This is a genomic window from Pseudomonas sp. FDAARGOS_380, assembly GCF_002591235.1.
Classification (GTDB): Bacteria; Pseudomonadota; Gammaproteobacteria; order Pseudomonadales; family Pseudomonadaceae; genus Aquipseudomonas; species Aquipseudomonas salmasensis.
The window spans coordinates 3299523-3357193 of record NZ_CP023969.1 but is presented as its reverse complement, the minus strand read 5'-3'; the positions used below and the strand labels follow the sequence as shown (position 1 = coordinate 3357193).

40 protein-coding genes and 3 pseudogenes (2 of these 43 cut by a window edge) are annotated in these 57671 nt (G+C 60.0%); 23 read left to right on the top strand and 20 right to left on the bottom strand.

The features are described from left to right. The 6 genes from rluB to CRN80_RS15710 all read right to left on the bottom strand — a co-directional run. On the bottom strand, nucleotides 1–253 hold the beginning of the coding sequence (rluB, locus tag CRN80_RS15735) for a 23S rRNA pseudouridine(2605) synthase RluB (RefSeq protein ID WP_032895557.1). It extends 956 nt beyond the left edge of the window; only the first 253 of its 1209 coding nucleotides appear in the window; it begins with the start codon at nucleotides 251–253; its stop codon lies off the left edge, out of view. 144 nt (nucleotides 254–397) lie between these two features. Continuing rightward, a complete protein-coding gene (locus CRN80_RS15730; RefSeq protein WP_034128540.1) occupies nucleotides 398–589 on the bottom strand; it encodes a DUF1289 domain-containing protein in 192 nt (63 codons plus the stop codon). 126 nt (nucleotides 590–715) lie between these two features. Then, nucleotides 716–1636, bottom strand: a complete 921-nt coding sequence (gene scpB, locus CRN80_RS15725) for an SMC-Scp complex subunit ScpB (RefSeq protein WP_032895555.1) — start codon at nucleotides 1634–1636, stop codon at nucleotides 716–718. A 12-nt stretch (nucleotides 1637–1648) separates the two neighbouring features. Continuing rightward, nucleotides 1649–2347 carry a ScpA family protein gene (locus CRN80_RS15720; protein WP_164365898.1) on the bottom strand — a complete coding sequence of 233 codons (699 nt, stop codon included), beginning with the start codon at nucleotides 2345–2347 and terminating at the stop codon, nucleotides 1649–1651. A gap of 120 nt (nucleotides 2348–2467) precedes the next feature. Beyond that, the gene (locus CRN80_RS15715; protein WP_003193796.1) at nucleotides 2468–3097 is read right to left on the bottom strand and encodes an L-threonylcarbamoyladenylate synthase; all 630 of its coding nucleotides are present in this window, start codon (nucleotides 3095–3097) and stop codon (nucleotides 2468–2470) included. A 13-nt stretch (nucleotides 3098–3110) separates the two neighbouring features. After that, the gene (locus CRN80_RS15710) at nucleotides 3111–3974 is read right to left on the bottom strand and encodes a PHP domain-containing protein (RefSeq protein WP_034134362.1); all 864 of its coding nucleotides are present in this window, start codon (nucleotides 3972–3974) and stop codon (nucleotides 3111–3113) included. An 87-nt stretch (nucleotides 3975–4061) separates the two neighbouring features. On the opposite strand from CRN80_RS15710, the gene CRN80_RS15705 reads away from it, so the two are divergent. From CRN80_RS15705 to CRN80_RS15680, 6 genes are all read left to right on the top strand, one after another. After that, nucleotides 4062–4658 (top strand): septation protein A, encoded by a 597-nt coding sequence (locus CRN80_RS15705; protein WP_044267795.1) that lies wholly within the window; start codon nucleotides 4062–4064, stop codon nucleotides 4656–4658. A gap of 1 nt (nucleotide 4659) precedes the next feature. After that, nucleotides 4660–4959 carry a YciI family protein gene (locus tag CRN80_RS15700; RefSeq protein ID WP_098950522.1) on the top strand — a complete coding sequence of 100 codons (300 nt, stop codon included), beginning with the start codon at nucleotides 4660–4662 and terminating at the stop codon, nucleotides 4957–4959. Between the two features lie 100 nt (nucleotides 4960–5059). Next, on the top strand, nucleotides 5060–5737 hold the full coding sequence (locus CRN80_RS15695) for a response regulator transcription factor (RefSeq protein WP_003193803.1): 678 nt from the start codon (nucleotides 5060–5062) through the stop codon (nucleotides 5735–5737). Between the two features lie 788 nt (nucleotides 5738–6525). Continuing rightward, the gene (locus CRN80_RS15690) at nucleotides 6526–6984 is read left to right on the top strand and encodes an LTXXQ domain protein (RefSeq protein WP_032895550.1); all 459 of its coding nucleotides are present in this window, start codon (nucleotides 6526–6528) and stop codon (nucleotides 6982–6984) included. A gap of 65 nt (nucleotides 6985–7049) precedes the next feature. Further along, the gene (locus CRN80_RS15685) at nucleotides 7050–8396 is read left to right on the top strand and encodes a HAMP domain-containing sensor histidine kinase (RefSeq protein ID WP_098950521.1); all 1347 of its coding nucleotides are present in this window, start codon (nucleotides 7050–7052) and stop codon (nucleotides 8394–8396) included. Nucleotides 8397–8433: 37 nt separating this feature from the next. Further along, nucleotides 8434–9783: a CoA transferase gene (locus CRN80_RS15680; RefSeq protein WP_098950520.1), complete on the top strand. Its 1350-nt coding sequence runs from the start codon at nucleotides 8434–8436 to the stop codon at nucleotides 9781–9783. Nucleotides 9784–9887: 104 nt separating this feature from the next. On the opposite strand, the gene CRN80_RS15670 is transcribed toward CRN80_RS15680, so the two are convergent. Both CRN80_RS15670 and arcD (CRN80_RS15665) read right to left on the bottom strand, forming a co-directional pair. After that, complete coding sequence (locus CRN80_RS15670) at nucleotides 9888–10739, bottom strand: DNA-3-methyladenine glycosylase (RefSeq protein WP_032895546.1); 852 nt, start codon at nucleotides 10737–10739, stop codon at nucleotides 9888–9890. After that, nucleotides 10736–12163: an arginine-ornithine antiporter gene (arcD, locus tag CRN80_RS15665; protein WP_032895544.1), complete on the bottom strand. Its 1428-nt coding sequence runs from the start codon at nucleotides 12161–12163 to the stop codon at nucleotides 10736–10738. The genes CRN80_RS15670 and arcD (CRN80_RS15665) overlap by 4 nt, the downstream gene beginning before the upstream one ends. A 397-nt stretch (nucleotides 12164–12560) precedes the next feature. Between arcD (CRN80_RS15665) and arcD (CRN80_RS15660) the strand changes: the two genes are divergently transcribed. From arcD (CRN80_RS15660) to CRN80_RS15605, 12 genes are all read left to right on the top strand, one after another. Next, entirely contained in the window at nucleotides 12561–13988 is a 1428-nt protein-coding gene (gene arcD / locus CRN80_RS15660) for an arginine-ornithine antiporter (RefSeq protein WP_032895542.1), read from the top strand. A gap of 24 nt (nucleotides 13989–14012) precedes the next feature. Then, complete coding sequence (arcA, locus tag CRN80_RS15655) at nucleotides 14013–15269, top strand: arginine deiminase (RefSeq protein WP_014719694.1); 1257 nt, start codon at nucleotides 14013–14015, stop codon at nucleotides 15267–15269. A 12-nt stretch (nucleotides 15270–15281) separates the two neighbouring features. Next, the gene (locus tag CRN80_RS15650) at nucleotides 15282–16292 is read left to right on the top strand and encodes an ornithine carbamoyltransferase (protein ID WP_003193818.1); all 1011 of its coding nucleotides are present in this window, start codon (nucleotides 15282–15284) and stop codon (nucleotides 16290–16292) included. Nucleotides 16293–16468: 176 nt separating this feature from the next. Then, nucleotides 16469–17398, top strand: a complete 930-nt coding sequence (arcC, locus tag CRN80_RS15645; RefSeq protein ID WP_032895541.1) for a carbamate kinase — start codon at nucleotides 16469–16471, stop codon at nucleotides 17396–17398. Between the two features lie 18 nt (nucleotides 17399–17416). Then, on the top strand, nucleotides 17417–17779 hold the full coding sequence (locus CRN80_RS15640; protein ID WP_032895539.1) for a DUF5064 family protein: 363 nt from the start codon (nucleotides 17417–17419) through the stop codon (nucleotides 17777–17779). A 171-nt stretch (nucleotides 17780–17950) separates the two neighbouring features. Then, nucleotides 17951–19459, top strand: a complete 1509-nt coding sequence (locus tag CRN80_RS15635) for a sigma-54-dependent transcriptional regulator (RefSeq protein WP_032895537.1) — start codon at nucleotides 17951–17953, stop codon at nucleotides 19457–19459. A gap of 394 nt (nucleotides 19460–19853) precedes the next feature. Further along, complete coding sequence (gene gcvH, locus CRN80_RS15630; protein ID WP_098950519.1) at nucleotides 19854–20237, top strand: glycine cleavage system protein GcvH; 384 nt, start codon at nucleotides 19854–19856, stop codon at nucleotides 20235–20237. Between the two features lie 10 nt (nucleotides 20238–20247). After that, on the top strand, nucleotides 20248–23085 hold the full coding sequence (gene gcvP / locus CRN80_RS15625; protein ID WP_098950518.1) for an aminomethyl-transferring glycine dehydrogenase: 2838 nt from the start codon (nucleotides 20248–20250) through the stop codon (nucleotides 23083–23085). Nucleotides 23086–23243: 158 nt separating this feature from the next. Beyond that, complete coding sequence (locus CRN80_RS15620; protein WP_032895533.1) at nucleotides 23244–24620, top strand: L-serine ammonia-lyase; 1377 nt, start codon at nucleotides 23244–23246, stop codon at nucleotides 24618–24620. Nucleotides 24621–24659: 39 nt separating this feature from the next. Next, entirely contained in the window at nucleotides 24660–25784 is a 1125-nt protein-coding gene (gene gcvT / locus CRN80_RS15615) for a glycine cleavage system aminomethyltransferase GcvT (RefSeq protein ID WP_098950517.1), read from the top strand. A 394-nt stretch (nucleotides 25785–26178) separates the two neighbouring features. Further along, nucleotides 26179–26397: a cold-shock protein gene (locus tag CRN80_RS15610; protein ID WP_003193835.1), complete on the top strand. Its 219-nt coding sequence runs from the start codon at nucleotides 26179–26181 to the stop codon at nucleotides 26395–26397. A gap of 94 nt (nucleotides 26398–26491) precedes the next feature. Further along, nucleotides 26492–26980 carry an RDD family protein gene (locus CRN80_RS15605; RefSeq protein ID WP_032902749.1) on the top strand — a complete coding sequence of 163 codons (489 nt, stop codon included), beginning with the start codon at nucleotides 26492–26494 and terminating at the stop codon, nucleotides 26978–26980. A 485-nt stretch (nucleotides 26981–27465) separates the two neighbouring features. Here the strand turns inward: CRN80_RS15605 and nadA are convergent, their stop codons facing one another. After that, the gene (gene nadA / locus CRN80_RS15600; protein ID WP_098950516.1) at nucleotides 27466–28524 is read right to left on the bottom strand and encodes a quinolinate synthase NadA; all 1059 of its coding nucleotides are present in this window, start codon (nucleotides 28522–28524) and stop codon (nucleotides 27466–27468) included. A gap of 471 nt (nucleotides 28525–28995) precedes the next feature. On the opposite strand from nadA, the gene CRN80_RS15595 reads away from it, so the two are divergent. Both CRN80_RS15595 and CRN80_RS15590 read left to right on the top strand, forming a co-directional pair. After that, a complete protein-coding gene (locus tag CRN80_RS15595) occupies nucleotides 28996–30711 on the top strand; it encodes a ShlB/FhaC/HecB family hemolysin secretion/activation protein (RefSeq protein ID WP_098950515.1) in 1716 nt (571 codons plus the stop codon). A gap of 106 nt (nucleotides 30712–30817) precedes the next feature. Beyond that, nucleotides 30818–35773 carry a hemagglutinin repeat-containing protein gene (locus CRN80_RS15590; protein WP_098950514.1) on the top strand — a complete coding sequence of 1652 codons (4956 nt, stop codon included), beginning with the start codon at nucleotides 30818–30820 and terminating at the stop codon, nucleotides 35771–35773. A gap of 144 nt (nucleotides 35774–35917) precedes the next feature. Here the strand turns inward: CRN80_RS15590 and CRN80_RS15585 are convergent, their stop codons facing one another. The 5 genes from CRN80_RS15585 to CRN80_RS15565 all read right to left on the bottom strand — a co-directional run bounded on the left by CRN80_RS15585 (nucleotide 35918) and on the right by CRN80_RS15565 (nucleotide 41629). Beyond that, nucleotides 35918–36379, bottom strand: coding sequence for an SRPBCC family protein (locus CRN80_RS15585; RefSeq protein ID WP_032895524.1), 462 nt, complete (start codon nucleotides 36377–36379; stop codon nucleotides 35918–35920). An 86-nt stretch (nucleotides 36380–36465) separates the two neighbouring features. Next, on the bottom strand, nucleotides 36466–38013 hold the full coding sequence (locus CRN80_RS15580) for an MDR family MFS transporter (RefSeq protein ID WP_098950513.1): 1548 nt from the start codon (nucleotides 38011–38013) through the stop codon (nucleotides 36466–36468). After that, nucleotides 38006–39157, bottom strand: a complete 1152-nt coding sequence (locus CRN80_RS15575; RefSeq protein ID WP_098950512.1) for an HlyD family secretion protein — start codon at nucleotides 39155–39157, stop codon at nucleotides 38006–38008. Before CRN80_RS15575 ends, CRN80_RS15580 begins: the two co-directional genes overlap by 8 nt. Continuing rightward, nucleotides 39154–40635 carry an efflux transporter outer membrane subunit gene (locus CRN80_RS15570; RefSeq protein ID WP_098950511.1) on the bottom strand — a complete coding sequence of 494 codons (1482 nt, stop codon included), beginning with the start codon at nucleotides 40633–40635 and terminating at the stop codon, nucleotides 39154–39156. Before CRN80_RS15570 ends, CRN80_RS15575 begins: the two co-directional genes overlap by 4 nt. Nucleotides 40636–40888: 253 nt before the next feature. Then, nucleotides 40889–41629: a helix-turn-helix transcriptional regulator gene (locus CRN80_RS15565; RefSeq protein WP_098950510.1), complete on the bottom strand. Its 741-nt coding sequence runs from the start codon at nucleotides 41627–41629 to the stop codon at nucleotides 40889–40891. A gap of 325 nt (nucleotides 41630–41954) precedes the next feature. Here CRN80_RS15565 and CRN80_RS31695 point away from each other — a divergent pair. Continuing rightward, nucleotides 41955–42118 (top strand): annotated as a pseudogene (locus tag CRN80_RS31695) (IS4 family transposase); the annotation flags it as partial. 567 nt (nucleotides 42119–42685) lie between these two features. Here the strand turns inward: CRN80_RS31695 and CRN80_RS15550 are convergent. Beyond that, the gene (locus CRN80_RS15550; RefSeq protein ID WP_098950509.1) at nucleotides 42686–42928 is read right to left on the bottom strand and encodes a hypothetical protein; all 243 of its coding nucleotides are present in this window, start codon (nucleotides 42926–42928) and stop codon (nucleotides 42686–42688) included. A gap of 593 nt (nucleotides 42929–43521) precedes the next feature. Further along, nucleotides 43522–45882: pseudogene (locus CRN80_RS15545) on the bottom strand (DUF637 domain-containing protein); the annotation flags it as partial. Between the two features lie 447 nt (nucleotides 45883–46329). On the opposite strand from CRN80_RS15545, the gene CRN80_RS15540 reads away from it, so the two are divergent. Beyond that, nucleotides 46330–46578: a DUF6124 family protein gene (locus tag CRN80_RS15540; protein WP_056791367.1), complete on the top strand. Its 249-nt coding sequence runs from the start codon at nucleotides 46330–46332 to the stop codon at nucleotides 46576–46578. Between the two features lie 256 nt (nucleotides 46579–46834). On the opposite strand, the gene CRN80_RS15535 is transcribed toward CRN80_RS15540, so the two are convergent. Next, a complete protein-coding gene (locus CRN80_RS15535; RefSeq protein ID WP_056791364.1) occupies nucleotides 46835–47368 on the bottom strand; it encodes a DUF2247 family protein in 534 nt (177 codons plus the stop codon). Further along, nucleotides 47365–51036: pseudogene (locus tag CRN80_RS15530) on the bottom strand (DUF637 domain-containing protein); the annotation flags it as partial. The gene CRN80_RS15535 and the pseudogene CRN80_RS15530, both read right to left, overlap by 4 nt. Nucleotides 51037–51414: 378 nt before the next feature. Here CRN80_RS15530 and CRN80_RS15520 point away from each other — a divergent pair. Next, a complete protein-coding gene (locus CRN80_RS15520) occupies nucleotides 51415–51672 on the top strand; it encodes a hypothetical protein (RefSeq protein ID WP_081883362.1) in 258 nt (85 codons plus the stop codon). An 89-nt stretch (nucleotides 51673–51761) separates the two neighbouring features. Here CRN80_RS15520 and CRN80_RS15515 read toward each other — a convergent pair whose 3' ends face one another. Continuing rightward, nucleotides 51762–52241, bottom strand: coding sequence for a hypothetical protein (locus CRN80_RS15515; protein WP_098950507.1), 480 nt, complete (start codon nucleotides 52239–52241; stop codon nucleotides 51762–51764). Nucleotides 52242–52244: 3 nt separating this feature from the next. Next, nucleotides 52245–57671, bottom strand: partial view of a filamentous hemagglutinin N-terminal domain-containing protein gene (locus CRN80_RS15510; protein ID WP_256588474.1) — the 3' portion only. It continues 4923 nt past the right edge of the window; only the last 5427 of its 10350 coding nucleotides appear in the window; the start codon falls outside the window, past its right edge — the gene reads right to left on this strand; its stop codon occupies nucleotides 52245–52247.

Below are 57671 nucleotides of genomic sequence, written 5' to 3'. Positions count from 1 at the left end.
TGTTGTACATGATCACGCGGCGCACCGATTCGGCGGCCTCTTCACGCTTGATGACCTTGCCATCAATGGTGATTGCATCGTGCAGGTCGACGCGCTGGCCGAGGGTGGCCTCGACGCCGTTGACCTTGATGCGCTTCTGGGTGATCCAGGCTTCGACGTCGCGGCGCGAACCCACGCCGATACGCGCCAGCACCTTTTGCAGTTTCTCGCCTGCTGGGCCGATTTCCTGGTCTTTCTGGTCTTGGTCATTCATCGTAAGCACCTCCCGGTGGGTCGATTCAGGCATGGCCTGAAGGGTATTGAAAGCGGGGCCTTGGCCGAATAGGTCGGCAAGGGGTCGCGAATCATACGCGCATGGCGCGTGTTGCGCATCACAGACTAGCCGATAACGCCCCGCTCATTTGCTTTTCCGCCGACCGGTGGCCCCCAGGGCCAGCAATCGCAGCTCGGCTTCGGCCAGAACCGTGCGCTTGTCGGCTTTGTCGAGTTTCTTCCAGGCACGGATTTCACGCTTGCTGCGGCCACAGCCGACGCAGATGTCGTCGTTGAATTTGCAGATGCTGATGCACGGGTCTTTCATAGCACTCATGGTCGATCCTCTGTGGGAGCTGGCTTGCCTGCGATGGCATCACCTCCTTGCATCTGAAACACCGAGGTGTCTGCATCGCAGGCAAGCCAGCTCCCACATGGGTTGCGCGGTGAACGTCAGAGCCGGTCAGTCTTCGAATTGGCGGCGTTCGTTTTCGATGGCTTCAGCCAGCGCCCGGGCTTCGTCTTCTTCGTCGCTCAAAGGCGGCGGTTCAAGAGCAGCGACGGCGGCCAGGAGTTTTTCCCGGGCCTCGGCCACGCCGAGAATATCTTCCTCGGTTTGGACCTCCGGCTCGGATTCAACGTTCACCTGGGTTTGCGGCTGCTCCGCACCATCACGCAGCAAATCGTCGAAGTCGGTCTTGATGCCCTGCTCCATGTCGTCCAGTTCCAGCAACAGCGTATGGAAACTGGTCTCGTCCTTGGGCTCCTCCGGCTCGGCGCTGGCGTCGGCCAGTTCCTGCAGGCTTTGCGGCACCGGCGCGTCGTCGAAGTCGAGCACCGGCTCGGCTTCCATTTCGCGCAACTCGGCCAGGGGTGGCAGGTCGTCGAGGTTTTTCAGGTTGAAGTGATCGAGGAACACCTTGGTGGTGGCGAACATCGCCGGTTTGCCCGGCACGTCGCGGTAGCCGACGATGCGGATCCACTCGCGCTCCAGCAGGGTCTTGACGATATTGCTGTTCACCGCCACGCCACGCACGTCTTCGATCTCGCCCCGGGTGATGGGCTGGCGATAGGCGATCAGCGCCATGGTCTCCAGCATCGCCCGGGAATAGCGCTGCGGGCGCTCTTCCCACAACCGCCCGACCCACGGCGAAAACTTCTCACGGATCTGCAGGCGGTAACCCGACGCCACTTCGCGCAGTTCAAAGGCACGGCCCTCGCAGGACTTGCGCAGGATCTCCAAGGCCTTCTTGAAGACCGGTGGCTCCGGGCGTTCGGCTTCTTCGAAAAGCTCGAACAGGCGCTCCAAAGATTGCGGTTTACCCGAGGCCAGGAGAAAGGCCTCCAGCAAAGGGGCCAGTTCGCGGGGTTCAGTCAGATTCATCGATTCAGCTCGTTATTCGGCTCGCGCCCGCACGTGGATAGCCGCAAAAGGCTCATTCTGCACCAGCTCGACCAAGGACTCCTTGACCAGCTCAAGGATCGCCATAAAGGTCACCACCACGCCCAGGCGCCCTTCTTCGGCGGTGAACAACTCGACAAAGGGCACAAACCCACCGCCCTTGAGGCGCTCCAGCACATCGCTCATGCGCTCGCGGGTAGACAGCGCTTCACGGCTGACCTGGTGGCTCTCAAACATGTCGCCACGGCGTAGCACCTCGGCCATGGACATCAGCAATTCTTCCAGGCTCACGTCTGGGAGCAATTTGCGCGCGCGGGCCTCGGGGGCGTCGAGCTTGGGCACCACCACATCACGGCCCACACGGCTCAGGCCGTCGATGCCTTCGGCGGCGGCCTTGAAGCGTTCGTACTCCTGGAGGCGGCGGATCAGCTCGGCGCGGGGGTCATCCTCTTCGGCTTCCACCGTCTCCGAGCGCGGCAACAGCATGCGCGACTTGATCTCGGCGAGCATGGCCGCCATCACCAGGTACTCGGCGGCCAGTTCCAGGCGCACCGACTGCATCAGCTCCACATAGCCCATGTACTGGCGGGTGATTTCTGCCACCGGAATGTCGAGGATATTGATGTTCTGCTTGCGGATCAGGTACAGCAGCAAGTCCAGCGGGCCTTCGAAGGCTTCAAGGAACACTTCCAGTGCGTCCGGCGGGATGTACAGGTCCAGGGGCATTTCCATGACCGCCTGGCCGTACACCATGGCAAACGGCAGTTCCTGCTGGGCGCCGGCCTGGGGATCAGCGGTTTCCACGGCCGACATTCAGGCCTCGACCATGAACGGAGCCGGGTCGCCACAACCCACACGCACCACTTCTGGCTCACCGTCGGCCAGGTTGATCACCGTGGAGGCCTTATTGCCGCCGTAGCCGCCGTCGATGATCAGGTCGACGTGTTTTTCCAGCAAACGGCGCATTTCGTAAGGGTCGTACAACGGCTCGGTTTCGCCGGGCAGGATCAACGACACGCTCATCAGCGGTTCGCCCAACTCGGCCAGCAGCGCCAGGGCAATCGGGTGTTCCGGCACGCGCAGGCCGATGGTGCGTTTCTTGGGGTGCAGCAACAGGCGCGGCACTTCGCGGGTGGCGTTGAGAATGAACGTGTAGGGCCCCGGCGTGTGGGCCTTGAGCAGGCGGAAGGTGCCGGTGTCGACCTTCGCGAACAGCCCGAGCTGGGACAAGTCGCTGCAGATCAGCGCAAAGTTGTGCTTGTCGTCCAGCTGGCGCAAGCGTCTGACGCGCTCGACCGCGCCCTTGTCGCCGATCTGGCAGCCAATGGCATAGGAAGAATCCGTCGGGTAGATCACTACCCCACCGGCACGGATGATCTCCACGGCCTGCTTGATCAGGCGCGCCTGAGGGTTTTCCGGATGAATCTGGAAGAATTGGCTCACGTACTCTACCTGTTCAGACGGTGGCAATAATGGGGTCATGCTTGAATCGCCCCCACAACAGCGGCAGATCTTCCGGAACCTGGCGATACTCGCCAATCTCGGACCAGCCGCCTGGGCCATGAAAGTCACTGCCGGCACTGACCAGCAGACCAAATTCGCGGGCAAGGATCGCCAGGCTGCCGACCTGTTCGGCGGGTTGATGCCCGTTGACCACCTCGATGGCGTGGCCACCCGCTCCAATATAGTCGCTGATCAGCTTGCGGCGCTTGCTGCGGGTGAAATCGTAATGCCAGGGGTGCGCCAGGCTCACCCAGGCCCCGGAGGCCCGCAGGGTCTGGACGGTGTCTTCCAGGGTCGGCCAATGCAGCTTCACGTCGCCCAACTTGCCGGCGCCCAGCCATTTGCGAAAGGCTTCGGCGCGATCCTTCACATAGCCTTCACGCACCATCCAGTCGGCAAAGTGCGGACGGGCCGGTGCGTTGCCGCTGTCGCCCAGCTCTTGCTGGATAGCCCGGGCGCCATCTAGGGCACCCGGCATGCCTTTAAGGCTGAGCTTGCGGCTTATTTCTTCGGACCGCAGCCAGCGGCCATCGTGCAATTGGGCAATCGCCGCCACCAAGGGTGGGGCCTTTTGATCAAAACCGTAGCCCAGCACATGGATGGTGGCCCCGCCCCAGGTGCAGGACAATTCCACGCCATTGACCAGCTGCATGCCCAGGGACTGCGCGGCCTGGCGGGCTTCGTCGAGGCCTTCGAGGGTGTCGTGGTCGGTCAATGCCAAAACTCGCACGCCTTTTTCAAACGCACGCGCAACCAGTACCGCGGGCGCCAGGGCGCCGTCGGAGGCCGTGCTGTGGCAGTGCAAATCAACATTCACGGGAGTGTGTAACCTCAAGTCAGCTGGCGCTATCGCAACCAAGGATGTTTGTTATTATGCCGCCACATCCAGCTTCTGGCTCTTACTGTGAAACAATTCATCGACTTCATCCCGCTGTTGCTGTTTTTCATCGTTACCAAACTCGACCCCAGGGTCATCGAAATCGCCGGTCACGAGCTATCGTTCGGGGGCATCTACAGCGCCACCGCCGTACTGATCGTCAGCTCCATCGTGGTCTACGGCGCCATCTTCATCTCCCAGCGCAAGCTGGAAAAAAGCCAATGGCTCACGCTTATCGCCTGCCTGGTATTCGGCGGCCTGACCCTGGCCTTCCACAGCGAAACCTTCCTCAAATGGAAAGCCCCGGTGGTGAACTGGCTGTTCGCCCTGGTGTTCATCGGCAGCCACTTCATCGGTGACCGCCTGCTGATCAAGCGGATCATGGGCCATGCGCTGACCTTGCCGGAGCCGGTGTGGGTACGCCTGAACGTGGCCTGGATCGTGTTTTTCCTGTTCTGCGGTGCCGCCAACCTGTTCGTGGCCTTTACCTTCCAGGACTACTGGGTCGACTTCAAAGTGTTCGGCAGCCTGGGCATGACCGTATTGTTTTTGATCGGCCAGGGTATCTACCTGTCGCGTCACCTGCATGACACCGCAGCTACCACACCAAAAACCGAGGACTGACATGCTCTACGCCATCATTGCCACCGACGTTGCCCACTCGCTGGAAAAACGCCTGAGCGTACGCCCGGCCCACGTCGAGCGCCTCAAACAGCTGCAAGCCGAAGGCCGCATCGTACTGGCCGGCCCGCACCCGGCCGTCGACAGCAATGACCCGGGCGACGCCGGGTTCACCGGCAGCCTGATCGTGGCCGAGTTCGCCTCCCTGGCCGACGCCGAGGCCTGGGCCAAGGCAGACCCTTACGTTGCAGCAGGCGTCTACGCCGATGTGGTGATCAAGCCGTTCAAGCAAGTCTTGCCTTGAGCCCGGCTGCGTCGAACCTAATCGTTTCGGCGTACTCATAATGGCTCACGGCGTCACCGGTGGGGCCTTCGCCGCCGACAATGGCTAAATTGAGTGAGTCATGAGCGAGCTGTTACTGATAGATGATGACCAGGAGCTCTGTGAGCTGCTGACCAGTTGGCTGAGCCAGGAAGGTTTCCAGGTGCGCGCCTGCCACGATGGCTTGAGCGCCCGTAAAGCCTTGGCCGACAGTGCGCCTGCGGCCGTCGTGCTCGACGTGATGCTGCCCGACGGCAGCGGCCTGGAGCTGCTCAAGCAATTGCGCAACGACCACCCGGAGCTGCCGGTGCTGATGCTCTCGGCCCGAGGCGAACCCCTGGACCGCATCCTCGGCCTGGAACTGGGCGCCGACGACTACCTGGCCAAGCCCTGCGACCCGCGTGAGCTGACGGCGCGCCTACGCGCCGTATTACGCCGCAGCCACCCGGCCGCGGTGTCGACCCAACTGGAACTGGGCGACCTGTGCTTCAGCCCGGTGCGCGGCGTGGTCAGCATCGATGAACAGGAGTTCGCCCTCACCGTCTCCGAAAGCCGCCTGCTCGAAGCCCTGCTGCGCCAACCGGGCGAGCCCCTGGACAAACAGGAACTGGCGCAGATCGCCCTGGGCCGCAAGCTGACCCTGTATGACCGCAGCCTGGACATGCACGTCAGCAACCTGCGCAAAAAGATCGGCCCACACCCCGATGGCCGGCCACGGATCGTGGCGTTGCGCAGTCGTGGCTATTACTACAGCCTCTAAACACCACACTCAACCCTGTGGGAGCTGGCTTGCCTGCGATAGCGGTGGGCCAGTTAGCATAAACGTGACTGACACACCGCTATCGCAGCATAGGTATCTACACAACTGTGGTGCGACGCTGAACCTGTGGCGAGGGAGCTTGCTCCCGTGACGGCCTGACAGCCGGCGCCGATCTAACTAACGCGCCGCGATTCAAATGTGGGAGCTGGCTTGCCTGCGAAGGCGGCCTGACAGCCGACCGGGATCTGAGATCAGACTGAGTACATATCCGTTATTTAGGTAACGGCCACTTAGGGTTCCGCCCTGACGGCGGCTCACTTTTGAACAGCGCAAAAGTAAGCAAAACGCTCTTGCCCCACCACTCGGCACCTCGCTTAGGCTCGGTGTGCCCGTAATCCGCCAGTGATTTGGGGGGCCGCCGCCACGCGCCATCCATGGCGCGGGGCGGCTAAACCGGCATCCCTGCCGGTTTACCCCCCAAATCCCTGTCGAATTCCGGCCAGCGTGGTTTGACGGGGCGCCTAAGATCAAAAGCAGATCAAGATCAAGAGCGACTCGCTTCGCATCGTGGTGACCAGCGGCTGCGGCGAACTGCACAGTTGTGTAGATACCTATGGCTATCGCAGGCAAGCCAGCTCCCACCAGTGTTCTCATCAGCCTCAAGGGTTTTGTCAGTTCCTTTCAAACCCGTCTTTACCGAAGCTTTACCCTCCCCTGACCGCCGCTGACCTTGCTCTGCGTAACCTACTCACATCCGGACTCACCGGAATAGAGACAGGAGAATCACCATGCGCAAGACCCTTATCGCTTTGATGTTCGCCACTGCCCTGCCCACCGTTGCCATGGCAATGCCGGAAGGCCCAGGCCCGATGGGTGGGCCTGAAAGCCGCATGATGGGTGGCCCAGGCCACGGTGAACACGGCCCGCGTGGCAAAGGCGGCCCGTTCAGCCAGCTGGACTTGAGCAAGGAACAGCGTGAGCAGATCCGCAAGCTGATGGGTGACCAATGGCACGCCCGCAAAGACCTGACCCAAAAGTACCTGGACAAACTCCCGGCCGCCGACCAGAAGGCCATGCAGGACGAAATCGCCGCCGGCAAGCAGAAAACCCAGGCCGATATTCGTGCCGTGCTTAAGCCCGACCAACAGAAGAAGTACGACGATATCGTCAAGAAGCAAGCCGAGCGCCGCGCCGAATGGAAAGAGTTCCAGGCCTGGAAAGCCCAGCAAGCGCAAAAAGCGCAATAATGGCCTAGCTTCACCCCCAGCCCAGTGGTTCACGCCGCTGGGCTTTTCCTGTTTGAGGGTTTCCTGTGCGTTCATTGTTCTGGCGTATCCTGGCGAGTTTCTGGCTGGCCATCGCCCTGGTTGCCGGGTTATCGATCCTGCTTGGGCACATGCTCAACCAGGACGCCTGGATTCTCAGCCGCCACCCTGGGCTCAACAACCTGGCCCAGGAGTGGACGCAGCTCTACGAAACCCAGGGTGAAGACGCTGCCCAGGACTTGTTGCAGCAGCGCAAACGCCAGTACCACATCGACGTGCAAGTGCTTAACGAAAGCGGCGACCCGGTGGTGCGCGGCACCTTCCCGCGCCGCGCCGCCGCCTTCGAAGCCCGGCAAAACGACAGCCAGGACGGCCACCTGCCCTGGCGGCGCCTGACCGCCGAGTACACCAGCGCCAAAACCGGCGATACCTACCTGCTGATTTACCGTATTCCTCACCCCGAGCTGGACGCCTGGCACCGCAGCAGCCTGCTGTGGCCGCTCAGTGCATTGGCGATTACCCTGGTGGTACTGACCCTGTTCAGCCTGCTGGTGACCCTGTCCATTACCCGCCCGCTCAGCCGTTTGCGCGGCGCGGTGCATGACCTGGGGCAAACCACCTATCAACAAAACAGCCTGGCGCAACTGGCCAACCGGCGTGACGAGTTCGGCGTGCTGGCCAACGACTTCAACCGCATGGGCGCACGCTTGCAAAGCCTGATCGGCAGCCAGCGCCAGTTGCTGCGCGACGTCTCCCATGAACTGCGCTCACCCCTTGCACGCTTGCGTATCGCCCTGGCCCTGGCCGAGCGCGCCAGCCCCGAAGAACGGGAAAAACTCTGGCCGCGCCTGACTCGCGAATGCGATCGCCTGGAAGCCTTGATCAGCGAAATTTTGGTATTGGCACGGGTCGACGCCGACAACGCCAGCGCCGAAGACATCGACCTCAACCCGTTGCTTAAAACGCTGCAAAAGGACGCCCAACTCAGTGCCCCCGAGCAAGTGGTGCAACTGACGACTGCCAATGATTTGCAGCTTAAAGGCTGGCCGACCATGATCGAACGCGCCGTGGACAACCTGCTGCGCAATGCCCAGCGCTTCAACCCGGCTGGCCAACCGATTGAATTGCAGGCCCAGCATCAAGGCGGGCGCATTCTGATCAGCGTACGCGACCACGGCCCCGGCGTTGAAGCCGAGCACCTGAGCCAATTGGGCGAGCCGTTCTACCGTGCGCCCGGCCAAACCGCCCAAGGCCATGGCCTGGGCCTGGCCATCGCCCGTCGCGCCGCCGAGCGCCATGGCGGCAACCTGATCCTGGCCAACCATCCCGAGGGCGGTTTTATCGCCAGCATCGAACTGCCCTTGATCCCTGGGGTTGCCATACCAGTGGGATGATCTTCTATAGTGGCCCTTCTCTTACGGAGGGCCTTTGATGACTGACCTGCTGACTCCCATCCAAGCCGCACTCGCTCTACCGCACGCCCCACTGCCCCAGACACAGGCCGGTGCCTTGCCCTCGACCTTTGCCGTGACTGACTTGGCGGCCGCCAGCATCGGCGCCGCCGGCCAGGCCGTCGCCCAGTTGATTGAGCAACAAACCGGGCGCCTGCCCAGTGTCAGCGTGGATCGGCGCCTGGCCTCGTTGTGGTTCTCCTCGTCGATTCGCCCCGTGGGTTGGCAAGTGCCGCCGTTGTGGGACCCGGTAGCGGGTGACTACGCCAGCGCCGATGGCTGGATTCGCTTGCACACCAACGCGCCCCATCATCGTGCAGCGGCCGAGCGGGTATTGGGACCTGCCGCTGATCGCGCAGCCATGACGAGCAAAGTCGCAACCTGGAAAGCCGCCGAACTGGAACAGGCGGTGGTCGATGCGGACGGTTGTGCGGCGCAGATGCGTAGCTGGCAAGCCTGGCAGCAGCATCCTCAAGGCTTGGCAGTGAACGCCGAGGCGTTGATCCAGCGCCAGGTCTTCGAACCCGGCATCGACAAACCCTGGCTCGGTTCCGCAGCGCGCCCACTGGCCGGCATCAAGGTGCTGGATTTGACCCGGGTGCTAGCCGGCCCGGTGGCCAGTCGTTTCCTCGCGGGCTTGGGCGCCGACGTACTGCGCATCGACTCGCCCACCTGGAACGAACCTGGGGTGGTGCCGGAAATGACCCTGGGCAAACGCTGCGCCCGCCTTGACCTGAAAAGCAGCGAAGGCCGACAGTTATTCGAAGCGTTGCTCAAGGACGCCGACATCCTGTTCCACGGGTACCGCGCCGATGCCCTGGAACAACTGGGTTATACCCTTGGCGAACGGCAACACATCGCCCCCGGCCTGATCGACGTCAGCCTAAACGCCTACGGTTGGAACGGCCCATGGCGCAATCGTCGTGGCTTTGACAGCCTGGTGCAGATGAGCAGCGGGATTGCCGAGGCCGGCATGGCCTGGAAACAGGGGGATAAACCGCTGCCACTGCCGGTGCAGGCGCTGGATCACGCCACCGGCTATTTGATGGCCGCCAGTGCGATCCGGGCGTTGACCGAGCGCCTGGAATCCGGACGCGGCGGGTCGGCGCGTTTGTCGTTGGCGCGTACGGCGAAGTTGCTGGTGGAGGCCGGGCCAGTGCCACAGCAAGCGGCATTGCCCGAAGAAGACATCAATGACCAAGGCCTGGTCGTGGAGCAGACAGCCTGGGGCCAGGCCCATCGGCTACTGGCGCCGCTGAGTATCAGTGGCACGCCGCTGCAGTGGGATTTGCCGGCGGTGGAACTGGGCTCGCACCGGCCTCAGTGGTGACTAATACCCTGTAGGAGCGAGCTTGCTCGCGAAGGTCGCCAACGATAACGCGGGAAACCTGATACACAGCGGCGTTCTCAGGTTTTTCGCGAGCAAGCTCGCTCCTACAGGGTTGTCCACAAATGCTGCGCCGCATACGCCCTCAACGGCCGCCACGCCTCGGCCCGCGCCAATAACTGCCGGGCCGACACTGGCCCACCTTCCAAAGCCGCCAAAGCATTGATCAGCCCGATGTCCCCCGGCGCAAACGCATCCGCCTCGCGCAACTGGCGCATGGCGATGTACTGCGCGGTCCACTCTCCAATCCCCGGCAACGCCACCAGCCGTGCCACGCCATCCTTGAGGCTGGCCTTGGGTTCGAAAAGCTGAGGATCATCCAACAGCGCCTGGGCCACACCAGACAAGGTGCGGCCCCGCGCCTTGGGCATGCCCAGGGTGGCAAGGTCCGCCGCCGCCAGCACTTCAGGTGTCGGAAACAGGTGGGTAATACCGGCGTGCGGGGTTGGCAGCGCCTGGCCATACTGCGCCACGAGCTTGCCCGCCAGGCGAATCGCCGCCACCACGGTGATCTGCTGGCCCAGCACTGCACGAATCGCCAGTTCCAACCCATCCCAGGTGCCAGGCAACCGCAGGCCAGGGCGAGCCACAACCAGTTGCGCCATCAGAGGGTCCTGCGCCAATTGCGCGTTGATTACCTCAGGCACGGCATCCAGATCAAACATCCTGCGCAAGCGCCGCTCGATCTCAGGCATGGCGGCAGGCTCGGGAAAGTCGACCGTCACCTCCAGCCAATCCCCCGCCCCTGGTTCGACGCTGATCCAGCCATGGCGCCCTGCCACACTGATGCTGCGTCGATACACGCCGGCGACCACGGTTTCCAACCCGGTAATCGCCCGCGCCGACAGGAACCCCAGCATCGCCGCCCAGTCGTAGGGCGGCTGATACGCCAATCTCACAGTGACAATACCCCGCTATACAGCCCATACGCGGCGAACCCGGCGCCCGCGATCACGCCGCTGAAAATGCCTTTTTCCACGGTGGTAAACAAGGGTTGGCCCTGCTCGCGCTTGGCCAGGGCAAACAGGATCACACCCGGTGCGTACAACAGCGCCGACAGCAGCAAGTACTTCAAGCCCCCCGCATACAGCAGCCAGATCGCGTAGCCGAGGGCAACCAGCCCCACCAGCAGATCTTTCATGCGCCGGCGCTGCCAGCCTGCATAGGTTTCGCCGCGCGCGCTCAATAGCACCGCATAGGCCGCCGACCACAAATAAGGTACCAGGATCATCGACGATGCCAGGTAGATCAGGGTGGTGTAGGTGCTGGCTGAAAACAGCGTGATCACCAGGAATGCCTGGATCATCACGTTGGTCAGCCATAAGGCATTGACCGGCACCTGATTGGCGTTTTCCTTCTTCAGGAAGGCCGGCATGGTCTTGTCCTGGGCGGTGGCATAGAGGATTTCCGCGCACAGCAAGGCCCAGGAGAGCAACGCCCCGAGCAGCGAAACCGCCAGGCCGAGGCTGATCAATACCGCGCCCCAAGGCCCGACGATATGCTCCAACACCCCCGCCAGGGACGGGTTCTGCAATTGCGCCAGCTCCGGCTGGCTCATGATGCCCAGGGACAGCACGTTCACCAGCACCAGCAAGGCCAGCACGCCCACGAAACCAATCACCGTGGCGCGCCCCACGTCCGAGCGTTTCTGCGCCCGCGCTGAATACACACTGGCACCTTCGATGCCGATAAATACAAACACGGTGACCAGCATCATGTGGCGCACCTGCTCGACCACGCTGCCCATCTGCGGGTTGCCCAGGCCCCAGATATCGCGGGTGAAGATATCCGCCTTGAATGCAACCGCAGCGATCACGATAAACATCAACAGCGGCACGATCTTCGCCACCGTCGTCACCTGGTTGATAAACGCCGCCTCTTTGATCCCGCGCATCACCAGAAAATGCACCGCCCACAGCAACAGCGACGCGCAGCCGATGGCCAGCGGGGTATTGCCCTGGCCGAACGCCGGAAAAAAGTAGCCGAGGGTGCTGAACAGCAAGACGAAATAACCGACGTTACCCATCCACGCACTGATCCAGTAACCCCAGGCAGACGAAAATCCCATGTAGTCGCCGAAACCTGCCTTGGCGTACGCATACACCCCGGAATCCAGTTCGGGCTTACGGTTCGCCAACGTCTGGAACACAAAGGCCAAGGTCAGCATGCCGATGGCGGTGATTGCCCAGCCGATCAGTATGGCGCCCACCTCGGCACGGGCGGCCATGTTCTGCGGCAACGAAAAAATCCCACCGCCAATCATCGAGCCCACCACCAGGGCGATCAGGGCGCTGAGCCGAAGTTTCTGGGCGGGTTGGGACATGCAGGTTCCTCAAAATAAACGGTTGGGCGACAACTGCGCACACACGTAATTCAAATTAATGACGGTGTCATAACATAAGGATATGTAAAGGCGCGAAGTTTAGGCTTATTTAGAATTTAAATACGCCAATTATGAAGTACTCGACAAACAACGTACAAAAAATTTGCACATCCGCAAATAAGAACTAGCGTCAACACCCATGCCCTCGACCAACTGATTAACCACAAAGCAAGTAGCGCTCTAGCAAGCGCCTTTGCGGGACTCGTTCGCCCGTAAAAACCTCAACCTAAGTCGTTAATTCACAATGGAATGTGCCAATGAAGTGATCTGAGTCAGCTGTTTGATTAGCGCACGGAATTATTCTGTGGTCTCTCTTCTCCTGCATTGGAGTCATGCAATGTCTGAAACTCCCGGAAAACTTCGATTAGGCGCCCTGGTCGCACTTGTCGTCGGCTCGATGATTGGCGGCGGCATCTTTTCATTGCCGCAAAACATGGCCGCCAGCGCCGATGTCGGTGCGGTGTTGATTGGCTGGGTGATTACCGCCATCGGCATGTTGACCCTCGCCTTCGTGTTCCAGACCCTCGCCAACCGCAAACCCGACCTCGACGGCGGGGTGTACGCCTACGCCAAGGCCGGTTTCGGCGACTACATGGGTTTTTCATCCGCCTGGGGTTACTGGATCAGCGCCTGGCTGGGCAACGTCGGCTACTTCGTCTTGCTGTTCAGCACCCTGGGCTACTTCTTCCCGGTGTTTGGCGAGGGCAATACGCCTACGGCGGTGATCGCTGCGTCAGTGCTGTTATGGGCCGTGCATTTTCTGGTGCTGCGCGGGATCAAGGAAGCCGCATTCATCAACCTGGTCACCACCGTCGCCAAGGTGGTGCCGCTGCTGCTGTTCGTGCTCATCGCCCTGTTCGCGTTCAAGCTGGACATCTTCACCGCTGACATCTGGGGCGTGAAAAACCCCGACCTGGGCAGTGTGATGAACCAGGTGCGCAACATGATGCTGGTCACCGTGTGGGTGTTTATCGGCATCGAAGGCGCGAGCATCTTCTCGTCCCGTGCCGAAAAACGCAGCGACGTGGGCAAGGCCACCGTGATCGGCTTTATCACCGTGCTGCTGTTCCTGATGCTGGTGAACGTGCTGTCCCTGGGGATCATGACCCAACCGGAACTGGCCAAGCTGCAAAACCCGTCGATGGCCGCCGTGCTGGAGCATGTGGTGGGCCACTGGGGCGCGGTGCTGATCAGCGTGGGCTTGATCATCTCCTTGCTCGGCGCGCTGCTGTCCTGGGTGCTGCTGTGTGCGGAGATCATGTTCGCCGCCGCCAAAGACCACACCATGCCGGAGTTCCTGCGCAAGGAAAACGCCAACCATGTGCCGGTCAACGCACTGTGGCTGACCAATGCAATGGTGCAGATATTCCTGGTGATCACGCTGTTTTCCGCCAGCACCTATCTGTCACTGATCTACCTTGCGACCTCGATGATCCTGGTGCCTTACCTGTGGTCGGCGGCCTACGCCCTGCTGCTGGCGGTGCGCGGCGAGACCTACGAGAACGCCCTCAAAGAGCGCAAGAAAGACCTGTTCATCGGCGCCATCGCCCTGATCTATGCGATCTGGCTGCTGTATGCCGGCGGCACCAAATACCTGCTGCTCTCCGCCCTGCTCTACGCCCCCGGCGCGATCCTGTTCGCCAAGGCCAAGCGTGAACTGGGCAAACCGATTTTCACCCCCGTCGAGAAGCTGATTTTCGCCGCAGTGGTCATTGGCGCCCTGGTGGCGGCCTATGGGCTCTACGACGGCTTCCTGACCCTGTAATTGTTGTTCACTGGAGGATCTGTAATGACCACGGAAAAAGTGAAGTACGGCGTACATTCCGAAGCCGGCAAACTGCGCAAAGTCATGGTGTGCTCCCCAGGCTTGGCCCACCAGCGGCTGACCCCCAACAACTGCGACGAACTGCTGTTCGATGACGTGCTGTGGGTGGCCCAGGCCAAGCGCGACCACTTCGACTTCGTCACCAAGATGCGCGAGCGGGACATTGATGTGCTGGAAATGCACAACCTGCTCACCGATATCGTCGCCAACCCCGAAGCGCTGGACTGGATCCTGGAGCGCAAGATCACCGCCAACACCGTAGGCCTGGGCCTGGTCGACGAAGTCGGCTCGTGGCTGCGCAGCCTGGAGCCGCGCAAAATCAGCGAGTACCTGATTGGTGGCGTGTCGGCCGATGACCTGCCGAGCAGCTTCGGTGGCAAGACCATCGAGATGTTCCGCGATTTTCTCGGCCACGCCAGTTTCATCCTGCCGCCGCTGCCCAACACCCAGTTCACCCGCGACACCACCTGCTGGATCTACGGCGGCGTGACGCTCAACCCGATGTACTGGCCGGCGCGACGTCAGGAAACCCTGCTGACCAGCGCCATCTATAAATTCCACCCTGAGTTCACCAACGCGGACTTCCAGATCTGGTACGGCGACCCCGACCAGGAACATGGCGCCGCGACGCTGGAAGGCGGCGACGTGATGCCGATTGGCAACGGCGTGGTGCTGATCGGCATGGGCGAACGCTCGTCCCACCAGGCCATCGGCCAACTGGCGCGCAACCTGTTCCAGAACAAAGCCGTGGAACGCGTCATCGTTGCCGGCCTGCCCAAATCCCGCGCGGCGATGCACCTGGACACCGTGTTCAGCTTCTGCGACCGCGACCTGGTCACCGTCTTCCCCGAAGTGGTCAACCAGATCGTGCCGTTCACCCTGCGCCCGGACGAGAGCAAGCCCCACGGCATCGACATCCAGCGCGAGAAAACCAACTTCCTCGAAACCGTGGCCGCAGCCCTCAACCTCAAGGCCCTGCGCGTGGTCGAGACCGGCGGCAACAGCTTCGCCGCCGAACGAGAGCAATGGGATGACGGCAACAACGTGGTGGCCGTGGAGCCGGGCGTGGTGATTGGCTACGACCGCAACACCTACACCAACACCCTGCTGCGCAAGGCCGGTGTGGAAGTCATCACCATCAGCGCCGGTGAACTCGGCCGTGGCCGTGGCGGCGGCCACTGCATGACCTGCCCGATCATCCGCGACCCTATCGACTACTAAGGAGATTCCATCATGGCTTTCAATATGCGCAACCGCAGCCTGCTGTCGCTGATGCACCACACCACCCGCGAGCTGCATTACCTGCTGGACCTGTCCCGTGACCTCAAGCGCGCCAAATACACCGGCACCGAGCGTCCGCACCTGCAGGGCAAGAACATCGCGCTGATCTTCGAAAAAACCTCGACCCGCACTCGCTGTGCCTTCGAAGTCGCGGCCCACGACCAAGGCGCCCACGTCACCTATATCGACCCGGTGTCGTCGCAGATCGGCCACAAAGAAAGCATGAAAGACACCGCCCGCGTACTGGGCCGGATGTTCGATGCCATTGAATACCGTGGCTTTGAACAGGAAATCGTCGAAGAGCTGGCCAAGTTCGCGGGCGTGCCGGTGTTCAACGGCCTCACCGCCGAATTCCACCCGACCCAGATGATCGCCGACACCCTGACCATGCGCGAACACAGCGACAAGCCGCTGCATGACATCAGCTACGCGTACCTGGGGGACGCCCGCTACAACATGGGCAACTCGCTGCTGATGATCGGCGCCAAGCTCGGCATGGACGTGCGCATCGGCGCGCCGAAAGCGCTGTGGCCCCATGAAGATTTCATCAAGGAGTGCCAGGCGTTCGCCGAGGAAAGCGGCGCACGCATCACCATCACCGAAGACCCTGCAGAGGCCGTGAAGGGCGTGGACTTCATCCACACCGATATCTGGGTGTCCATGGGCGAACCGGTGGAAGCATGGGACGAGCGCATCGAGCAACTGCTGCCGTACCAGGTCAACGCCAAGATGATGAAAGCCTCGGGTAACCCCCGGGTGAAATTCATGCATTGCCTGCCGGCGTTCCACAACAGTGAAACCAAGGTCGGCAAGGACATCGCGGCGCGCTATCCGCACCTGGCCAATGGCGTGGAAGTGACCGAAGAGGTGTTCGAGTCGCCGGCCAATATCGCCTTCGAGCAGGCGGAAAACCGCATGCATACCATCAAGGCGATTCTGGTGTCGGCGTTGGCAGACATCTAAACCCTCAACACCGCTCTCACTGTCGAAAAATGATCGAAACTGTGGGAGCGGGCTTGCTCGCGAAAGCGGTGTGCCAGTCAACACGTGTAGTAACTGATCTACCGCTTTCGCGAGCAAGCCCGCTCCCACATTTGGTCCTGTGTTCGCTACATAGAGCTTCTAGAAGGACATTCTGTATGCGCATCGTCGTAGCCCTGGGCGGCAACGCCCTCCTGCGTCGTGGTGAACCCATGACCGCAGACAATCAACGGGCCAACATCCGTATCGCCACCGAACAGATCGCCAAGATCCACCCCGGCAACGAACTGGTGATTGCCCACGGCAATGGCCCGCAAGTGGGCCTGCTGTCGTTGCAGGCAGCGGCCTATACCAGCGTCTCGCCTTACCCGCTGGACGTGCTGGGCGCCGAGACCGAGGGCATGATCGGTTACATCATCGAACAGGAACTGGGCAACCTGCTGGACTTCGAAGTGCCGTTCGCCACCCTGCTCACCCAAGTGGAAGTGGACGCCAAGGACCCGGCCTTCCAGAACCCCACCAAGCCCATCGGCCCGGTGTACGCCAAAGCCGAAGCCGAGAAACTCGCCGCCGAAAAAGGCTGGGCCATCGCGCCCGACGGCGACAAATACCGCCGCGTGGTCGCCAGCCCGCGCCCCAAACGCATCTTTGAAATCCGCCCGATCAAATGGCTGCTGGAGAAAAAAGCCATCGTGATCTGCGCCGGTGGTGGCGGCATCCCGACGATGTATGGCGAAGATGGCAAGCTGCGCGGCATTGAAGCCGTGATCGACAAAGACCTGTGTTCCTCCTTGCTGGCCACGCAACTGGAAGCTGATTTGCTGGTGATCGCCACCGACGTCAACGCCGCCTTTATCGACTTCGGCAAGCCCACCCAGAAGGCCATCGGCCAGGCCCACCCGGACGACATGGAAAAACTCGGCTTCGCTGCCGGCTCCATGGGCCCCAAGGTCCAAGCCGCCTGCGAGTTCGCCCGCCAGACTGGCAAAACCGCGGTGATCGGTTCACTCTCGGACATCGAAGCCATCGTCCAGGGCAGCGCCGGCACCCGCATCAGCACGGCAACACCTGGCATCACCTACCTGTGAAGTTGAGGAGAAACGCCTATGGCTATCTTTGAACCCGGCCACCTGCATATCGAGCGACACGCGCTGAACAAGGACGATGTCAGCTACGACCTGTGCCTGGACTACGAAGTCTTCACGGATGAGCGCGAAGGCAAAGGCATGCAGTTCACGCTGCATGGGAGCATTCAGGGCAAGGCCATGAAAGAGACCTTTTTCCTGCCCAAGGACCAGGCCTACAACTTCGCCAGCAATGTGACCAAGATTGTCGAAAAATACGGCATTCCCAAGACCCATAGCAGCGTCGGCTCGCAGCACAAGCACTACGATCTGATGTTCGAGGATGTGCGCAAGCAGTTGGATATGAAATCCGGCGACCCGGTCAAACCCGAACACCTGGAATAAAAACATCGCAAATCCCCTGTAGGAGCGGGCTTGCTCGCGAATGCGGTGGATCAGTCAATAATCAGCTGACTGACCCACCGCATTCGCGAGCAAGCCCGCTCCCACATTTTGATCTCCACTCGCTCCAAGGCATACTTGCCGCCTCTGCTCTTCAGAATTACCAATCGCCCCATGCGTATCCACGTCAGCTTCATCGACCGCGTCGGCATCACCCAGGAAGTCCTGGCCTTGCTTGGTGGGCGCAATCTCAATCTGGATGCGGTGGAGATGGTGCCGCCCAACGTCTATATCGATGCGCCGACCCTCAGCGCCGACGTGCTCGAAGAGCTGCGCGACGCGTTGTTCAGCGTGCACGGCGTGCAGGCGGTGAAGGTGGTCGACATCCTTCCGGGCCAGCGTCGCCACTTGCAACTCGACGCCCTGCTGGCGGCCATGACCGACCCGGTGCTGGCCCTGGACAGCGCGGGCAAGATTTTGCTGGCGAACCCGGCATTGATCGCCTTGTACGGGCGTGAACCGGCCGGCGAAAGCATCGCCGAGCTGTTCGATGACGCGGCATTGCTGGAGACCCTGCTGGAGCAGGGCTTTCGCTTGCCGCTGCGCGAGATCAGCGTGAACGGCCAGACCTTGCTGCTGGGCGCCACGCCGATCACCGACGCCGGCGCCCTGCTCACCCTCTACCAACCCAACCGCATCGGCGAACAACTGTCGGCGCTGCACCATGACCACGCCGAAGGCTTTGATGCACTACTGGGCGAGTCCCCGGCGATCCGCACGCTCAAGGCGCGCGCGCAACGGGTGGCAGCACTGGATGCACCGCTGCTGATCCAGGGCGAGACCGGTACCGGCAAAGAGCTGGTGGCCCGCGCCTGCCACGCCATCAGCACGCGTCACAGTGCGCCGTTTCTGGCATTGAACTGCGCGGCGCTGCCGGAAAACCTCGCCGAAAGCGAATTGTTCGGCTATGCGCCCGGCGCCTTTACCGGCGCGCAACGCGGTGGCAAACCGGGGCTGATGGAGCTGGCCAACCAGGGCACGGTGTTCCTCGATGAGATCGGTGAAATGTCGCCGTACCTGCAAGCCAAACTGCTGCGCTTTCTCAATGACGGCAGCTTTCGTCGCGTGGGCGGCGACCGCGAAGTGAAGGTCAATGTGCGCATCCTCAGCGCCACCCACCGCGACCTGGAAAAGATGGTCAGCGAAGGCACCTTTCGCGAAGACCTGTTCTACCGCCTCAACGTGCTCAACGTCGCCGTACCGCCCTTGCGTGAACGCGGCCAGGACATCCTGCTGCTGGCGCGCTACTTCATGCAGCAAGCCTGCGCGCAGATCCAGCGCCCGGTCTGCCGCCTGGCGCCGGGTACCTATCCTGCCCTGCTCGGAAACCACTGGCCGGGCAACGTGCGGCAGTTGCAAAACGTGATCTTCCGCGCTGCCGCCATCTGCGAAAGCAGCCTGGTGGACATCGGCGACCTGGACATCGCCGGCACCTCCGTGGCGCGCCAGAGCGATGGTGAAGTCGACAGCCTGGAACAGGCCGTGGAAGATTTCGAGCGCAGCCTGCTGGAAAGCCTCTACAGCCGCTACCCCTCCACCCGCCAACTGGCCAGCCGCTTGCAAACCTCCCACACGGCGATCGCCCACCGCCTGCGCAAGTACGGCATACCCAACAAGCCCTGACGGAATAAACGCGGTTCAAAGGTGGGAGCTGGCTTGCCTGCGATAGCGGTGGGTCATCCAACTCCTTAGTGACGGGTAGACCGCCATCGCAGGCAAGCCAGCTCCCACAGAGATTTGGTCTGAGAACGACATCCAGTGTACTGAAAGCGCTACAGCGTAACGATATCGCTACAACCCTGTTTTTTGCGCGCCATGCAAGGCTTTGATCCGCATAGGCTTTTTTTCCTGCGCCCAACTGTAGCGAAATCGCTACAGCGCACTCAGCCAGCCTTCTCGCGGAGTTTATTAACCTATTGATCTATAACGATTTAATAACCTTGGCCGCAATATTGCTAAGCAACTCCCCATTATTCCAATCCCGTCCACCAGACGATTCTGGCCCTGAGGAGTTTCCATGAGCGAGTTGCGTTTCACTGAAGATCACGAATGGCTGCGCGCCGAAGCCGATGGCAGCGTCACCGTGGGTATCACCGCGTTTGCGCAGAACGCGCTGGGTGATGTGGTTTTCGTGCAACTGCCGGAGTTGCAGGCCTATGCCAAGGGCGCCGAAGCCTCCACCGTGGAGTCGGTCAAAGCCGCCAGCGGTGTGTACATGCCGTTGGACGGTGAAGTCCTCGAAGTCAACGACAAGCTCGATGGCAGCCCGGAACTGGTCAACGAAGACCCGATGGGCGAAGGCTGGTTCTTCCGCTTTAAACCCGCCGATGCCGATGCAGTGGCTAAGCTGTTGGATCAGGATGCGTACGACCGCCTGATCAAAGCCAACGCTGAAGCTTGAGGAGCGCGCCATGACCGTTAATCTGACCACCGCCAACGAATTCATCGCCCGCCACATCGGCCCGCGCCAGGCAGATGAGCAGCAAATGCTCGCCAGCCTGGGGTTTGATTCCCTCGAAGGCCTGAGCGCCAGCGTGATCCCGGAAAGCATCAAGGGCACCAGCGTACTCGGCCTGGAAGACGGCCTGAGCGAAGCCGAGGCCCTGGCCAAGATCAAGGCCATCGCCAGCCAGAACCAACTGTTCAAGACCTACATCGGCCAGGGCTACTACAACTGCCACACGCCGTCGCCGATCCTGCGCAACCTGTTGGAAAACCCAGCCTGGTACACCGCCTACACGCCCTACCAGCCAGAGATTTCCCAAGGCCGCCTGGAAGCCCTGCTCAACTTCCAGACCCTGATCAGCGACCTCACCGGCCTGCCGATCGCCAACGCCTCCCTGCTCGACGAAGCCACTGCCGCCGCCGAAGCCATGACCTTCTGCAAGCGCCTGAGCAAGAACAAAAGCAGCCACGCGTTCTTCGCATCGGTGCACAGCCATCCGCAAACCCTCGACGTGCTGCGCACCCGTGCCGAGCCACTGGGCATCGATGTGGTGGTGGGCGATGAGCGCGAACTGACCGACGTCAGCCCGTTCTTCGGCGCCCTGCTGCAATACCCGGCCAGCAACGGCGACGTGTTCGACTATCGCGAACTGACCGAACGCTTCCACGCCGCCAACGCACTGGTCGCCGTGGCCGCCGACCTGCTGGCCCTGACCCTGCTGACGCCGCCAGGCGAATTCGGCGCCGACGTCGCCATTGGCAGCGCACAGCGCTTTGGCGTGCCACTGGGCTTCGGTGGCCCGCACGCGGCGTACTTCTCCACCAAGGATGCGTTCAAGCGCGACATGCCAGGCCGTCTGGTCGGCGTTTCCGTCGACCGCTTCGGCAAGCCGGCCCTGCGCCTGGCCATGCAGACCCGCGAGCAGCATATCCGCCGCGAGAAAGCCACCAGCAACATCTGCACTGCCCAAGTGCTGCTGGCCAACATCGCCAGCATGTACGCCGTGTACCACGGCCCCAAAGGCCTGACCCAGATCGCCCAGCGCATTCACCAGTTGACCGCGATTCTGGCCAAGGGCTTGACGGCCCTGGGCCAGAACGTCGAGCAGGCACACTTCTTCGACACCCTGACAATCCACACCGGCGCTCACACTGCCGCCCTGCACGACAAGGCCCGCGCCCAGCGCATCAACCTGCGTGTGGTGGATGGCGAGCGCGTTGGCCTGTCGGTCGACGAAACCACCACCCAGGCCGATATCCAGGCCTTGTGGGCGATCTTCGCCGACGGCAAAACCCTGCCGGCCTTTACTGCCACCGACAGCACCCTGCCGAGCGCATTGCTGCGCCAGTCGCCGATCCTCAGCCACCCGGTGTTCAACCGCTATCACTCGGAAACCGAGCTGATGCGCTACCTGCGCAAACTGGCCGACAAGGACCTGGCACTGGACCGCACCATGATCCCGCTGGGCTCGTGCACCATGAAGCTCAACGCCGCCAGCGAAATGATCCCGGTGACCTGGGCCGAGTTCGGCGCCCTGCACCCATTCGCCCCCGCCGCGCAAAGCGCCGGCTACCAGCAACTGACCAGCGAACTGGAAGCCATGCTCTGCGCGGCCACCGGTTACGACGCGATCTCCTTGCAGCCCAACGCTGGTTCACAGGGTGAATACGCGGGCCTGTTGGCCATCCGTGCCTATCACCAGAGCCGTGGCGAAGAACGTCGCGACATCTGCCTGATCCCGTCGTCAGCCCACGGCACCAACCCGGCCACCGCCAACATGGCCGGCATGCGCGTGGTGGTCACCGCTTGCGACGCCCGCGGCAACGTCGACATCGACGACCTGCGCGCCAAGGCCATCGAGCACCGCGAGCACCTCGCTGCGCTGATGATCACCTACCCGTCCACCCACGGTGTTTTCGAGGAAGGTATCCGCGAAATCTGCGGGATCATTCACGACAACGGCGGCCAGGTGTACATCGACGGCGCCAACATGAACGCGATGGTTGGCCTGTGCGCACCGGGCAAGTTCGGCGGCGACGTGTCCCACCTGAACCTGCACAAAACCTTCTGCATCCCTCACGGCGGTGGCGGCCCGGGCGTTGGCCCGATTGGCGTCAAGTCGCACCTCACGCCATTCCTGCCCGGCCACGCGGCCATGGAGCGCAAGGAAGGCGCGGTGTGCGCCGCGCCGTTCGGCAGCGCGAGCATTCTGCCGATCACCTGGATGTACATCAGCATGATGGGCGGCGCCGGCCTCAAGCGCGCGTCGCAGTTGGCGATCCTGAATGCCAACTACATTTCCCGTCGCCTGGAAGAGCACTACCCCGTGCTGTACACCGGCAGCAACGGCCTGGTGGCCCACGAATGCATCCTGGACCTGCGCCCGTTGAAAGACAGCAGCGGCATCAGCGTGGACGACGTGGCCAAGCGCCTGATCGATTTTGGTTTCCACGCGCCGACCATGTCGTTCCCGGTGGCTGGCACCTTGATGATCGAGCCGACCGAAAGTGAATCCAAGGAAGAACTGGACCGCTTCTGCGACGCCATGATCGCCATCCGCGAAGAGATTCGCGCGGTGGAAAACGGCACCCTCGACAAAGACGACAACCCCCTCAAGAACGCGCCGCACACGGCAGCGGAACTGGTGGGCGAATGGAGCCACCCTTACAGCCGTGAACAAGCGGTGTACCCGGTAGCATCGTTGATCGAAGGCAAGTACTGGCCGCCGGTTGGCCGGGTCGACAACGTGTTTGGCGATCGCAACCTGGTGTGTGCGTGCCCGTCGATCGAGAGCTACGCCTGATAATGCCCCACCTGTAGGAGCGAGCTTGCTCGCGAAGAACCTGAGATCGCCGCTCAAACCTGATTGAACGTGGCGCCTGTGAGTTTTTCGCGAGCAAGCTCGCTCCTACAGGGAAAGGGTGGATTGGGTTTCCAATAATAAGAAACCGGAGAACAACCATGTCTTTAAGCGTGTTCGACCTGTTCAAGATTGGCATCGGCCCCTCCAGTTCCCACACCGTCGGCCCGATGCGCGCCGCCGCTCGATTTGTCGAGGGGCTCAAGCGTGACAACCTGCTGGAGGCCACCACCGGCATCAAGGTGGAACTCTACGGATCGCTGGGCGCCACCGGCAAAGGCCACGGCAGCGACAAGGCCGTGTTGCTGGGCCTGGAAGGCGAACACCCAGACACCGTGAATACCGAAACCGTGGCTGCACGCCTGGCGCAGATGCGCAGCGACGGGCGCCTCAACCTGCTCGGCGAACACAGCATTGCGTTCAACGAGAAAGAACACCTGGCGATGATTCGCAAGCCCCTTGCCTACCATCCCAACGGCATGATTTTTCGTGCCTTTGACGCCGCTGGCATCCAGATCCGCAGCCGCGAGTATTACTCGGTCGGTGGCGGTTTCGTGGTGGATGAAGACGCCGCGGGCGCCGACCGTATCGTCGAAGACGCCACGCCCCTGACCTTCCCGTTCAAACACGCCAAGGACTTGCTCGGCCATTGCACCACCTATGGCCTGTCCATCAGCCAGGTGATGCTAACCAATGAAAGCGCCTGGCGCCCGGAAGCGGAAACCCGCAGCGGGTTGTTGAAGATCTGGCAGGTGATGCAGGATTGCGTCGATGCCGGCTGTCGCAACGAAGGCATCTTGCCCGGAGGCTTGAAGGTCAAGCGCCGGGCAGCGGCCTTGCACCGGCAGCTGTGCAAGAACCCGGAGTCGGCCCTGCGCGACCCGCTGTCGGTGCTGGACTGGGTCAACCTGTATGCGCTGGCGGTCAACGAAGAAAACGCCAATGGCGGGCGCGTAGTCACCGCGCCCACCAACGGCGCGGCCGGGATCATTCCCGCCGTGCTGCATTACTACATGCGTTTTATCCCCGGCGCGAACGAAGACGGCGTGGTGCGCTTTTTGCTCACCGCCGCTGCCATCGGCATTTTGTACAAGGAAAACGCTTCGATCTCAGGGGCCGAAGTCGGGTGCCAGGGCGAAGTCGGCGTGGCCTGTTCCATGGCCGCAGGCGCACTCTGCGAAGTGCTGGGCGGCAGCGTGTCCCAAGTGGAAAACGCCGCCGAGATCGGCATGGAACACAACCTCGGCCTGACCTGCGACCCGATTGGCGGGCTGGTGCAGGTGCCGTGCATCGAGCGCAATGCCATGGGCTCGGTGAAGGCAATCAACGCGGTGCGCATGGCCCTGCGTGGCGACGGGCAACACTTTGTGTCCCTCGACAAGGTCATCCGCACCATGCGCCAGACCGGCGCCGACATGAAAAGCAAATACAAGGAAACCGCCCGCGGCGGTTTGGCGGTCAACATTATCGAGTGCTGACGCCCACAAGCGCGTCGGCACGTTTTTCAGGAGCTGAATATGTCCACCGAAAACCTGTTGAAAACCCCATTGCATGCCCTGCACCTGGAACTGGGCGCACGCATGGTGCCCTTCGCCGGCTACGACATGCCGGTGCAGTACCCCTTGGGCGTGATGAAAGAACACCTGCACACCCGTGAACAGGCCGGGTTGTTCGACGTGTCCCACATGGGCCAGATTCGCCTCACCGGCGCGAATGCCGCCAAGGCCCTGGAAACCCTGGTGCCCGTCGATATCATCGACCTGCCGGTGGGCATGCAGCGCTATGCGATGTTCACCAATGAGCAAGGCGGCATCCTCGACGACCTGATGGTCGCCAACCTGGGTAACGACGAGTTGTTCCTGGTGGTCAACGCCGCGTGCAAGGACCAGGACCTGGCGCACCTGCGCGCACATATCGGCGACCAATGCACCATCGAACCGCTGTTCGAAGAACGCGCCCTGCTGGCCCTGCAAGGCCCGGCGGCGGTGAAGGTTTTGGCGCGCCTGGCCCCTGAAGTCACCCAGATGACTTTCATGCAATTTGCCACCCTGCGTTTGCTGGGCGTGGACTGCTACGTCAGCCGCTCCGGCTACACCGGTGAAGACGGTTTTGAAATCTCCGTGCCAGCGGCCAATGCCGAGAGCCTGGCCCGCAGCCTGTTGGCCGAAACCGAAGTGCAGGCCATCGGCCTGGGTGCCCGCGATTCGCTGCGCCTGGAAGCCGGCCTGTGCCTGTACGGCCACGACATGAACACCGACACCACCCCGATCGAAGCCAGCCTGCTGTGGGCGATCTCCAAGGCCCGGCGTGCCGATGGCGCGCGGGCCGGCGGCTTCCCTGGCGCCGACCGCATCTTCACCCAGCAGCAAACCGGTGTGGCGCGCAAACGCGTAGGCCTGCTGCCACAGGAGCGTACCCCAGTGCGTGAAGGCGCAGAAATCGTCGATGCACAAGGTACGGTTATCGGCAGCGTGTGCAGCGGCGGCTTTGGCCCCACTTTGGGCGGCCCATTGGCGATGGGTTACCTGGACAGCGCATTTGTCGCACTGGATACCGAAGTTTGCGCAATGGTACGTGGGAAAAAGGTGCCACTACGTGTAAGTAAAATGCCATTCGTTCCGCAACGTTACTACCGCGGCTGATTGACTGTTTCTATAAGTAACGCGGTTGCGTTAACGTGCACTAAACTGTAACGCAACCGCCATAAAACAGTGCATTCACGATAGGCGTTTTTATAGCTGACGCCCTATAACAAGTGAATAACTCTATCGAATAAGTCGGTATCAGAACATTCAACAAAGTGTCATGAGACCCAGCAAAATCGGGGCCTGCCCCAGGGCTTGTTTTTTTCATCTTAGTTGGCGTAGAGTTTGCCCACTGTGTTTGCATGGGTCGCTTGGAACCTGGACCTGGGCAGTAGCTGAAGTAGTTTGCTACAACCCGTTCGACGTCTCTTAACTTTCCTGCAACCCAGCCCAGTACTCTTTCGTGTGAAAGGGGCTGTCATTAATTTTTAGCGTCAAAGGAAAGAAGAAAATGTCGGATAGCAAACGTCAGAGCGGTACCGTCAAGTGGTTCAACGACGAGAAAGGGTTTGGTTTTATCACTCCTGAAAGCGGCCCGGATCTGTTCGTGCATTTCCGCGCTATTCAGGGCAACGGCTTCAAAAGCCTGAAGGAAGGCCAGAAGGTCACCTTCGTTTCAGTTCAAGGCCAGAAAGGCTTGCAGGCTGACGAAGTCCAAGCAGAAGGCTGATCCTTCCTGCGACAAAAAGCCCCTGATATGACATCAGGGGCTTTTTTATGGGCGCCGTTGCGTAAACTGCGTGCTTTCTCCAGAGAGCCCTGCCATGTCCAAACCCCTGTTGAGCCCCCAGGGCGAATTCCCCGCCGTTGGCCTGGGCCGTCGCCTGGCAGCGATGTTCTACGACTTTCTTTTATGCACCGCCCTGCTGATCGTCACGGCGTTTATCTACAAGCTGGTGTGGATCGCCTTCGTGGGCGAAGCGAAGATGCGCACGCTCACCGAATCCGGCGCGCTGGACGGTGACCCGTTGCTGTCGACTCTGCTGCTGTTCGTGCTGTTCGGGTTCTTTGCCAAGTTCTGGACCCATTCGGGGCAAACCCTGGGCATGCAGGTGTGGGGCGTGCGCGTGCAAAACGCTGACGGGTCACGGATCAGCCTGTGGCAGGCATTGTTGCGTTTTGTGGTGTCGATTGCGTCATGGTTGTGTGTGGGGTTGGGGTTTATCTGGTCGTTGTTCGATAAACATAAACGCAGCTGGCATGACATCTATTCGGATACCCAACTGGTGCGGATCCCGAAGCAAAAGAAGTAATTCAAGCGCATCGCAGATCAACTGTGGGAGCTGGCTTGCCTGCGAAGACGGCCTAACAGTCAACATAGTTGGACCGTGTACATATCCGTTATTTAGGTAACGGCCACTTAGGGTTCCGCCCTGACGGCGGCTCACTTTTGAAAAGCGCAAAAGTAAGCAAAACGCTCTGGCCCCACCACTCGGCACCTCGCCTAGGCTCGGTGTGCCCGTAATCCGCCAGTGATTTGGGGGGCCGCCGCCACGCGCCATCCATGGCGCGGGGCGGCTAAACCGGCATCCCTGCCGGTTTACCCCCCAAATCACTGTCGAATTCCGGCCAGCGTGGTTTGACGGGGCGCCTAAGATCAAAAGCAGATCAAGATCAAGAGCGGCTCGCTTCGCATCGTGGTTACCGTCGGCTGCTACAGGCTACAAAGTTGTGTAGATACCTAATGGCTATCGCAGGCAAGCCAGCTCCCACATTTTGATCAGTGCTCAGTCTCAGATCAGGCGTTGCCGGCCAGCTTTAACCGGGCTGCCTGGGTAAAGTCGAGCATGCGCTTAAGCGGCCGTACCGCCTGCCGAATTACCGCCGGTTCCACGAAGATCTCATTGCTGCCCTCACGCAAACACTGCAGCGTGCGCTCCAGCGTATTCATCGCCATCCACGGGCAGTGCGCGCAACTGCGGCAGGCTGCGCCGTTACCGGCGGTAGGCGCTTCGACGAAGACTTTGTCCGGGCACAGCTGCTGCATCTTGTAGAAGATGCCGCGGTCGGTGGCGACGATAAAGGTCTTGTTCGGCAAGCGTTGCGCAGCGGCGATCAGTTGGCTGGTGGAGCCCACCGCGTCCGCCAGTTCGATCACCGAGGTTGGTGACTCGGGGTGCACCAGGATCGCCGCATCCGGGTACAGCGCTTTCATGTCTTCAAGCTGCTTGGACTTGAACTCTTCGTGAACGATGCAGGCACCGTCCCACAGCAGCATGTCGGCGCCGGTCTGGCGCTGGATGTAGGTGCCCAGGTGTTTGTCCGGGCCCCAGATAATGGTCTCGCCGTTGTCCATCAGGCTCTCGACGATTTCCAGCGCGCAGCTGGAAGTTACCACCCAATCGGCCCGGGCTTTGACCGCCGCCGAGGTGTTGGCATACACCACCACGGTGCGCTCGGGGTGTTGATCGCAGAACGCGGAAAACTCATCCACCGGGCAACCCAGGTCCAGGGAGCAGGTGGCTTCCAGGGTCGGCATCAGGATGCGTTTTTCAGGCGTGAGGATCTTGGCGGTCTCGCCCATGAAGCGCACGCCGGCTACCAGTACGGTCTTGGCCGGGTGGGCGGCGCCGAAGCGGGCCATCTCAAGGGAGTCGGAAACACAGCCACCGGTTTCTTCGGCCAGGGCCTGAATCACCGGGTCGCAATAAAAGTGGGCAACCAGCACCGCGTCCTGAGCTTTGAGCTCGGCGGCGATGGCGGTTCGCAGGCTCGCCTCTTCGGCAGCGCTGAGCACCTTGGGCTGCTTGGCGTCGAGGTGGGCTTGAACCAGTAGGCGTTCGGAAATGTGCGTCATGTTCGCAAGACCTGCAGGCGCAGTAGCGCGAAAGTCGAGTGTACCACCGGCTCCGGAGCCCTTCGGGCGCCGCCGGACGAAGTGTTTTTGTTCATCAAGCACGGGTAAAGCTAAAGCTGCGCAAGGCTACAGAATATCCAATGGATTCAAAAGCCTAATCTGGTGACCCGGCAAAGTGCTCAATCCATGGCCGTGAAACGCCGATTAGGTGACGCTCGCACAACAATCAAAACCGCCCCGGCCCCTCTCCCGCCTCTGAAAAATCAGGAATATCAGGTCCCCTCACCCCGACGCGCACTAAATTTGTGCATTTATGCACTGAATTACGCGATTTTTCTTACGTCTTGTGTAATAAATCCTACAGCGATGTAACAAACCGTCGACCACTCACTCAAGTAGGGCAATTACCGCTGAGTTCAACGTTGGCTCAGACGGTATGGATCGTGTGTATTTCTACGTTAAGGATGTCGAGTGCCAAACCTGCTCTCAACCGGACACTTGTGCTGTACCCGGAACCTGGGCATCGCCCTGCTCTGCTTGTGGGCGCTGCCCGTGGCTGGCGCCGAGGCGCCGCAGCCAGGCCAGGAAGCCCTGCGCTTGCAGCAGCAACAACAACGCGACCTGCAGCAATTACAACTGGAGCAGCGCCAACGCCAGATGCAACGTGGCAGCTTCGGTACACCAGCGGCCACACCGGCCTTGCCCCCGGACATCGCCAAGGATGAACACTGCTGGCCCTTGAGCGGTACACGCCTGGCCGGGGTCACACTGTTCAGCCGTGCCCAGTTGAATAAACATATTGAGCCCTACGTGGCGCCTTGCATGGGCGTCACGCAGATCAACCGCCTGCTGGCCGAGATCACCCGGCTGTATGTCGAGGCCGGTTATATCGCCAGCCGCCCCTACCTGATCAGTGCGCCCGCCGCCGGGCAACCGTTGGATATTCACGTCGAAGAAGGCTACCTGGAAGCCGTCGAACTGGCCGACCAGAGCCTGCCGGTTTCATTGGGCGGGGCATTCCCCGGCATGCTCGGCAAACCCCTGAACCTACGAGACCTGGAACAGGGCCTGGACCAGCTCAATCGCCTGCGCTCGGTGGACCTTACCGCCGACATCGCCCCAGGCAGCACGGCGGGCGCGTCGCGCATCATCCTGCGCTCGCGCAGCAGTGCCTCGCGCTGGGCCCTGGGCCTGGGGGTGGATAACCTTGGCAGCGCTGGCACCGGGCGTGATCGCAATGCCATCAACTTGAGCCTGGACAGCCCGCTGCAAATCAACGACTCGCTCAACCTGAGCTTCAGCGACACGCTCAATCATGGGCCGCGCTACAGCCGCAGCCACAGCCTGTTTTATTCCATCCCCTACGGCTACTGGACCTACAGCCTGTTCGCTAGCCATGCCGAGTACCGCTCGCCGTTCAAGCTCAGCCGCACCACGTTTTACAACAGTGGCCGCACCGATCAGGTCAGCCTGCGCAGCGACCGGGTGTTGTGGCGCGACCAGGGCCACCAACTGAGCGCCAACCTGCAACTGGCCTACAAAGACGTCGACAGCTACCTGCAAAAGGTACACCTGGACATCCAGAGCCCCACGCTGACCGTAGCCGAAGCGGGCCTGAATCTGTTCTGGCTCAACAGCGCGGTGTGGAACCTGGACGTCAACTACGCCCAGGGCCTGACCTGGTTCGGTGCCGATCGGGATGCCGACCAGGTGCAGAAAAACCGGCCCAAGGCGCAGTTTCAAAAGTATCGCGCCAACCTCACCCAATGGCGCAACGGCCAATGGGCAGCGCAGCCATGGCAGTGGCAAAGCCAGTTGTCGGTGCAGTACAGCCCGGATGCATTGCCCGCCATCGAACAGTTGCTGATCACCGATGACTCGGCCGTGCGCGGCTACCGCGAAAACAGTAGTTCCGGTGCCATTGGCGCGGTATGGCGCAACACCTTGCGCCTGCCGCTCAACACTGACTTGCCGGTGAAGCTCACCCCGCGCCTGGGCCTGGACAACGGCTGGGTCAAGCATGAACACGGCGCCCGGAGCCAACGCCTGAGCGGCGCCAGCGGGGGGCTCAACCTGAGCTGGAAGAACGTGCAGCTCGATGTCGATTACCAACGCAACCTCAACACCCCCACAGGTTTTCGCCAGGAGCCGGAGGTCTGGCTGACGCGCCTTAGCGTACAGATATGAGCCAACACCTGTTTTTAGCCTGAGTCACCGCCGTACCTGACCACCCCAGCAGCGTTGCAACGAACAACGCACGTCGTGGATCAGCCAACACAGAGCGAGATTATTTATGCCGACTACTCCACACAGCTTCCACCTTTCACCCCAGGGCAAACTGCGCTGGGCCATCGCCAGCCTGTTCCTGCTGCCGCAGCTCGCGCTCGCCGCAGGCTTGACCGTCGTCGAAGGGCCTGGCGGCACGCCGCAACTGCAAAACCAGGGTGGCGTGCCCATCGTCAACATCGTCGCGCCGAATGCCGGTGGCCTGTCCCATAACCAGTTTTTGGACTACAACGTCGACCGCCAGGGTGTGGTGTTGAACAACGCCTTGCAGGCTGGCCAATCCCAACTTGCCGGGCAGCTGGCGGCCAACCCGCAGTTCCAGGGCCAGGCGGCGAGCGTGATCCTCAACGAAGTAATCAGCCGCAACGCCTCGACCCTCAACGGCGCCCAGGAGATTTTCGGCCAGGCGGCCGATTACGTGCTGGCCAACCCTAACGGCATTTCGGTGAACGGCGGCAGTTTCATCAACACGCCCAATGCCAACCTGGTGGTCGGCCGCCCCGAACTCAACGACGGCAAGCTGCAAGCCTTGAGCACCCGCGATGCCAACGGCCAACTGACAGTGCAAGGCCAGGGCCTGCAAAACCGTGAAGGCTCCATCAACCTGATCGCGCCGCGCATCGACAGCGAAGGTCGCCTTAGCGCTCGCGATCAATTGAACCTCACCGTCGGCCGTAACCAAGTCGATTTCGCCAGCGGGCAAGTGCGCCAGGTGGACCCGGCCAGCAAGACCCAGGACCAACGCATCGACGCGCGCCTGTTCGGCGCCATGCAGGCCGGGCGCATCAGCATTATCAGCACCGCCGAAGGCGCCGGTGTGCGCGTGGGTGGCGTGCAGGTGCAAGGCACCGACGGGGTGAAGATCAGTTCGGCGGGCGACCTCGACATCAGCGGCCAGGTGCGTGCCGACAGCCTCGACGCCACCCGCGCTGGCGTGCACAGCCGCCAGGGCGATATCGACTTGCACAGTGCCAAGGATTTGAACCTGGCCGCCACCGACGTCAGCGGGCGCAACGTCAAACTCGACGCCAGCCGCAACCTGACCCTCAGCAGCCTGGAAAGCCGCAAGCTCCAGGAAAAGCGTGAACAGTGGAACAACAGCAACTTCCTGTTCACCTACGAAACCTACGACCGCACCACCACCGACAAAGACTCGCGCCAGCACGGCAACCAGGTCGTGGCGCAACAGGATGCCGCGCTGTCTTCCGGCGCCAACACCGAGATCAAAGCCAGCCATGTGGAAGCGGGCAACACCCTGCGCGTCGACAGCGGCGCAGACCTGCAGGTGAACGCCGCCACCGAAACCCATGAAACCCGCGACCAGGGCAACCATCGCAAACACCTGTGGAAAGCCAACTGGGATAAATCCAGCAGCGAACAACGCAGCATCACCAGCAGCCTCAAGGCCGGCAACACGCTGGAGCTGACCAGCCAGCAAAAACTGCAATTGCAAGGCGCCGAGCTGAAAACCCCCGGCGATATTCAACTGGCCGCCCGGCAGGTGGAAATCACCAGCGCCAGCCGCACCCAGAGCAGCAGCGACAACGCCTACTCCGGCGACCTCACCGGCGGCAGCTTCTTCGGCAAGAACGGCGACGGCAACCAGGGCAAGACGTCGAACACCGGCAGCAAGGTCAACGCCGACGGCAAGCTGATCGTCAGGGCCGACGACGTGCGCATCAGCGGCAGCCAGGCCCGTGGCGGCAAGCAGGCCAGTGTCATCAGCGACAAAGGTTCGCTGGTGATCGACGGCGTGCAGGACACCTCCCACGACAACCGCTACAGCAATGACAGCAAGTTCTTCGGCATCTCCAAGGATGAAAGCCGCAAGAACCTCAAGGACAGCACCGTGGTCGCCAGCGACCTGCGCTCGGACAGCAACCTCAAGCTGCAAAGCGCTCAGGACATCCGCGTCAGTGGCTCGCAGGTGTCGGCTGGCGGCGAACTGCAGGCGGATGCCAAAGGCGATATCAAGGTCGTGGCCGCCGAGAACACCACTCACGACACCACCGGCACCCATACGCGTGGCTTCGATGGCTACGCCAAGGAAACCGAGGGTGTCAGCCGCCAGTACCGTGCGGGGTTGAGCTATGAAGACCAGCAGCAAACCCGCACGACCGACACCACCGAGCAGCAGGCTTCCAGCCTCAAGGGTGGCAGTGTCGTGGTGAAGGCCGGTGGCGATGTGAGCATCCAGGGTTCGGACCTCAAGGCAACCGCAGGCGATGCCACCGTCAGCGGCAAAAACGTCGAGCTGTTGGCTGCCCACGACAAGCGCACCGAAGCCGTCGACAAAACCACCACCGGCGGCAGTTTCTACTACACCGGCGGCATTGATCGCGCAGGCAGTGGCGCTCAGTTCAGCCACCAAAGCAGCCAACACACCGCTGAAAAAACCACCGCGCAAACCAGCACCGTGGCCGCGACCGGCAAGCTGACCATCAACGCTGGTAATACCTTCACCAGCGAGGGTGCACAGGCCAAGGCCGGCGCCGAGCTGCAGGTCAACGCTGGGCAGATCAACAACCAGGCCGCCCATTCCACCGAGACCAGCACCCACAAGGAAAACGGCTGGACCGCCGACGTCGGCGCCAATGTCGAATACCGGGGCATTACCCGCCCGATCGAAAAAGCCGTCGAGGGCGTGGCCCAGGCCAAGTTCCATCAGCCCGGTTTGCTGGACGCGTTCGAGCAACCCAATGTCGGCCTGGATGTGGAAGTCGGGCACACGAACAAAACCGGCACTACGCAGGACAGCACCGCCGTGGTCAGCCAGTTCAGTGGCGCCACGGTGCAGGTCAATGCAGCCGGCAAATTGCAGGACGAGGGCACCCAGTACCGCGCCACCGAGGGGGGGCTGAACATCAAGGCCGGCGAGCACCTTGCCACGGCAGCGGCCAACACCCACAGCAGCAGCGAGCAAAGCGTGGACGCCAAGGCTGGCGTGCGGGTCTATACCACCACCGGTGAAGACGTGAATGTGCGCGGCAGCGGCCTGGGCGGCAGCAGCGATGTGCGCGAATCCACCAGCACGGCGGTGGTCGGCAGCTATGTGGCCAGCCAAGGCGTGAGCATCGAGGCCAAGGGCGATGCCCGTTATGAAGGCAGCCAGTTCGACGGCGGCCAGGCCGGGGTCAACCTCAAGACCGGCGGTGAATTGGCGCTCAACCAGGCCACCGACACCCAGAGCAAAAACAGCAGCACGCTGCGCGGCAACGGCTCACTGACGGTGGGCACCGCACCCGGCGCCAATGGCAGCAACGTCAACCTCGGTGCCGGTGTGCAGCTGGATAACAAGCGCCTGGACACCCAGGACAGCCAGGCCCGTGTCGCCACGATTCAGGGCAGCGGCCCCGTGCAGCTCAGCAGTGGCGCTGACATGACCCTGCAAGGCACGCAGATCGGCAGCACGGGCGCGAAGGCTGGCGATATCAGCCTCAGTGCCGGCGGCAAGCTGAACCTGCAAGCCGCCACCGACAGCCACGTCAGCAATGGCAGCAACCTGGGCGGCGGCCTGACCCTCGGCGCCGGCAAGACCAGCAGCGCCGAAAGCAGCAGCAAGACCGGCAGCCTCAGCGCCAATTTCAACATTGGCAAAGTGACAGAGAACGACCAGAGCGCCGTCGTCGGGCAGTTGCACAGCAGCGGCAAGGTCAGCCTCGCCAGCGGCGCTGAGGCAACCGACGCCATCCACTTGCAGGGCAGTCAGGTCAGCGCAGCCAGCGTTAGCCTCGATGCGCAAAATGGCGGCATCCTGCAGGAGTCCGCGCAATCGACCCAGGCCCATAACAACTGGGGCGTGACCCTGGGCGCAGGCGGCAGCGTCGGCAAAACCACCCTGGCCGACGCCGGTGAACATGAGACACCCAAGACCCAGCGCGGCATCAATGCGCGGGCCAAGGTCGATGTAGATCACCTGCAAGGCACCACCCAGCACAACAGCCTGATCACGGCGGGTGACGTCACCCTCAACAGTGCCGGCGACACCCATCTGGCCGGAGCGCGTATCGACGCCGACAAGGTGAGCGGCACGGTGGGCGGCGACCTCGTCGTCGAAAGCCGCAAGGACCACGTCAACAGCACCCAGGTGAATGTCGACGCCAGGCTGGATGTCGAGAAGAACCAGCCGGGGGTGGTCGATAAACTGGCCAAAACCACCGGCCCGCTCAAGGACAAGGTACAAGCCAAGGCCGAAGGCGCGTTCGACAAGCATCGCGACAAGCTGGAGAACGTCGTCGACAAGGGCACCGGGCACCTGGCTTCGGCCAAGGACAGCGTGGTCAACAGCGTGGTCAATGCCAAGGAACGCCTGGGCGAAAAACTCACCCGCAGTGGCAGCTACGACGTGAACCCAGAGCCCCGTGGCGCTTTCGGCACTCGCGTGGACAAGGCCAAGGCTTACCTGGCAGACAAGACCGATGCCCTGGGCACGCGCCTGTCTGGCTTCAAGGATAAGGTCTGGCCAAAAACCAGCGACAGCTACACCGTCAGTGGCAAAGACACCACCGGCAGCACGGTGGCCAATACTGCCGAGAACGTGTTGTTCGGTGACAAGAGCGGCAACACCAGCTACACGCCGACCTTGTACCTGGATGTCAGCCATGTTGTCAAAGACAGCGTCACCCAGGCGTCAGGCATTCGCGCAAGCCAGGGCGTCAACCTGCAGGTCAAGGGTGACACGCAGCTCACGGGCGCGCGGATCAGTGCGCCCAATGGCAAGGTCGAGCTGGGTGGCTCCAAGGTGACTGCAACCACACTGGCCGGCAGCGACTACCGTGCCGATGTCGGGCTGAACGTTTCGAAGTCACCGGTCAACCTGGCCCTGGGTGCCAAGGACGAACTGACCCAGAAACACGACGACGCCACGCGCAAGGACCAAGCCTTCAACCTGGGCCCGCTGCGCGCGGGTGGGCACAGTGAAGGCCAGGCCTTGCAGGCGGGCATTGATCAGGCCATCAACTAAAAGGTAATCCCCACCCCACTGTAGGAGCGAGCTTGCTCGCGAAGAACGTCAACGATGACGCTGGTATGTTTGAAGTACGCGGCGTCCTCAGGTTTTTCGCGAGCAAGCTCGCTCCTACACCTAGGCACATTTTCAGTGTGTCAGTCAGTTGAAGAGTGCCTGTAGGTTCTTCATCGCATCATCGGCAAAGCCTTGCAGGAAGGCTTCGAACGCCGGTACGTCCTCCTGGCTGCCCGCGTAGGGCTGGCCAATGATCGTCCAGGTCGCCAGGCTCTGGGTCGGGCCTTGTGGCACCACCTCCATCAGCGCCCACAGGTTGCCAATGTTCAGTGAGGTGTAAATCAGTGACCAGGTCATGGTCATGGCTTGGTCGTCATGGCTGTTGAGTTGTTCCATCACCACATTGCCGTCCTTGAACAACTTCTTGCGTACCGAACGCACACCCTCGCCGGTCATTTCGATATGGGACAACGCTGGAATAAACTTCGCAAAACCAGCGAAATCGCCGACCACATTCCACACACTGCGAGCATCGCCGTTCACGCTGACGCTGGCGACGACAGGGTTACCCACCGGGTTACGGACCAGGGTATCGGGTTGTTGCATGAGAGCGCTCCTTTTTTCCGGGGGGCGGATAGTGGGCTCCTACACAACGCAGTGGGCTGTACACATTCAACACCTGCTTGGCGTGGTTATGCGTTTTTGGCTGACTGCCGTAATGCCAGGGCCGCGACACCGCACACGATCAACGCGACACAGGCCACGTAGAACGCATCGCTGTAGGCCATCAGGTACGCCTCGCGCCGCACGGTGTGGATCAAGCCGTCGATCACCTGCTGTTGAGCGGGTAAGAGCTGGTTGAAGATGAAAGCCTCGCTGTCGGCCATGCTGGCGCGCAGGCGTTCCTGCAAGGACGGGGAAAACAGCGTGATCGACTCCCCTACCCGCTCAGAATGAAAGCGCTCGCGCATGGCCACGATCTGCGTCAGACCTGCCGTGCCCACGGCGCCCCCTAGGTTACGCAGCATGGAGAACAAGGCCGAGGCCGATCCGGCTTCATCTTTGGCCAGGCCAGACACCGCCAGCACGGAAAGCGCCACCATGATCAGCGGCTGCCCGATGCCCCGTACCACGGTGGATGGAATAATCACGTTGGCGGCACTGTCCACGTCCAGGTGCGCGCCGAGGTAGCACCCCAGGGCCATGATGAAAAAGCCACTGGCGACCATCAGTTTCGGGTTGAGCCACTTCATCAGGCGCGGCATGAACGGCGCCAGTACCAGTTGCACCATGCCGTAGGCGATCAGGCTGATGCCAATCTCCCGGGCGTTGTAGCCCTGCAATTGGGACAGGTAATTGGGCACCAGGAACACCAGGCCGAAGGTGGCCCCGCCGAAGATAAACATCGCTGCGCTGGCCACGCCGAAGTTGTAGCTCTTGAGCAGGCGCAGGTTGATGAAGGAGCGACTGCCATACAACTGCGACAGCACGAAGTACACCAGGGCAACGCCGGCAATCAGTGACATCCACACAATGAAATCGGAGCCGAACCAGTCCTTGCGGCCGCCCTCTTCCAGCACGATCTGCAAGCCACCCAGGCCGACGATCATGGCGATGATCCCGCCCCAGTCGCCACGCTTGAGCAGGCTTAGTTGCATGGGTTTGGCATCGATGGACCATGCCACCGCCAGCAGCAAGAGAATGCCGGGAGCCAGTTGCAGGTAAAAGATCCAGCGCCAGGAATAGGCATCGGTCAGCCAGCCGCCAATGGACGGCCCGGCGGCCTGGGCGACGCTGTTGGACAGCGCGAACAAGGCCATGCCCATCGCGATTTTGCTGGGCGGCAGCTCGGTGATGATCAACTGGAATGACAAGGGGATCAGCACTGCGCCGGCAGCGCCCTGGATCACCCGAATGATGATCATCACTTGCAGGTTGGGTGCCCAGGAGCAGGCAATGGAGGCCACCAGGAACACAAACGAGCCGACGAGCATCACCCGGCGCAGGGAAAACACCTGCACCAGCCAGGCTGTGAGCGGGATCATCACAATTTCTGCGACCAGGTAGGCGGTGGAAATCCACGAGCCTTCCTCGAACGTCGCCCCCAGGGAGCCCTCGATCTCAGGCAGCGCGGCGCTGGTCACGTGCACGTTCATGCCGGCCATGAAACAGCCGAACAGCCCACCGATCACCGCCACCCAGGCGCGAAAGGAGACGCTCTTTTCAGCCGCTTCAGTCATGTGTAGCGCCCTGATCATCTGGGCGGGTGTCCACCGTGGTGATGACCGACATGCCCGGCAGGATAGGTCCGCCTTCGTCATGCTCATCAATGACGATCTTCACTGGAAAGCGTTGCACGATCTTGGTGAAGTTGCCGGTGGCGTTGTCTGACGGCAACAGTGCGAACACCGCCCCGGAACCCGGCGAAAAACTCACCACATGGCCTTTAAGCTTGCGCCCCGAATAACTGTCGACGCTGATATCCACCGGTTGGCCGGCACGCATATCGCGCAATTGGGTTTCCTTGTAGTTGGCCACGACGTAAGCCTGCTGCAAAGGCACCACCGCCAGCAGCGGCAACCCTGGCGCGACGTATTGACGGGTGCGTACTTTGCGCTGCCCCACTACGCCGTCGATGGGCGAGCGGATCAAGGTGTCTTCCAGGGCATGCGTTGCCAGGTTCAACTGCGCCTCGGCCTGGCTGCGCCGGGCTATCTGTTGCTGGAGCGAAGCCTGGGCCAATTGACGGCGGGTGACAGCCACGGTCAAGCGGGTTTCCTGTTGGCGTTGCATGGCCTTGGCAATCTCCACCGCAGCATTGGCCTGGGTGTAACTGGCGGCGGCCGTTTCCAAGCGCTGGGCGCTAGCGGCGTGTTCGCGCACCAAGCCTTCGTAGCGGCGTTGATCCAGGCTCGCACGGCGCAACTCGGCAGCCACACTGCGAGCGTGGGCCTCGGCCTGGGCAACGCCGGCCTTTTGCTGGGCGATCAGGCTGTCAGTGACGTGCAGGTTGGCCTCTTGCGCCGCCACCGAGGCTTGGGTTTCGGCCAGTTGTGCGCGGGCCTGTGCCAAGCGGGCCTGGTAGTCACGGTCCTCGATGCGCACCAGCACATCCCCGGCCCTGACGGGCTGATCGTCCTCCACCATTACCTCGACCACATAGCCTGAGACCTTCGGGCTGATGGGAATCCAGTCGGCCCGCACATAGGCATCATCGGTCTGCTCCAAGTAACGGCCAACCGTCATCCAGTACAGGCCGAACACCACCGCCGCGATCAACAACCCAGCGCCGCCCAGGATGAACAGATGCCTTTTGCGGCGTGAGTTGCGCGCAGGCACCTGCTCATCTTGGACAGCAGTTTTTTCATCAACGGCGATATTCATGGCTGGGTACCGGAAAAAGGGGTGTAAGCGTGGGTGGGCGCTGAAGGCTGCCAACCACCGCCAAGGGCACGAAACAGACTGATCTGGCGTTGCAGCAATTGACCATCGGCGTCGGCCCGCGTGGCCTGCAAACGGATCAGCTCACGCTCGCTGTCCAGCACGTCGAGAAAGTCGATAGCCCCCGCCTCATAGTTGAATTGGGCCAATGTGTAAGCCTGGCGGCTGCTCTCCAGCGCCTGGCTCAGGGCCGCGTGGCGCTGGCGTTCGCCGTCGTATAACGCCAGGGCCTGGCGCACCTCCTTGAGGGCCTTGAGCACGCTGGCCTCGAACTGCGCCACCTCCACCTGCTCAAGCGCTCGCGCCTGTTTGACCCGCGCACGGTTGGCCTGCCAATTGGGGAACTGCCAGGTGATCAGTGGGCCGATGCCGAACATCAGCGCGCTGCTGTCGCCCAGTTCATGGGGCTTGTTGGCCGAGGAAGACACGGAAGCGCCGAAGGTGACCTTGGGGTACAGGTCGGCCTGGACGATATCTACTTGCAGCGTGGCCGCCTGCAATGCGCGCTCGGCCTGCCGGATATCCGGGCGGCGCGCCAATAATTGCCAGCCATCGCCGACTGGCAACTCGGCATTGAGTTGGGGCACCCCTTCACACGTCGCGACGCCAGTGCCTTGGTCCAGATCAACCACGCCGGTGAGCATTGCCAGCTCGTACAACGCGGCTTGTCGACGCGCCTCCAGCATCGGCAACAGCGCCTGGGTTTCGCCTTGCAGGGCGTGCATGCGGCTGTACTCAAGGTCGGTCACCACACCGGCCTGGCGCTGGCGATCAATCAACGCCAGGCTGCGCCCGACCACGTCCAACGAATGGCGCTGGACCTTGGCACGCGCACCCAGCGCGCAGGCATTCACATACGCGCGAGTGGTTTGCGCCACGACCGTGATGCGCAGCAGTTCTTCGGCATCCTGCGCCGCCGCGGCTTGCACCTGAGCCCGTTCAATGGTGCGCTGAACCTGGCCCCAGACATCCACTTGATAAGCCAGCTCCAAGCCTGGGTTGAATGCCCACTCCGACGGCGCATGGCTGTCGGTGGCCTTGGCCAGCGTCTGGTCATCAGCCGTCTTGCCGTAAGCGGCACCCAGTGACGCCTGGGTGGACGGCCAGCGCTCGGCATCGGCCTGCAGGATACCGGCCAGCATCGCCTGCACATGGGCCTGGGCCGCCGCCAGGTCGCGGTTGTGCAGCAACGCCTGTTGCACCAGCGCATCGAGTTGCGGGTCGTTGTACAACTGCCACCAACGCTCGGGCAATGCCTGGGCCGACACGCCTTGCGGCAAACGACTCAGGGCATTGATGCGTTCAGGATGGGGCTGTGCCGGTGTATGGGCGACCCAGGACGAACATCCCGCCAACAACGCCACCGCCACGCCGAGCAGCGAGAGACGGCCGTGCCGTGGGAAAAAAGAAGGCGAACCCATCGAAAAAATCCAGAATGCCAAGTAGAGACGCAGGGTAAAAGCGCAACGGGGTGCGCATCTCCCGAGTTCTGGACAACCATCGTTTCGATTGGGACAAAGTGCAGGTCTGTAGGAGCGAGCTTGCTCGCGAAAAACGTCAACGATAACGCAGCGCTCTCAGGTTTTTCGCGAGCAAGCTCGCTCCTACACGGGCATAAGGGCAAGCCCCCACATTTGGGCCGAGGCTAGAAGGGAAGCCTGTCGCCGACTCAAGTCAGACCAGTCGACGGTGACTCGGCGTGTAACCCAGGGTGCGCTTGAACATCGCGGTAAATGCACTCGGACTCTGGTAACCGTGCTCCAGTGCCACTTCCAGGATGGAGGCCCCACTGGCCAGCCGCTGCATGCTGAGCAGCAGTCGCGTGCGCTTGCGCCACTCGCCGTAACTCATGCCCAGCTCTTTCTGAAACAGCCGCGCCAGGGTGCGTGAACTCATATTCAGTTGCGCCGCCCAACACTCCAGTTTCGACTCCTGGGAAGGGTTGTCGATAAAGCCCGCGCACAGCGCCTTGAGCCGCGGCTCATCCGGAATCGGCACATGCGCCAGCACCCGCTGCGCGCGGTCAAGCTCCGAGAAAATCAGCTCGACAATCTGCACATGACGCAACGACACCGCCTGGCTGTCAGGCTCATCGCCCGCAGCCACAATCAGCTCGCGCAGCAAGGGCGAAACCCTGATCACCTCACACGTCTGCGCCAACCGACCGTGCGCCCCCGGCGAGATCAACAAAGTGCGCATACGCACCTCACCGGTCATGCGGATCTGATGCTCCATTGCCGGTGGCACCCACAGGGCGTGCCCGGAAGGCAGCACCCAGGTTGCCTGCTGCACCGACACCAGCATCACACCGTTGATGGCATAGACCAATTGGCCCTCGTCATGTCGGTGGGCAGCCACTATGTCGCCGTGAAGATAGTTACCGGCAAGGGCCGCCAAGGGGGTATGCGCGTTCATATCAGGAGGCCGCGAGCAGGTTAGATCGGCCAGTGTTGGAAGGATCCTGGGATGTCATGTCGCTTCTCCTTTTTTGAACAGCGTGACCCGTTGGGCCTCGGTGGCCACTGGATTCAATACTAAACAAAGAAAGGGTGGAGGGAATTGCGTATTGGGGTGAGTATTGGGGAAAAACGTCGAGGAAAAATTAAAAAAACTGGAATATTGGGGAGTGGATTTCAATAAAGAAAGATTGTTGTTTTTGGGGATGACAGAGGCGCGCAAAGAGACCTTGTGTGCCTGTGCCATTTTTTCCTGCGCCGATGAACAAAGCGGTGGGGTACCGAATTTACTTAGGTTGATCGCCAGGAAACGTGTCGAAAACCGGCCGGGACGGATTGAGCCTCGCGCCATAAAACGAAGACTCAAGCCTTACCCGATGCTAATGCAAACGCGTTCGGCGGCAAGGGCCGAGATCAGGAAAATGGACAGCCTAAGAAGGTTAAGTAAGTGCCATTCAAATCTGTCCCATTTTCTTGGGGCCGTTGCTGCGCCTTTTGCACCAACTAACCCTTAAGAACAATAGAGAAATCCGGTCCGAGTTCATTTCTCAAGCTTTCAGCTAATCGCTCTCCCTCTCGCTTGAATTCGTGCTCTAACTCCTCACTTTTGAACCCAGAGTTTGGCGGGTAATCAGCATCTAGTGTTTCATCGTATGTAGCGGCCCACTTTGATAGACGCATCTGAAGCTCTTCAGAGATAGGAAGCTCGCAAGGAGCTATGTCTCCATACTCATCGGGGGACATATTCCAAAGCGGATGACACTGATAATCCGCCATCAACTTTATTTTTTTCACTTAACGCTGCCCCTTGGATTTGCACCGACGACAAAACCGTTTTCGCCAACAGCCACAGCAATTCGCTGCTGCTGCCCGTTAATAGTTAACTCATAAATTGGGCGCCCAGTTCCAGATCCTTGATAACCAACGAGCTTACCCTCAGAAACGGCCTTCATTACCACACGCGGAATCTGAGCCTCAGACACTCCCATCATTTGCCCCATTTTTTCTTCTAGCCTCACCCCGACTCAACAATGAAATTTTTCGCTAGAATCATCGCCTCAAAAAAACCAGAGAATGGAACTCTCAAAGTCGCGCTACTTAAGTCAGCAAAGATCTCCACCTCTAAAGCGTCCACCCCTTTATCCTGATTAACTTGAGCAATAGGTTCGCCTTTATATTGAATCTCCGCAGTCAGCCTTTTGTAGCGACTATCACTAAAGCCCAGAACTTCAAAATCCGAATTGCTTTCAAGTTTCATGGTTTCGCCTTAGGGTCCAAAAACCCAGAAAATGAGCCATCATTATTGTAGCGCAGACCTCTTCCATCGGGAGCCCGGACCTCTAGCCCACCGCGACTCAAATTTGAGAATGTTGAATTTGGATTCTTGAGAACGTCATCGATAATACCGAGTGCAGTTGCATTTTTCTTTTCAATTCCACCTGTAAGTTTTGGGAACGTTCCAGTAGCTCGCTGGCCAGAAGCATGCTTTGTGAGCGCCCTAGCAGCCTCTGTCAGACCTTCCTTATTGATAGGATTTGAAGCGGCGGCAGATAGATTATCCAAAGTGCGGCCGCCGAAATTTTGCAGGGCGGAAGGCAATCCTTTTGCACCTCCCATCACAAGCCGACCTAATACTGCCGCCAGCCCCGCACCTGTGAGCTCGCCGGCCATAAAATAGCCCCAAGCCTTGACGAACTCGTTAGACGGTTGAACCCCTTCAAAACCTTGCCCTCGGACCAGCTCCAGCTGTGCTTGGGCAATTTGATCGTTAGTGGCACCTTTTTCCAGCATGTCCTTTGCCAGAGTAGTCGCCGCTGATCCGTATTCACTTAAACCTGGTGGCAGATGCTCCAGAAAATTGTATTGCGTCAGGTTTTGCGCAACCCAAGCCCCTTTCTCGATCTTGGCAGCGTCCGCATCTTTCTGCCCCGCAGCCGCCAACACACCCACGATCTGCGAACTCATCGTCAGCAACTCTTCGTTGCCGTTAACCAGCGTATTCAGATGAGTAACCAGCGCCTCATTCGCCCCCGCTGCCAACGCACCGGTTTTAAAATCGCCGCCCGTAGCCTCAGCCAGCAAACCACCCACCATCGCGTGAATCGCAATCTTGGGTGCCGATCCATCGGCAACTACACCTTCGGTGTAATTTCCCACTAGGTTGAAACTGGCTGCCGCCAACGTATTGAACAGTGCACTTTTCAGCGCATCGCTGGCACTGCCGCCCTGCCCCAGCGCCTTGCTCAGCAGCATGGATGTGCCGCTTTGCAACGTCTGGTTGGCGGCAAATTTACCGACACCGCTCCACGTATTCAGTAGACCTGGCGTCGTGACTTTCCCAGTGATTGTGTTTGTTTGAGTCCCCGTCCAATCACCAAAATAAGCAGCGGTCATGCCAGCCGTGACGCCAGCAATCACATACCCCTTCATCGCATCCGAAGAAGTCACGTCCTTGAGTACCGCGCCCAAGTTGCCACGGTTGTTAACGACACTGACCGTAGCGTTGGTCGCTGCTCCTGCAGCCACTGCTCCAGCTCCAGCTGCCACGCCAACGCCCGCCCCTGCGCTGGCAGCTGCACCTGCAGCCAATGGCCCAACCACCGCCGCCATCACAATCGCAATAATGATCTGCGACGCAGGCCCCAACCCCGAGTTGCTGTACTTGAAGCTGTCATGAATCTCCTTGACCTGCCTCCAGTCCACATCCCCACGCGCTTCGGCCTCTTTGATCCAGGCCAACTGCGGATCGGCCTTGACCATCGCATCAATCGATTGGCTGACGGTTTGCTGGTTGACCTGCCTGACATCGATCTTCAGGCCTTCCACCGCCTTGATCGCGATATTGCCCTCAGCCACCATTTGGGTCTGGCGCAGGGTCTCATCTGTATTTCCTTTTCCTTTTGACGATGTCCAGAACGCATCTCCCTTGCTCTTCTCGTGGCTCTCCTGATGCAGATCCTTCACCGCCTCAAATTCGACCGCCCCTCCACTGACAATCGCAATATCCCCCCCACTCTCAAGCTTCGCCGCCTGATACTTCTGATCCCCCCCGCTCTCCAGCGTCAGGTCCCCCCCAGTCTTGATCTCACTGCCGACATTCTTCACATCGGTCACTTCATCACGCTGAGTCTTCTTGCTGCCCCAACTGCCCTTCTTGCTCATGTCGTACAGCGAGTAGTGGCTGTCTTACGCCGCCAACATTTGCAGTTCGTTATCCGCATGCACATAGGCTTCGTTGCCCGCGCTGATTTTGCTGGCGACTAGCGTGAGGTCGGTGCCAGCGATGGCGATCAGGTCGCCGCCGGCTTTGAGTTCGGCGCTTTGTTGGGTGACGTCGTCCAGTTGAGTAGTGGTTTTGGTACCGCCTTTTTTGCCTTTGGAGTAGTCGTGCTGTTCGTTGGCAGCCGACGACAGGGTCAGGTTTTCGCCGGCTTTGACGCTGAGGTCTTTGGCCGCGCTTACGGTGCTGGCGACCACGGCGATGTCGCGGCGGGCGTCGATGGCGAGGTTGCCGCCCACGTCCACAGCGGAGGTGTGTTGCAGGATGGTTTGCTCGGTGCCGCTGATACGGCGGCGTTGGTAGGCGTAGTCGTCCTGTTCGGTCTGGCTGGCGATCAGCACGTCGCGCCCTGCCGTTACGCTGGCGTTGCCACCGGCCTTGAGGTCGCTACCGAGGTTGAGCACGTCGCGGCCGGCGTTCAGTTTGAGCGTGTCGGTGGCTTCGAAGCGGGAGGCTTCGCTGGCCACGTCGTTGCGCAGTTGGTAGCCCTGGCCGTCCTGTTTGAAGGTGGTGACGGTGCGTTCGTTGATGATGTCGCCGGTGACAACAGTTGCGCTGATGTCGCGGCCATTGATGATGCCGCCACGGGTGTTGCGGATCGAGTCGGTGGCGAGCATTTCCAGGCGGTTGCCGGCTTGCATCAGGCCGCTGTTGTCGATGTTGCCGGCGACCATGCTCAGGTTGTTGGTGGCGCGCAGGGTGCCGCTGTTGTGCAGGTCGCCGCCGGTGATCAGGCTCACGTCCTGGCCCTGGATCAGCGCGCCGTTGGGGGCCAGGCGGTTGTTGGCCTGGGCCAGGTAGAGCACCGGGGTGAGGACTTTCTGGCTGTTGACCTCGGCTTCTTCCATCCACACGATGTCGTGGGTCAGCGCCGCGACTTGCTCGGCAGACAGCGACACGCCCAGTTGCAGGTTGAGCGAGTCCTTGCTTGAATCATTTTTGAAGACGTAATGCCGTATTCCCGAGCTTCGGACTTTTCCCACGACCTGACGAGGTTGAGCCATAGGAAGTAACTTGGCTAGGATTCGCCGTCGCAGTAAATCCTGTGGCCGGGTGTCGCAACCTGAAGTAGTCTGAGGCGCGGTAGCGCCATAGCTCTGTAGCAGGCGCTTTTTTTATGCCTGCTTACCGCATCTATGGTGGACCGTGTGAGGCGGGCTTTTGCCCGGCCGGTACCCTCGGACACCGGTTTGCGACCCTCGCACGGTCCACCACCCACTCGTGTCGCAACGACGGTGGTGGTCTCTTAACTGTCTGAGGATCGAGTGGATGTTTTCTACAAATCGAAACTGTCGAGTTATTGAAGTAAAAGTCGTGATGAGGTGTTCGCGCTCTACCGTTGACGCTCATTCAATGTGTGGCGCAGTGGAGTATCGCTCATGAACACGCAAATAGTTGATGACGATTTGCCTACCAGTGTTTTCACTGTGAGGTCAGACTTGAGTTCCGAAGACGCATTAGTGAATGCCAGCGAGCTTTTGGCCTCGGTGTCAGCAATGGCTAATGAACAAGCATTTTCCTCAAGTGGAACACAGCGACTTCAAACCTTCGGGTTGGCCCAGCTAATCGAAAGCGCGCACCTTCTAGTGAACGACGCTCTGAAAAAAACGAACCCAGTAACTTTCTGATTATTAACAGAGGAGATGAGGGTAGGTTACCCAGTTTTACTCGAAAATCGTGGCCTACCCCACCTATAACTTACATTTAAACAATTGAATTTTCACAAAAAAGATGATGCCTATAGACATCCATCTTCGCCAAACATAAAACTAGCAGGCACAACAAAAGAACGTTATTAAAGAACGAACCGCCAAAAGAACTCAACAATAAATCTGTTCCTTTTCCCTCCAAAGCAAGGCCGGCATCGAGATTATTAAAGTAGGTTTAAGCTTTACTAGAGCGCAAAGCAGCCAGTTCATCTTTCAACCATTGCTCATGTTCGTGAACAACGTGATCATAGTTCGATGCAGAGTGGTATTGATCTTCCGGCAAAGTCATCGCGTCAAGCGTCATCGACAGTGGAGCATCAGCAGGCCACTCCCAACTTGACCAAAACTCAGTCAACTTTATCAACCCATAGAGCGGGTCTGAGTCTAAATTTGTTAACAGTTCTTCCAATGCAACAGCTCGCCATATTCTCCTGGCCCGTTGCATGTCCGCGTTTTGAAGTTTGCTCATTTTTTGCAATTGCGAGCATAGCTCAGATATAGGCAGGTCACTATCGTTAGCCAAGCTAACAATCACATCAAGCAAGGGATTATTCCCAGTCGCCTTTTCAAGTTCAGCGTTTGCAAAGTTTTCCACACAAAACGCTGGTAAGCGCCCAAAAAGGCTAGGGATGCCACAGACGCCCTGGAGCAAAACGGCCCAGTCAATCAAGCCATATTTGGTAATTCGTTCAAAGACTGCTTGAATCATGGTTTCACCGGTATACCGTTAACAGTTCCATTTGGCACAAACATTCTGTGTGTTACACCACCCAACTTCGGATCTACAATCCATTCAAACCTACCCGCCACCCCGTTGTAGCTACCTGATGCTTGGTAAAGCGATGAGCCGTTGCTGAGCGAAAATTTAGTCGCACTGTTTGCATAGTTATCGACAACATCGGGAAAACCATGCGCGACTGAAGTCGATGGAAACTCTTGTGTGGCATAAGGACCATTGGGCCTCTCCGAGTACACAGGTATTGGTTTTCCGTCAGCACCAACAACTTGTTGGTTCGGGAGTTGGTCGACTTTATTTCCGCTACCTTGACCCTTCGTACCATTGCCAATACGCGTTTCGACTAGAACATCATTTGATAGCGCTGTTCCCCCTTTTGCACCCGCCAACTCTACCTTAACAACCTTAGCAGTGACCTTTTCGACGAGCAAGGCCCCGCTTTTTAGCGCTCCCCCAACTCCCGTCCCAAGCGCCACCACGTCGCTTATCAGCTTCCCGGTTTCACGCCCTGCGTTAAATGATCCACCCGCCCCAGCTCTTTCATACTCCGCTTCCAGATTGTCAATTCGTGCGATGTAGGACTGCTTCACCGCGTCCGAGACATTACCCAGCACATCCCCGCTTTCAAGCACGGATCTCAACGCCTGATACGTCTCTATCGGGCTGACGGCAACTTCTAAGATACCCTTGACCGTATCCAGTAGCCCTTCCGGCACCCCAACCACTGCCCCACCCGCAAAGCTGGCGTCCTGCCCGGCGTCGATCAATTCCCACTTCGTATTGATCCTGAGTGTTTCCAGTGAATCTTTGCTTTCTTCCAGCTCTTTCGCTCTCTGAGCCTTTTGATGATCGCCCAGGTAGTTGTATTGCGTGGCATTCTTTGCCACCCACGCCCCAGTTTGCAGGCTATCCGCATCAGCATTGCTCTGTACCGATGCCGCAAGCACACCAAGCAACTGCGAGTTCATGACCAGCAAACCTTTCTTCTGGTCATCGGGCATGTCGGCGTAATTCTTGGCGAGGCTATCCAGCAATGCCTCATTCACACCCGCTGCCAGAGCGCCTGTGCGGAAATCTCCTCCAGAAGCCTCAGCGGCCAACCCACCCATCAACGCATGTAGCCCAATCTTGGTAATGCCACCTTCTGCAAACCGGTTCTTGGAAATATCCCCGACCAGGTTGAATCCATAAGCCGCAAATGCGTTAGCCAAACTACTCTGCAACGCGTCGCCAAGACGGGCTTCGCCCCCGAGCGCCCGATCCACCAATAGTGATGTTCCGTTTTGCAGTACTTGGTTGGCCGTGAACTGCCCCACGCCTTGCCAAGTGCTCAACGGACTTACGGTGGCAACTGCACCTGAGTTGGGGAGTGCAGTGGAAGTACCTGTCTGAGTGCCGGTCCATTTGTCATAGACACCTGCAGTCAAGCCCGCAGTGACGCCGGACACCACGTAGCCTTTCATCGCGTCGCTGGAAGTGACATCCTTTAAGACGGTGCTCAGGTTTCCACGGTTATTGATGGCGCTGATCGCACCGTTACTCGCCATGCCAGCAAGCACGGTACTGCCCGCAGCATTGGCCTATCCGGCAGACGTGGCCGCAGTCCCAACAGCCGTGGCACTCGCCATCGATGTCCCCGAACCAGCTGCGGCAATTGCACCGCTGGCGGCCCCCATCGTGAAGTACGTAACGATGATCGCAATGATGATTTGCGCGCCGGCGCCCAAGCCTGAATTGCTGTATTTGAAACTGTCGTGCAGCTCTTTAACCTGGCGCCAATCCACGTCTCCGCGCTGCTCGGCCTCTTTTAGCCAGGCCAGTTGCGGGTCGGCTTTGACCATCACATCAATCGTCTGACTAACCGTATTTTGATCGATCTGCTTGATGTCAATTTTCAAGCCATCGACGGCTTTAATCACGACGCTGCCTTCTGCAATCATCTGCGTCTGACGTAGCGTCTCGTCGGTATTCCCCTTGCCCTTGGAGCTGGTCCAGGCGAGGTCGCCCTTGCTCTTGGTGTGGCTCTCGTCATGCAGATCCTTCACCGCCTCAAACTCGACCGCCCCGCCACTGACAATCGCAATATCCCCACCACTCTCAAGCTTCGCCGCCTGATACTTCTGATCCCCCCCACTCTCCAGCGTCAAATCCCCCCCAGTCTTGATCTCGCTCCCGACATTCTTCACATCGGTCACTTCATCACGCTGAGTTTTCTTGCTGCCCCAATTGCCCTTCTTGCTCATGTCATACAGCGAGTAGTGGCTGTCCTGCGCCGCCAGCATTTGCAGTTCGTTATCCGCATGCACATAGGCTTCATTGCCCGCGCTGATTTTGCTGGCGACTAGCGTGAGGTCGGTACCAGCGATGGCGATCAGATCGCCGCCGGCTTTGAGTTCGGCGCTTTGTTGGGTGACGTCGTCCAGTTGAGTAGTGGTTTTGGTACCGCCTTTTTTGCCTTTGGAGTAGTCGTGCTGTTCGTTGGCAGCCGACGACAGGGTCAGGTTTTCGCCGGCCTTGACGCTGAGGTCTTTGGCGGCGCTGACGGTGCTGGCGACCACGGCGATGTCGCGGCGGGCGTCGATGGCGAGGTTGCCGCCCACGTCCACGGCGGAGGCGTGCTGCAGGATGGTTTGCTCTGTGCCGCTGATGCGGCGGCGTTGGTAGGCGTAGTCGTCCTGTTCGGTCTGGCTGGCGATCAGTACGTCACGCCCTGCCGTTACGCTGGCGTTGCCGCCGGCCTTGAGGTTGCTGCCGAGGTTGAGCACATCGCGGCCGGCGTTCAGCTTGAGCGTGTCGGTGGCTTCGAAGCGGGAGGCTTCGCTGGCCACGTCGCTGCGCAGTTGGTAGCCCTGGCCTTCCTGTTTAAAGGTGGTGACGGTGCGTTCGTTGATGATGTCGCCGGTCACCGCGGTGGCGCTGATGTCGCGGCCGTTGATGATGCCGCCACGGGTGTTACGGATCGAGTCGGTGGCGAGCATTTCCAGGCGGTTGCCGGCTTGCATCAGGCCGCTGTTGTCGATGTTGCCGGCGACCATGCTCAGGTTGTTGGTGGCCCGCAGGGTGCCGCTGTTGTGCAGGTCGCCGCCGGTGACCAGGCTCACGTCCTGGCCCTGGATCAGCGCGCCGTTGGGTGCCAGGCGGTTGTCGGCCTGGGCCAGGTAGAGCACCGGGGTCAGGACTTTCTGGCCGTTGACCTCGGCTTCTTCCATCCACACGATGTCGTGGGTCAGTGCCGCGACTTGCTCGGCGGTGAGGGACACGCCGAGTTGCAGGTTGAGCGAGTCCTTGTACGAGATGGCGTTGTCCATCAGGTAGCGGAACAGCGCGTCATCACTGGCAAGGCCGTTGATGTAGCGTTGGCCGGTACGGGCCACCACGGCTTCGCGGATCAGGCGCTGCTCGTACAGGCCGTCGCCCAGGCGCTTCCAGCTGGCATCGGGGTTGTAGCCCAATTTGCCGAGCAGGTAGTCGGAGCTCATGAACTGCTTGAGGTCGGTGAGCGCCGGGTTGGTTTCGATCAGGTATTTGTGGCTGTTGTCCACCGGGGCGATTTCCGGCAAGCCTTGTATGCGGGTGACCGATGGGGCGCGGCTGTCCAAGGCCAGCGGGCCCTGGCCGTTGACTGCACCGCTGAGGGGCTGGCCGTCGAGGCTGAAACCGCGCTCTTGCACGGCGCTGTAGTCGAGGGTTTTCTCGCGGCGATCAGGTAGAGTTGTTACAAGGATAGTTTGGTGCCTTGCACCGTCTCATACCGCAGGCTTATAGTCCGCCAGTCGCCCACATGGCGATTCAGGTTTGGCGACCTGACGGTAGAGAATGCGCAAGCTGATGGCTTTTTTGCAGCCACTTGCGCGCCTGCAAAGTCGTCTTATGACGGCTGTGCGCGGGAGACCTTCGGGTCTGCCGGTTTTCTCTACTGCCGGTTCGCCAACCTGCGTACAGCTGTCACCCATTCGTTTGGCGACGTTTGAGTGATGGCATTAATCACTTAAGTAGAGAGTTTTAAAATGACCCGATACATGCCCCTGACAGGCCACGATTCAACCATCCCCGCGCTGGTGATCGACACCCAAGCTCCCCTTGATGTTCTCTATGATGCAGCCGCCTACCGTATTCGTGCGGTGACTCAATTTTTGGAAAACTTGGCGTTTCGGGAGCAGATTAGTAGTGATGCGGTTGTGCTTCACGATTTTGCATTGCTGCTGGCCATCCCTCTGAGGGATGGGTGTGATTTGTTGGACGTGATTGGTCGAAAACTGAATTCACAAGTCTTATAAAAAACATGGGCGGTTTAGTGCCGCCCAACTTAACTTAGCCACCGTCAAGTAAAAAATAAAATCAATTATTAAAGAGCCCTTATCACCTGTCAGCGAAAACGCGCAACCAGAGGGCCTAACATTTCGCCAGTAAAGTATCGGGTATCTAAGTCTTTGGCAGGCTCCACCCCTCCGTAATACTCCTTCATACGAACTCTATCAGAAATCTCTTTTATATATTTCTGCAGCAGAAGCATGACTTTATCAACATCACTAAAAATAGAATCATCAAAGCACAGTTCCACATCAACATCCTCCCCATACTTTATAACTCTAAGCAACACAAAAAAATCGGAGGAGGCAGATACAATGTCAAAACCATACAATTTAGCTGACACACAAACATCACCTTCAAAATGACAAAGCTCCGCAATCATACTTTGATCAAGGCCCAAGCAACTCACAATGCCGAGTACTTCTGAGGCTATCACATCGTCAACGCGCTCCGAATGACTCTCGAGGTCCTTCAGGAGGACAATAATATCTTCTTTAACCACGCCACCTAGAACAACCTCATATGATTCTTTCATAAATTAGTCGATAAACCCTTTAAATGTCCCATCTAGATTCAACCGTATGCCACGCCCGTCACCAAGACGTTTCTCTATAAATGGAATTCCCTTATCTGTTGTCACCGATTTGAACTCGCCGGGAGCACGTATTATTTCACGTAACTGCGTCATAGCCTGCTCATTCCAAGTAGCCATAGACCCTGTAGTCTTACCCCAAATATCAGGATTTCTACCCGCGTGCTTCGATAGGGCATGACCGATAACGGTGGAACCTTTGTAAGGTAATTGGGCTGACTCCAGTACCGTTTTAGCCTCACTAAATGAAGCAGTTTTTTTCGCACTGATTGAGAGCTCAGGCAATAATTGAACTACCTTAGCTCCCCCATCTTGAACCGCACCTCCAGCTACCGTCAACGCCCCACCGCCAAACACACCAAGCGCCGTACCACCGAGAGCAGCATCTCCGCCCGCTACTTCTGCAACGGCTAACGCAGCCTGATTACACATCACCGGTGCAAGTGCGCAGCCCATCGCCAGTTCAGCTGACGCAACCCCTAGCCCAATGGCGCCAGGCACCAAGACCCAACCAGCAACATAATCATGGCCTGGCCCCTCATACCCATCGCTTCTAGCCAAGGATCTGAACGCCTCAGAGATCTGATCCGGTGTCTTGCCTTGCTCGATCATTTCAGCGCCGAGACTGGATGCAGCTGCTCCCCAATTCCCCCCCATATGTAGGAAATCGTTGTAGCGCTGGGCATTCCCCGCTACCCAACTGGCTGTCTCGGGATCACCGTTACCCAAAGCCCCCGCCAACACCCCAATAACCTGAGCGGTGGCGACTTTGAACTGGCCATTCGTAGAAAGCTGTGTATCTAGGTATTTGCCAAGATTTTCCGCCGCAACAGACGTCAATCCTTCCGTAGCAGCGCCTGCCAGCGCTCCGGTTTTAAAATCACCGCCCCTAGCGGATGAAAGTGCTCCACCCAGCACAGCATGCATGAAGATTTTCGAAGCTGTGCCAGGGCTGACATCCAAATAATCGGCCAAATCACCGACTTGTTTATTTCCAAAAGCAGCAGTGAGATCAAGGCCTTCCGAAATGGCAGCAGTACCGAGGTTATCTTTTAAACTACCGCCGTTGATCGCTGTGTTAACGCTACCTGCGACCAAAGCATGCGTACTGCTTCGAAGTACGTTCTCACTAACCGTATTCCAATCCAGCATACTTGAGCTATAGCCTGGATTGTTGACACCATTGGCATTCAGGATTAATGGTCCGTCGGGACTCCAGCCGGCGACAGCAGTATCTATACCGGCCAAAATACCGCTCGTGACCATCTGTGTCGCATACCCCTTAATCGCATTCTTATTGGTGGCAGCCTTAAAACCTGCACCAATATCTCCCCCGCCATTAATCGTACCTACAGCAAAATTACTCGCCATGGCTCCAGCAAGAGGCCCAAGGTAAAAGCTGGCAACGATTGAAATAATCAGCGCAGGCGCGGCCCCCAGCCCGGAGTTTTTGTAATCCCAACTGTCATGAATTTCCTTCACGACTCGCCAATCGACTTGCCCGTTGGCTTCAGCTTGCTTAATCCACGCTAACTTAGGTTCCGCTTTAACCATCGCATCGATTGTTTGGCTAACCGTCTGTTGATCAACTTGTCTTATATCTATATTAATCTTGCCAGCAGCCCGAATAGCTAACTGACCTTGGGCCACCATTTCCGTCTGACGCAGAGTTTCATCGGTATTTCCCTTACCCTTGGCACTGTTCCACGCCAAATCGCTTTTGCTCTTCTCATGACTCTCCTGATGCAGATCCTTCACCGCCTCAAACGTCACCGCCCCTCCACTGACAATCGCAATATCCCCACCACTGTCGAGCTTCGCCGCCTGATACTTCTGATCCCCACCACTCTCCAGCGTCAAATCCCCCCCAGTCTTGACCTCGCTCCCGACACTCTTCACATCGGTCACTTCATCACGCTGGGTCTTCTTGCTGCCCCAACTGCCCTTCTTGCTCATGTCATACAGCGAGTAATGACTGTCCTGCGCCGCCAACATTTGCAGTTCGTTATCCGCATGCACATAGGCTTCATTGCCCGCGCTGATTTTGCTCGCGACTAGCGTGAGGTCTGTACCAGCGATGGCGATCAGGTCGCCGCCGGCTTTAAGTTCGGCGCTTTGTTGGGTGACGTCGTCCAGTTGAGTAGTGGTTTTGGTACCGCCTTTTTTGCCTTTGGAGTAGTCGTGCTGTTCGTTGGCAGCCGACGACAGGGTCAGGTTTTCGCCGGCCTTGACGCTGAGGTCTTTGGCGGCGCTGACGGTGCTGGCGACCACGGCGATGTCGCGCCGGGCGTCGATGGCGAGGTTGCCGCCCACGTCCACGGCGGAGGCGTGCTGCAGGATGGTTTGCTCTGTGCCGCTGATGCGGCGGCGTTGGTAGGCGTAGTCGTCCTGTTCGGTCTGGCTGGCGATCAGTACGTCACGCCCTGCCGTTACGCTGGCGTTGCCACCGGCCTTGAGGTCGCTACCGAGGTTGAGCACGTCGCGGCCGGCGTTCAGTTTGAGCGTGTCGGTGGCTTCGAAGCGGGAGGCTTCGCTGGCCACGTCGTTGCGCAGTTGGTAGCCCTGGCCTTCCTGTTTAAAGGTGGTGACGGTGCGTTCGTTGATGATGTCGCCGGTCACCGCGGTGGCGCTGATGTCGCGGCCGTTGATGATGCCGCCACGGGTGTTACGGATCGAGTCGGTGGCGAGCATTTCCAGGCGGTTGCCGGCTTGCATCAGGCCGCTGTTGTCGATGTTGCCGGCGACCATGCTCAGGTTGTTGGTGGCCCGCAGGGTGCCGCTGTTGTGCAGGTCGCCGCCGGTGACCAGGCTCACGTCCTGGCCCTGGATCAGCGCGCCGTTGGGTGCCAGGCGGTTGTCGGCCTGGGCCAGGTAGAGCACCGGGGTCAGGACTTTCTGGCCGTTGACCTCGGCTTCTTCCATCCACACGATGTCGTGGGTCAGTGCCGCGACTTGCTCGGCGGTGAGGGACACGCCGAGTTGCAGGTTGAGCGAGTCCTTGTACGAGATGGCGTTGTCCATCAGGTAGCGGAACAGCGCGTCATCACTGGCAAGGCCGTTGATGTAGCGTTGGCCGGTACGGGCCACCACGGCTTCGCGGATCAGGCGCTGCTCGTACAGGCCGTCGCCCAGGCGCTTCCAGCTGGCATCGGGGTTGTAGCCCAATTTGCCGAGCAGGTAGTCGGAGCTCATGAACTGCTTGAGGTCGGTGAGCGCCGGGTTGGTTTCGATCAGGTATTTGTGGCTGTTGTCTACCGGGGCGATGTCCGGCATTCCTTGAACGCTGGTGACGGAGGGCGCGCGGTTGTCCAACACCAGCGGGCCCTGGCCGTTGATTGCACCGCTAACGGGCTGGCCGTCGAGGCTGAAGCCGCGTTCTTGCACGGCGTTGTAGTCGAGGGTTTTCTCACGGTCGGCGGCGGTGATGACACGCCCGTTTGCGCTGAAGTCACCCGTAGCGGTATCCGCTTTACCCGCTGCACCGCCCTTCGCTGCCTGGCCGCTGAGGCGGAATAGGCCGTTCTCACCCGTTGGCAGGCTCAAGCCCGGCAAGGTCACCGGGTTGACCTGACGTTGGGCCAGGTCTGGCGGCAGTTGCGCGGTGATCGCCGGTTTTACCGTGGAGGCAAATACAGCCGAGTTGGTGTTGCGGTTGGCCGCGGGGGTGTCGATGTTGGTGGCGTTCGGGCGGATGACGCTGTTGTTGATTTCTTTGGTGGCGTTAACGGTGACCGAGCCGGCTGCCTGGATCACCGCTTGGGCAATCACGCTGCCAGAGGTGGGGACGGTGTAGTCGATATTGGAAGTGAAGTAGGTATCCGAGAACCTTGTCTTCTGAATGAACTGGTCATAGGTGTACTGACCCGGCTGATAGTCACTTGAGGTGGGATCGTTGCTGCGGTTGAACAGCTCGATTTCGCTCATCAGCAACGAGTAAGCCGAGCGGTTGCGTGTGTAGTAGGCGTAACCGACATTACGCTGCTCACCACCAGCAGCGCCGGTGTTGTTCAGCACGTCGGTGTTGATCAGGATATTTTTAGCGGCCGATACCGAGCTGTAGAGGTTATCGAAGGTCTGGCTGCCCACCGTCAGGTCGCCACCGGCATTGATGAATGCGGAGGCGGAGCTGCCTTTGATGACGTCCTCATAGGTTTCGACGCCGCTGAACTTCAGCTCACAGCCTTTGCCTTTGCAGTAGTCGTTGCCGTAGACACTGATGCTCCCGGAAACCAGGCTTTTTTCGGTGGTGAACTGGTCACGACGGTTGCTCAGGGTATCGGCCAGCAAACGCATATTGCCGTCGCTCTCCAACGTACCGGAGACGTTTTCGATCAGCGCACTGCGCCCATTGGCATCGTCGCGGGCGATGTCGAGACCGCCCAGGCTGTAGACATCGCCAAAGCGGTTGCTGAAGTCGTTGACCCGCAGGGTCATGTCCTCACCGCTGAACAGCAGGCCTTTTTCGTTGAGCAGATGGGTGGCGTTGAGGCGAACGCTCTCGGAGCCGCCCAGGGTGCCGTAGTTGTTCAGGGTGGCGGCGTTGACCGTCAGATCACCTACGGACGTCAGGCGACCACGGTTGTTCAGAACGTTGGTGCTCGTGATTTGAGTAAGCGCGCCACCGGCAATACGACCATTCTCGCCCAGGTCCAGGTTGGCCGCCGCGAGAGTCATGTCGCCCAGGCTGCTGACCCGCCCGTTGCCGCTGTAGCCACCGGTGAGGGTCAGCTTGAGGGTGCCGTCACTGGCCAACAGGCCGTCGTTGGTCCAGGTGTCGCCGATACCGGTCAGGCTTTGTGCGCCGAGCAATTGCCCGCTGGCGGTCTGGGTGAATTGGCCGATGTCGAGGTTCAGGCGCCCGGCCTGGATCACGCTGCTGTTGGTCCAGCTGGCAGCCTTGATGTCCAATTGGCCGTTGGTGACGAAGCTGCCGCCGGCGCGGGTGACTTGATCGGACGTGAGGTCGAATTTACCGCCGCCAGTGTGGACGATACGCCCGCCGTTGTTATCCAGGCTGGCCGCTTGCAGGTTGAGGGTTTCGTTGGCGCTTTCCAGCGCGCCGAAGCGGTTATCGAACAGGCCCGTGGTGCGAATATCAGTGGTGCCAACCCGGCCCATGGCGCGCAGGTTGCCGCTGACGTTGTCGATGGTCTGCGCGACGAGGCTCAGGGTGTCGTCGCTTTCGATCAGGCCATTGCGGTTGCTCAGGGTGCCGGTGAGGCCGAAGTCAATGGTGCGCGCACCGACCTTGCCACCGTTGTTGGCCGCTGTGCCCTGGTTGTCGAAGTCCTGGGCGGTGACTTTAAGCAAGGTGTCGGCATACACACCGCCGCCCTGGTTATTCAGGGTAGTGGTGACAATCTGGCTGTCGCC

What these genes read in the sequence shown, in the direction of transcription:
- CRN80_RS15730 (WP_034128540.1), bottom strand. Translation starts at nt 589, where the DNA reads ATGAGTGCTATGAAAGACCCGTGCATCAGCATCTGCAAATTCAACGAC.
- scpB (WP_032895555.1), bottom strand. Translation starts at nt 1,636, where the DNA reads ATGAATCTGACTGAACCCCGCGAACTGGCCCCTTTGCTGGAGGCCTTT.
- CRN80_RS15700 (WP_098950522.1), top strand. Translation starts at nt 4,660, where the DNA reads ATGCTCTACGCCATCATTGCCACCGACGTTGCCCACTCGCTGGAAAAA.
- CRN80_RS15695 (WP_003193803.1), top strand. Translation starts at nt 5,060, where the DNA reads ATGAGCGAGCTGTTACTGATAGATGATGACCAGGAGCTCTGTGAGCTG.
- CRN80_RS15690 (WP_032895550.1), top strand. Translation starts at nt 6,526, where the DNA reads ATGCGCAAGACCCTTATCGCTTTGATGTTCGCCACTGCCCTGCCCACC.
- CRN80_RS15680 (WP_098950520.1), top strand. Translation starts at nt 8,434, where the DNA reads ATGACTGACCTGCTGACTCCCATCCAAGCCGCACTCGCTCTACCGCAC.
- arcD (WP_032895544.1), bottom strand. Translation starts at nt 12,163, where the DNA reads ATGTCCCAACCCGCCCAGAAACTTCGGCTCAGCGCCCTGATCGCCCTG.
- arcD (WP_032895542.1), top strand. Translation starts at nt 12,561, where the DNA reads ATGTCTGAAACTCCCGGAAAACTTCGATTAGGCGCCCTGGTCGCACTT.
- arcA (WP_014719694.1), top strand. Translation starts at nt 14,013, where the DNA reads ATGACCACGGAAAAAGTGAAGTACGGCGTACATTCCGAAGCCGGCAAA.
- CRN80_RS15650 (WP_003193818.1), top strand. Translation starts at nt 15,282, where the DNA reads ATGGCTTTCAATATGCGCAACCGCAGCCTGCTGTCGCTGATGCACCAC.
- arcC (WP_032895541.1), top strand. Translation starts at nt 16,469, where the DNA reads ATGCGCATCGTCGTAGCCCTGGGCGGCAACGCCCTCCTGCGTCGTGGT.
- CRN80_RS15640 (WP_032895539.1), top strand. Translation starts at nt 17,417, where the DNA reads ATGGCTATCTTTGAACCCGGCCACCTGCATATCGAGCGACACGCGCTG.
- CRN80_RS15635 (WP_032895537.1), top strand. Translation starts at nt 17,951, where the DNA reads ATGCGTATCCACGTCAGCTTCATCGACCGCGTCGGCATCACCCAGGAA.
- gcvH (WP_098950519.1), top strand. Translation starts at nt 19,854, where the DNA reads ATGAGCGAGTTGCGTTTCACTGAAGATCACGAATGGCTGCGCGCCGAA.
- gcvP (WP_098950518.1), top strand. Translation starts at nt 20,248, where the DNA reads ATGACCGTTAATCTGACCACCGCCAACGAATTCATCGCCCGCCACATC.
- CRN80_RS15620 (WP_032895533.1), top strand. Translation starts at nt 23,244, where the DNA reads ATGTCTTTAAGCGTGTTCGACCTGTTCAAGATTGGCATCGGCCCCTCC.
- gcvT (WP_098950517.1), top strand. Translation starts at nt 24,660, where the DNA reads ATGTCCACCGAAAACCTGTTGAAAACCCCATTGCATGCCCTGCACCTG.
- CRN80_RS15610 (WP_003193835.1), top strand. Translation starts at nt 26,179, where the DNA reads ATGTCGGATAGCAAACGTCAGAGCGGTACCGTCAAGTGGTTCAACGAC.
- CRN80_RS15605 (WP_032902749.1), top strand. Translation starts at nt 26,492, where the DNA reads ATGTCCAAACCCCTGTTGAGCCCCCAGGGCGAATTCCCCGCCGTTGGC.
- nadA (WP_098950516.1), bottom strand. Translation starts at nt 28,524, where the DNA reads ATGACGCACATTTCCGAACGCCTACTGGTTCAAGCCCACCTCGACGCC.
- CRN80_RS15590 (WP_098950514.1), top strand. Translation starts at nt 30,818, where the DNA reads ATGCCGACTACTCCACACAGCTTCCACCTTTCACCCCAGGGCAAACTG.
- CRN80_RS15585 (WP_032895524.1), bottom strand. Translation starts at nt 36,379, where the DNA reads ATGCAACAACCCGATACCCTGGTCCGTAACCCGGTGGGTAACCCTGTC.
- CRN80_RS15580 (WP_098950513.1), bottom strand. Translation starts at nt 38,013, where the DNA reads ATGACTGAAGCGGCTGAAAAGAGCGTCTCCTTTCGCGCCTGGGTGGCG.
- CRN80_RS15575 (WP_098950512.1), bottom strand. Translation starts at nt 39,157, where the DNA reads ATGAATATCGCCGTTGATGAAAAAACTGCTGTCCAAGATGAGCAGGTG.
- CRN80_RS15570 (WP_098950511.1), bottom strand. Translation starts at nt 40,635, where the DNA reads ATGGGTTCGCCTTCTTTTTTCCCACGGCACGGCCGTCTCTCGCTGCTC.
- CRN80_RS15565 (WP_098950510.1), bottom strand. Translation starts at nt 41,629, where the DNA reads ATGAACGCGCATACCCCCTTGGCGGCCCTTGCCGGTAACTATCTTCAC.
- CRN80_RS15550 (WP_098950509.1), bottom strand. Translation starts at nt 42,928, where the DNA reads ATGAAACTTGAAAGCAATTCGGATTTTGAAGTTCTGGGCTTTAGTGAT.
- CRN80_RS15540 (WP_056791367.1), top strand. Translation starts at nt 46,330, where the DNA reads ATGAACACGCAAATAGTTGATGACGATTTGCCTACCAGTGTTTTCACT.
- CRN80_RS15535 (WP_056791364.1), bottom strand. Translation starts at nt 47,368, where the DNA reads ATGATTCAAGCAGTCTTTGAACGAATTACCAAATATGGCTTGATTGAC.
- CRN80_RS15520 (WP_081883362.1), top strand. Translation starts at nt 51,415, where the DNA reads ATGCCCCTGACAGGCCACGATTCAACCATCCCCGCGCTGGTGATCGAC.
- CRN80_RS15515 (WP_098950507.1), bottom strand. Translation starts at nt 52,241, where the DNA reads ATGAAAGAATCATATGAGGTTGTTCTAGGTGGCGTGGTTAAAGAAGAT.